General features: G+C 63.0%; 39 protein-coding genes and 2 pseudogenes. 29 read left to right on the forward strand and 12 right to left on the reverse strand.

What is annotated here, in order from left to right; all coding sequences use genetic code 11:
- Window positions 1-282: co-chaperone GroES (gene groES / locus VGO04_RS27345; RefSeq protein ID WP_327499114.1), on the reverse strand; the 282-nt coding region annotated here is incomplete at its 3' end.
- Between the two features lie 454 nt (window positions 283-736).
- Here groES and VGO04_RS27350 point away from each other — a divergent pair.
- The 5 genes and pseudogenes from VGO04_RS27350 to VGO04_RS27370 all read left to right on the forward strand — a co-directional run.
- The gene (locus tag VGO04_RS27350; protein ID WP_327499115.1) at window positions 737-1,585 is read left to right on the forward strand and encodes a TIGR01459 family HAD-type hydrolase; all 849 of its coding nucleotides are present in this window, start codon (window positions 737-739) and stop codon (window positions 1,583-1,585) included.
- 16 nt (window positions 1,586-1,601) lie between these two features.
- Window positions 1,602-2,585, forward strand: coding sequence for a bifunctional riboflavin kinase/FAD synthetase (locus tag VGO04_RS27355; RefSeq protein WP_327499116.1), 984 nt, complete (start codon window positions 1,602-1,604; stop codon window positions 2,583-2,585).
- A gap of 247 nt (window positions 2,586-2,832) precedes the next feature.
- The gene (gene ileS, locus VGO04_RS27360) at window positions 2,833-5,742 is read left to right on the forward strand and encodes an isoleucine--tRNA ligase (protein ID WP_327499117.1); all 2,910 of its coding nucleotides are present in this window, start codon (window positions 2,833-2,835) and stop codon (window positions 5,740-5,742) included.
- Between the two features lie 127 nt (window positions 5,743-5,869).
- Window positions 5,870-6,490, forward strand: coding sequence for a hypothetical protein (locus VGO04_RS27365; protein WP_327499119.1), 621 nt, complete (start codon window positions 5,870-5,872; stop codon window positions 6,488-6,490).
- A 72-nt stretch (window positions 6,491-6,562) separates the two neighbouring features.
- A pseudogene (locus VGO04_RS27370) lies at window positions 6,563-7,084 on the forward strand (GNAT family N-acetyltransferase); the annotation flags it as partial.
- Between the two features lie 65 nt (window positions 7,085-7,149).
- Here VGO04_RS27370 and VGO04_RS27375 read toward each other — a convergent pair.
- Entirely contained in the window at window positions 7,150-7,599 is a 450-nt protein-coding gene (locus tag VGO04_RS27375) for a nucleoside deaminase (protein ID WP_327499120.1), read from the reverse strand.
- 73 nt (window positions 7,600-7,672) lie between these two features.
- Here VGO04_RS27375 and VGO04_RS27380 point away from each other — a divergent pair, with 73 nt between their 5' ends.
- The 3 genes from VGO04_RS27380 to VGO04_RS27390 all read left to right on the forward strand — a co-directional run bounded on the left by VGO04_RS27380 (window position 7,673) and on the right by VGO04_RS27390 (window position 11,370).
- Window positions 7,673-9,793: a pseudouridine synthase gene (locus tag VGO04_RS27380; protein ID WP_327499121.1), complete on the forward strand. Its 2,121-nt coding sequence runs from the start codon at window positions 7,673-7,675 to the stop codon at window positions 9,791-9,793.
- 6 nt (window positions 9,794-9,799) lie between these two features.
- Window positions 9,800-10,360 carry a 16S rRNA (guanine(966)-N(2))-methyltransferase RsmD gene (gene rsmD, locus VGO04_RS27385; RefSeq protein WP_327499122.1) on the forward strand — a complete coding sequence of 187 codons (561 nt, stop codon included), beginning with the start codon at window positions 9,800-9,802 and terminating at the stop codon, window positions 10,358-10,360.
- A gap of 128 nt (window positions 10,361-10,488) precedes the next feature.
- Window positions 10,489-11,370 (forward strand): patatin-like phospholipase family protein, encoded by an 882-nt coding sequence (locus VGO04_RS27390; RefSeq protein WP_414650608.1) that lies wholly within the window; start codon window positions 10,489-10,491, stop codon window positions 11,368-11,370.
- Window positions 11,371-11,389: 19 nt separating this feature from the next.
- On the opposite strand, the gene VGO04_RS27395 is transcribed toward VGO04_RS27390, so the two are convergent.
- Complete coding sequence (locus VGO04_RS27395; protein ID WP_327499124.1) at window positions 11,390-13,225, reverse strand: monovalent cation:proton antiporter-2 (CPA2) family protein; 1,836 nt, start codon at window positions 13,223-13,225, stop codon at window positions 11,390-11,392.
- Between the two features lie 148 nt (window positions 13,226-13,373).
- Between VGO04_RS27395 and VGO04_RS27400 the strand changes: the two genes are divergently transcribed.
- The 6 genes from VGO04_RS27400 (at window position 13,374) to lpxK (ending at window position 19,328) form a co-directional block, all read left to right on the forward strand.
- Complete coding sequence (locus VGO04_RS27400) at window positions 13,374-14,720, forward strand: TldD/PmbA family protein (RefSeq protein WP_327499125.1); 1,347 nt, start codon at window positions 13,374-13,376, stop codon at window positions 14,718-14,720.
- Window positions 14,721-14,813: 93 nt separating this feature from the next.
- Entirely contained in the window at window positions 14,814-15,629 is an 816-nt protein-coding gene (locus VGO04_RS27405) for a 3'(2'),5'-bisphosphate nucleotidase CysQ (RefSeq protein ID WP_327499126.1), read from the forward strand.
- Between the two features lie 60 nt (window positions 15,630-15,689).
- The gene (locus tag VGO04_RS27410) at window positions 15,690-15,926 is read left to right on the forward strand and encodes a DUF4170 domain-containing protein (protein ID WP_327499127.1); all 237 of its coding nucleotides are present in this window, start codon (window positions 15,690-15,692) and stop codon (window positions 15,924-15,926) included.
- Window positions 15,927-16,017: 91 nt separating this feature from the next.
- Window positions 16,018-17,331, forward strand: coding sequence for a lipid IV(A) 3-deoxy-D-manno-octulosonic acid transferase (gene waaA / locus VGO04_RS27415; protein ID WP_327499128.1), 1,314 nt, complete (start codon window positions 16,018-16,020; stop codon window positions 17,329-17,331).
- A 24-nt stretch (window positions 17,332-17,355) separates the two neighbouring features.
- On the forward strand, window positions 17,356-18,060 hold the full coding sequence (locus VGO04_RS27420) for an HAD family hydrolase (RefSeq protein WP_327499129.1): 705 nt from the start codon (window positions 17,356-17,358) through the stop codon (window positions 18,058-18,060).
- A 227-nt stretch (window positions 18,061-18,287) separates the two neighbouring features.
- Window positions 18,288-19,328 carry a tetraacyldisaccharide 4'-kinase gene (gene lpxK, locus VGO04_RS27425; protein ID WP_327499130.1) on the forward strand — a complete coding sequence of 347 codons (1,041 nt, stop codon included), beginning with the start codon at window positions 18,288-18,290 and terminating at the stop codon, window positions 19,326-19,328.
- A gap of 166 nt (window positions 19,329-19,494) precedes the next feature.
- Here the strand turns inward: lpxK and VGO04_RS27430 are convergent, their stop codons facing one another.
- Window positions 19,495-19,728 (reverse strand): DUF2093 domain-containing protein, encoded by a 234-nt coding sequence (locus VGO04_RS27430; RefSeq protein WP_327499131.1) that lies wholly within the window; start codon window positions 19,726-19,728, stop codon window positions 19,495-19,497.
- 90 nt (window positions 19,729-19,818) lie between these two features.
- A complete protein-coding gene (gene mutL / locus VGO04_RS27435; protein ID WP_327499132.1) occupies window positions 19,819-21,636 on the reverse strand; it encodes a DNA mismatch repair endonuclease MutL in 1,818 nt (605 codons plus the stop codon).
- A gap of 382 nt (window positions 21,637-22,018) precedes the next feature.
- On the opposite strand from mutL, the gene VGO04_RS27440 reads away from it, so the two are divergent.
- Both VGO04_RS27440 and VGO04_RS27445 read left to right on the forward strand, forming a co-directional pair.
- Entirely contained in the window at window positions 22,019-23,743 is a 1,725-nt protein-coding gene (locus VGO04_RS27440; RefSeq protein ID WP_327499133.1) for a response regulator, read from the forward strand.
- Between the two features lie 224 nt (window positions 23,744-23,967).
- Entirely contained in the window at window positions 23,968-25,314 is a 1,347-nt protein-coding gene (locus VGO04_RS27445; protein ID WP_327499152.1) for a putative bifunctional diguanylate cyclase/phosphodiesterase, read from the forward strand.
- Between the two features lie 34 nt (window positions 25,315-25,348).
- Here the strand turns inward: VGO04_RS27445 and VGO04_RS27450 are convergent, their stop codons facing one another.
- Window positions 25,349-26,287, reverse strand: a complete 939-nt coding sequence (locus VGO04_RS27450; RefSeq protein ID WP_327499134.1) for a LysR substrate-binding domain-containing protein — start codon at window positions 26,285-26,287, stop codon at window positions 25,349-25,351.
- 91 nt (window positions 26,288-26,378) lie between these two features.
- On the opposite strand from VGO04_RS27450, the gene VGO04_RS27455 reads away from it, so the two are divergent.
- Window positions 26,379-27,929 (forward strand): trimethylamine methyltransferase family protein, encoded by a 1,551-nt coding sequence (locus VGO04_RS27455; RefSeq protein WP_327499136.1) that lies wholly within the window; start codon window positions 26,379-26,381, stop codon window positions 27,927-27,929.
- Between the two features lie 128 nt (window positions 27,930-28,057).
- On the opposite strand, the gene VGO04_RS27460 is transcribed toward VGO04_RS27455, so the two are convergent.
- Window positions 28,058-28,687, reverse strand: a complete 630-nt coding sequence (locus VGO04_RS27460; RefSeq protein ID WP_327499137.1) for a PRC-barrel domain-containing protein — start codon at window positions 28,685-28,687, stop codon at window positions 28,058-28,060.
- A 321-nt stretch (window positions 28,688-29,008) separates the two neighbouring features.
- On the opposite strand from VGO04_RS27460, the gene VGO04_RS27465 reads away from it, so the two are divergent.
- Window positions 29,009-30,199: a hypothetical protein gene (locus tag VGO04_RS27465; protein WP_327499138.1), complete on the forward strand. Its 1,191-nt coding sequence runs from the start codon at window positions 29,009-29,011 to the stop codon at window positions 30,197-30,199.
- Window positions 30,200-30,203: 4 nt separating this feature from the next.
- On the opposite strand, the gene VGO04_RS27470 is transcribed toward VGO04_RS27465, so the two are convergent.
- From VGO04_RS27470 to VGO04_RS27490, 5 genes are all read right to left on the reverse strand, one after another.
- A complete protein-coding gene (locus VGO04_RS27470; protein ID WP_327499139.1) occupies window positions 30,204-31,928 on the reverse strand; it encodes an IlvD/Edd family dehydratase in 1,725 nt (574 codons plus the stop codon).
- An 82-nt stretch (window positions 31,929-32,010) separates the two neighbouring features.
- Window positions 32,011-32,892 carry an SMP-30/gluconolactonase/LRE family protein gene (locus VGO04_RS27475; protein WP_327499140.1) on the reverse strand — a complete coding sequence of 294 codons (882 nt, stop codon included), beginning with the start codon at window positions 32,890-32,892 and terminating at the stop codon, window positions 32,011-32,013.
- A gap of 4 nt (window positions 32,893-32,896) precedes the next feature.
- Window positions 32,897-33,529 (reverse strand): 2-dehydro-3-deoxy-6-phosphogalactonate aldolase, encoded by a 633-nt coding sequence (locus VGO04_RS27480; protein WP_327499141.1) that lies wholly within the window; start codon window positions 33,527-33,529, stop codon window positions 32,897-32,899.
- Window positions 33,530-33,544: 15 nt separating this feature from the next.
- Window positions 33,545-34,465, reverse strand: coding sequence for a 2-dehydro-3-deoxygalactonokinase (locus VGO04_RS27485; RefSeq protein ID WP_327499142.1), 921 nt, complete (start codon window positions 34,463-34,465; stop codon window positions 33,545-33,547).
- Window positions 34,462-35,232 carry an SDR family oxidoreductase gene (locus tag VGO04_RS27490; protein WP_327499143.1) on the reverse strand — a complete coding sequence of 257 codons (771 nt, stop codon included), beginning with the start codon at window positions 35,230-35,232 and terminating at the stop codon, window positions 34,462-34,464. The genes VGO04_RS27485 and VGO04_RS27490 overlap by 4 nt, the downstream gene beginning before the upstream one ends.
- 178 nt (window positions 35,233-35,410) lie before the next feature.
- On the opposite strand from VGO04_RS27490, the gene VGO04_RS27495 reads away from it, so the two are divergent.
- From VGO04_RS27495 to VGO04_RS27545, 11 genes and pseudogenes are all read left to right on the forward strand, one after another.
- Window positions 35,411-36,208: an IclR family transcriptional regulator gene (locus VGO04_RS27495; RefSeq protein WP_327499144.1), complete on the forward strand. Its 798-nt coding sequence runs from the start codon at window positions 35,411-35,413 to the stop codon at window positions 36,206-36,208.
- A gap of 194 nt (window positions 36,209-36,402) precedes the next feature.
- Window positions 36,403-37,143 (forward strand): LuxR family transcriptional regulator, encoded by a 741-nt coding sequence (locus VGO04_RS27500; RefSeq protein ID WP_327499145.1) that lies wholly within the window; start codon window positions 36,403-36,405, stop codon window positions 37,141-37,143.
- 143 nt (window positions 37,144-37,286) lie between these two features.
- Window positions 37,287-38,060, forward strand: a complete 774-nt coding sequence (locus VGO04_RS27505; protein ID WP_327499146.1) for a LuxR family transcriptional regulator — start codon at window positions 37,287-37,289, stop codon at window positions 38,058-38,060.
- Between the two features lie 586 nt (window positions 38,061-38,646).
- Window positions 38,647-39,810 carry an Mrp/NBP35 family ATP-binding protein gene (locus VGO04_RS27510; RefSeq protein ID WP_327499147.1) on the forward strand — a complete coding sequence of 388 codons (1,164 nt, stop codon included), beginning with the start codon at window positions 38,647-38,649 and terminating at the stop codon, window positions 39,808-39,810.
- 361 nt (window positions 39,811-40,171) lie between these two features.
- Window positions 40,172-41,149, forward strand: coding sequence for a magnesium transporter CorA family protein (locus VGO04_RS27515; protein ID WP_327499148.1), 978 nt, complete (start codon window positions 40,172-40,174; stop codon window positions 41,147-41,149).
- A 16-nt stretch (window positions 41,150-41,165) separates the two neighbouring features.
- Window positions 41,166-43,064: a potassium transporter Kup gene (locus tag VGO04_RS27520; RefSeq protein WP_327499149.1), complete on the forward strand. Its 1,899-nt coding sequence runs from the start codon at window positions 41,166-41,168 to the stop codon at window positions 43,062-43,064.
- 286 nt (window positions 43,065-43,350) lie between these two features.
- Window positions 43,351-44,526, forward strand: coding sequence for a cell wall hydrolase (locus VGO04_RS27525; protein ID WP_327499150.1), 1,176 nt, complete (start codon window positions 43,351-43,353; stop codon window positions 44,524-44,526).
- A 301-nt stretch (window positions 44,527-44,827) separates the two neighbouring features.
- Window positions 44,828-45,187, forward strand: coding sequence for an AtpZ/AtpI family protein (locus VGO04_RS27530; protein WP_327499151.1), 360 nt, complete (start codon window positions 44,828-44,830; stop codon window positions 45,185-45,187).
- A gap of 60 nt (window positions 45,188-45,247) precedes the next feature.
- On the forward strand, window positions 45,248-46,000 hold the full coding sequence (locus VGO04_RS27535) for a F0F1 ATP synthase subunit A (RefSeq protein WP_112808709.1): 753 nt from the start codon (window positions 45,248-45,250) through the stop codon (window positions 45,998-46,000).
- Window positions 46,001-46,081: 81 nt separating this feature from the next.
- Window positions 46,082-46,309: a F0F1 ATP synthase subunit C gene (locus VGO04_RS27540; protein WP_025426100.1), complete on the forward strand. Its 228-nt coding sequence runs from the start codon at window positions 46,082-46,084 to the stop codon at window positions 46,307-46,309.
- A 76-nt stretch (window positions 46,310-46,385) separates the two neighbouring features.
- Window positions 46,386-46,478: pseudogene (locus VGO04_RS27545) on the forward strand (F0F1 ATP synthase subunit B'); the annotation flags it as partial.

Here is a 46,478-nt window from a genome sequence, read left to right on the forward strand (position 1 = left end):
CATGATGTCGGCTTCCTTCATGATGAGAAGGTCTTCGCCGTTGATCTTGACTTCGGTGCCCGACCACTTGCCGAACAGAACGCGGTCGCCAGCCTTGACGTCGAGAGCAACGACCTTGCCGCTTTCGTCACGGGCGCCCGAGCCAACAGCGACGATTTCGCCTTCCTGCGGCTTTTCCTTGGCGGTGTCCGGGATGATGATGCCGCCCTTGGTCTTCTCTTCAGACTCGACGCGACGTACGACGACGCGGTCGTGCAGCGGGCGGAAATTGGTGCTTGCCATTAGTCTATTCCCTCGATCAAATGACATTACGGATCGCTGATCGACCCGATGGATGGGTGTTAGCACTCTCATTTGTCGAGTGCTAGCGATGCCGAGATAAGCCTGGGTATGGGGTGAGTCAAGGATCGGGCCCAGATTTTTTGCCGCGGGCTGGCACCGCCAATGGGTGCAATCGGCAACAGGCCCGGCGAGCCTACCGCCATTCTTGGCGAAATATGGGCGCTTGTGTTGGCAAATGTGATGGGCGGCATTTTTGCGGTTGATAACCGACGCGCCGGCTAACGCAGGCCTTGTGATCTGTGAACGCCGGCGGTTTCGCGAAGATTGGTCCGCACGTGGCCCGGCGGGGACCCACGGATTCCGTGGGAGGGGGCGCCTTTTTCGGGGACCAAGACTTGTATTCTTCAGCCTTCCTTGCCATGCAAGCCGGAAACCGTGTTTGCAGGAAGCCAGAATGGCCGTCAGGATCAACAGTTTTCGGGAAATCGCCGCGCGCTACGATATCGTGCTGTGCGATGTCTGGGGCGTTCTTCACAACGGCGTGCAGGCTTTTGCCGGCGCCTGCGAGGCGTTGGCGGAGGCGCGTGCCGCCGGCTTGACCGTCGTGCTCATCACCAATTCGCCGCGGCCAAGCCCGATGGTGAAGGTCCAGATCCGTGGCCTTGGCGTCCCGGACGAGGCCTACGACCGCATCGTCACGTCGGGCGACGTGACGCGCGCACTGATCGCCGCTGCCGACAAGAAGATTTACTTCATCGGCGCCGAGCGCGACCTGCCGCTTCTTGAGGGGCTGGGAACGCAGATCGTTTCTTCCGAGGACGCGCAGACGGTCGTGTGCGCCGGCTTCTATGACGATGAGACCGAAACGCCGGAACACTACCGCGCGACGCTGACGGGTCTTGCCAAGCGCAAGATCCCCTTCATCTGCGCCAATCCTGACCTTGTTGTAGAGCGTGGCCACCGGCTGATCCCCTGCGCCGGCGCCATTGCCAAGCTCTATGAGGAACTGGGTGGCGAGGCGCGCATTGCCGGCAAGCCCTACATTGCCATCTATCGTGCAGCGCTTGGCGAAGCCAAGGCCGTGCGTGGTGCGATCGATCTGTCGCGGGTGATTGCCGTCGGCGACGGCATGCCGACGGACGTGAAGGGCGCCCAGGATGCCGGCCTGGACCTGCTCTATATCAGCGCAGGCATTCACGCCCAGGAATACATGAACGAAAGCCGGACCGACGAGGCGAAGCTTGCCGCTTTCCTGAAAAAGGAAGGTGCCTCGCCGAAGTGGTGGATGCCGCGGCTCGCCTGACGGGAAGACGACGGAAATGACGGTTTTTCATCGCAACGAGACCCGCGATCCGCTTCCGGAGCATTTGCGCGGCGGTGTCGTCGCCATCGGCAATTTCGACGGCGTACATCGTGGCCACCAGTCGGTCTTGAGCCGGGCCCTGGAAGAGGCCGCAGCCCGCGGCGTGCCGGCGCTCGTCTTGACCTTCGAGCCGCACCCCAGAACCGTATTTCGCCCGGAAACCCCGGTCTTCCGCCTGACGCCGGCGCCGCTGAAGGCCCGTATCCTTGAGGGCATGGGCTTCGGTGCGGTCATCGAGTACCCGTTCGACCGCACCTTCTCGCAATTGTCCGCCTCCGATTTCATCCACCGCATCCTGCTCGAATGGCTGCATGCCTCGCATGTGGTGACCGGTTTCGATTTCCATTTCGGCAAGGGGCGCGAAGGCGGGCCCGCATTCCTGATGGCGGCCGGCGGCGAGAACGGTTTCGGCGTCACGCTTGTCGATGCGTTTCGCGACGAGAACGCCTCGGTCATTTCGTCGAGCTACATCCGTGCGCTGCTCGGCGAAGGCAATGTTTCGCAGGCTGCCGGCATGCTCGGTTATCGTTATGTCGCCGAGGCGGAAGTGATCGGCGGCAAGAAGCTTGGCCGCGAACTCGGGTTCCCGACAGCCAACATGCGGCTTCCGGCAGAGGTTGAACTCCGGCCCGGCATTTATGCCGTGCGTTTCCGCCGGCCGGACGGTTCTCTTCGTGATGGCGTCGCCAGCTTCGGGCGACGGCCAACGGTCGACAGCGACGGCGAACCCCTGCTCGAAACCTATGTCTTCGATTTTTCCGGCGATCTTTACGGCGAGATCTGCGCGGTCTCGTTCTTCGGGCATCTGCGTGACGAGCTCAAATTCGACGGGCTCGATCCGCTGGTGGCGCAGATCCGCCAGGACGAAGCGGAAGCGCGGGCGTTGCTCTCCGGCGTTGCGCCGCTCGGCGACATCGATCTCAGGCTCAACTTCGCCTGACGAAAGATTTCGGCTTTCGCCGGGCCGCGGACCTTTTCAAAAGGCCGAAAACGCCTTAAACAACCGGCCACCATGACCCGGCACCGTCGATTGATCATCGATCAGCGAATTATTGGCCCGGCCTTCCGCGCGCTTTAGTCAGCCGGAAGGTCCGGGATTTCGGCGTTTCCGACGCCCCAGTCATCTCTCGATACCGAGCCTATCTCGTATGCGCGACCCTTTGCGCGAAGAAGCGATTGCAAACACCATGACCGACACCGCTGAAAAGATCGACTATTCCTCGACCCTCTACCTGCCGCAGACGGAGTTTCCGATGCGCGCCGGCCTGCCGCAGAAGGAGCCGGAAACGGTCGCCCGCTGGCAGAAGATGGGCCTCTACAAGAAGCTGCGCGCATCCGCTGCCGGCCGCGAGAAGTTCGTGCTGCACGACGGCCCTCCCTATGCCAACGGCAACATCCATATCGGCCACGCGCTGAACAAGATCCTGAAAGACGTCATCAATCGCTCGTTCCAGATGCGGGGCTTCGACGCCAACTACGTGCCTGGTTGGGACTGCCACGGCCTTCCCATCGAATGGAAGATCGAAGAGAAGTACCGCGAGAAGGGCCAGAACAAGGACGAGGTTCCGGTCAACGAATTCCGTCAGGAATGCCGTGATTTCGCCTCCGGTTGGATCCAGGTCCAGGCCGAGGAATTCAAGCGCTTGGGCATCGAAGGCGATTTCGACAATCCCTACACCACGATGAACTTCCACGCGGAAGCGCGCATCGCCGGTGAACTGATGAAGATCGCCAAGCTCGGCCAGCTCTATCGTGGTTCGAAGCCGGTCATGTGGTCGGTCGTTGAGCGCACGGCACTTGCCGAAGCCGAAGTCGAATATGCCGACGTTGAAAGCGACATGATCTGGGTGAAGTTCCCGGTCACCGAGGGCCCGGCGGATCTGGCCGGCACCTTCGTCGTGATCTGGACGACCACGCCCTGGACCATCCCCGGCAACCGCGCCATCGCCTTCTCCTCGCGCTATGCCTACGGCCTTTACGAGGTTGCGACCGCCGAGAACGATTTCGGCCCGCAGCCCGGCGAAAAGCTGATCTTCGCCAAGCGTCTGGCCGACGAGTCCGCTGCCAAGGCCAAGCTCACCTTCAATTTCGTTCGCGATCTCGAAGCCGATGAATTGGCGGCGGTTACCTGCGCCCATCCGCTGCATGGTCTGGGCGGTGGCTACGCCTTCAAGGTGCCGTTGCTCGACGGCGACCACGTGACCGACGACGCCGGTACCGGCTTCGTGCATACCGCGCCCAGCCACGGCCGCGAGGACTTTGACGCCTGGATGGACAACGCCCGCGCGCTCGAAGCCCGTGGCATCTCCTCGGCGATCCCGTTCACGGTCGACGACGCCGGCTACTTCACCGCCGACGCCCATGGTTTCGGCCCGGATGCCGAAGGTGGGGCCGGCCGCGTCCTCGACGACAAGGGCAAGAAGGGCGACGCCAACGACCGCGTCATCAAGGCGCTGATCGGTCGCCACGCACTGTTTGCGCGCGGTCGCCTCAAGCACTCCTATCCGCATTCCTGGCGCTCGAAGAAGCCGGTGATCTTCCGCAACACGCCGCAATGGTTCGTCTACATGGACAAGGCGTTCGGCGACGGCACGACACTGCGCTCGCGCGCGCTGTCTGCCATCGACGACACCCGCTTCGTGCCTGGTGCCGGCCAGAACCGCCTGCGTGCGATGATCGAGGGTCGCCCGGACTGGGTGCTCTCGCGCCAGCGCGCCTGGGGCGTTCCGATCGCGATCTTCGCCGATGACCAGGGCGAGATCCTGATCGACGAGGCCGTCAACGCCCGCATCCTTGACGCGTTCGAACTGGAAGGCGCTGACGCCTGGTTCGCCGAAGGCGCCAAGGACCGCTTCCTCGGCAACGACCACGACCATGCCAAGTGGCACCAGGTCATGGACATCCTCGACGTCTGGTTCGACTCGGGCTCGACCCACACCTTCACGCTCGAAGACCGTCCGGACCTGAAGTGGCCGGCCGACGTCTATCTCGAAGGCTCGGACCAGCATCGCGGCTGGTTCCATTCCTCGCTGCTCGAGGCTTGTGCGACGCGCGGTCGCGCGCCCTACAACGCCGTTGTCACCCATGGCTTCACCATGGATGAGAAGGGCGAGAAGATGTCGAAGTCGAAGGGCAACACCGTCACGCCGCAGGAAGTGATGAAGGACGCCGGCGCCGACATCCTGCGTCTGTGGGTGATGACGACCGACTACTGGGAAGATCAGCGCCTCGGCAAGACGATCATCCAGACCAACATCGACGCCTATCGCAAGCTGCGCAACACGATCCGCTGGATGCTCGGCACGCTCGCCCACGACAAGGGCGAGGAGATCGCCTATGCCGACATGCCGGAACTCGAAAAGCTGATGCTGCATCGCCTGGCCGAACTCGACCAGCTAGTGCGTGAAGGTTATGACGCCTTCGACTTCAAGAAGATCGCTCGCGCGCTGATCGACTTCTCCAACGTCGAGCTGTCGGCGTTCTACTTCGACATCCGCAAGGACGCGCTCTACTGCGATGCTCCGTCGAGCCTGCGCCGCCGGTCGGCACTTGCCGTGATCCGCAAGCTCTTCGATTGCCTCGTCCTGTGGCTGGCGCCGATGGTGCCCTTCACCACGGAAGAAGCCTGGCTGTCGCGCAAGCCCGATGCGGTTTCTGTGCACCTCGAGCAGTTCCCGGCGATCCCTGCGGAATGGAAGAACGACGCGCTCGACGCCAAGTGGGAGAAGATCCGCGCGGTGCGCACGGTCGTCACCGGCGCGCTTGAAATCGAACGCAAGGACAAGCGTATCGGCTCGTCGCTGGAAGCGGCACCGGTCGTCCACGTCGCCGATCCGGAGCTCCTGAAGGCGCTGGAAGGTCAGGACTTCGCCGAGATCTGCATCACGTCAGCAATCACCATTGAGGCGACCGAAGGTCCTGCGGACGCGTTCCGTTTGGCTGACGTTGCCAAGGTGGGCGTCGTGCCGAAGCTTGCCGACGGCCAGAAGTGCGCACGCTCCTGGCGGATCACCACGGATGTCGGGTCAGACCCGCTCTATCCTGACGTCTCCGCCCGTGACGCCGCCGCCTTGCACGAGCTCGGTTTCAAGGCTTGAGCGATTGTTACCGGATGAATTGCACTCGTTGCGTTCATCCGGTAAAACCTGCCCGAAATTTGGCGGATTTTTACGTCAAGGGCGCTTGGGTGGCCGCGCTGACCAGTGGCCGGCTGGAAGGAAATTCATGGAAATGACACGAGAGTTGCGAGTGTTTGCCAGCGTAGCCGCCATTTTGACGAGCGGCGTGGTGCTTTCGGGCTGCATCGGCGGCCCGACCTACGGCACGGACAAGACGGCTGGCGAACAGCTCATGGACGACCTCGGCAGCGTCGCAAGCTTCGGCCCGCCGAAGCGTGATCCGGTCAAGTATCAGCCGCGCGCAGGTCTCGTTCTGCCGCCGTCGGCCCAGCAGACGGCGCTTGTCGAGCCGCAGAAGTCGCTTGCCAGCCGTGAGGCGAACCCGGAATGGGTCGAATCTCCGGAAGAGGTTCGCAACCGTCTGCGCGAAGAGGCCGACGCCAACAAGAACAACCCGAACTATGTTTCGCCGCTCGCCAAGGCCAGCGCCAACGGTCGCCGCCTGTCCGCTAAGGAACAGCAGGAAGCCTATCGTGAAGGCCGCAAGATCGAGATGGGCGCCTATTCCGACAAGCGCCGCTTCCTCAGCGATCCGCCGCTCGACTACCGTCGTCTGCCGGAAGGGGCCGAGACCGAACTCGGTGAGCCGGAGAAGGACAAGGAGCGCCGCCGCAAGAAGGAAGCGCAGATCAAGAACACCGGCTCCAAGTGGTACTGGCCGTTCTAAGGTCGTCGCGCGGCTCCGTTAAGATCGAGAGCTGAGCCAACCCTTTCATCATGCAGTTCCAGGCAGAGACGCCCTTGGCGTTTCTCCAAAAACCGCCTTAAGCAGCGCCGAGCCATGACCATCAGCATTCGCGACGCCCGCCCGGAAGATGCCGAAACCATTCTGCGCTTCGTCACCGAACTTGCCGTCTACGAGAAGGAGCCCGACGCTGTCGAGGCGACCGTCGAGATGCTGCAGGATTCGCTGTTCGGAACCGGCGCCATCACCCGTGCAGTGATTTGCGAAAAGGACGGCAAGCCGGCGGGTTTTGCCATGTGGTTCTACAATTACTCCACCTGGCAGGCGCGCAAGGGTCTCTATCTTGAGGATCTTTACGTCACGCCGGACTGCCGCGGTTCCGGCGCCGGCAAAATGCTTTTGAAGCATCTGGCAAAGATCGCCGTCGACGAAGGTTGCGGCCGCTTCGAATGGAGCGTGCTCGACTGGAACGAACCGGCGATCCGGGTCTACGAGGCTGTTGGTGCCGAGCCGATGTCGGAATGGACGCGCTACCGTCTCTCGGGCGCGGCGCTGGCAAGCTTTGCGGCCGACTGAACGATTTCATGAGGAGGGGAGGTTGGCTTCCTCTCGCGCGAGGCCGTAGAGATCAAGGCTGGCTCTTAGCGTTTCCCGGCGAAGAACTCTCTGAGAATCTCGGCCGCTTCCCGCTCGGCGAGCCCGGAATACACGTCCGGCGCGTGGTGGCAGGTGGGAGAGCCGAAGAAGCGCACGCCGCTATCGACGGCGCCGCCCTTGGGGTCGTCGGCACCATAATAGAGACGGCGGATGCGCGCGAATGAAATGGCCGCGGCGCACATGGTGCAGGGCTCCAGGGTCACGTACAGGTCGGCTCCCGTCAGCCGTTCGTCTTTAAGGACGGCTGCAGCCTCGCGGATGGCGACGATTTCGGCATGCGCGGTCACGTCGTTGAGTTCGCGGGTGCGATTGCCGGCGCTGGCGACGATCCGGCCGTCGAAAACCACCACGGCGCCGATCGGCACTTCGCCGCGTTCGGCCGCCTTCCTGGCCTCTTCGAGGGCCGCATCCATGTAGCGTGTCGTCTCAGCCATCGCTCAAACAATAATTTCTCTTAACCCACGGGCCGCGACCTGATAGGACAGCCGCAAAAGGCAGGCAACACAAATGACATCCAAAGACAAGCCCACGCGGCCTGGCGGCAAGTCCGCCGGCCGGGACAAGAAACCGCATTTCGCCGACAAGCGGGGCGATGCGCCGAAAAAGGCTGCAGGAGCCAAGACTTCCGGCCCGAAGGCTTTCGGCGCCAAGAGCTTTGGCGCGAAGGCTTCCGATCCGAAGTCCGGCGCCTCGCGTCCGGCAAGAGAACGCCCGAGCGCAGCCGCGCCGGCCGCCGACGAACCGCAGCGCATTTCCAAGATCCTGGCGCGCGCCGGCGTGGCTTCGCGCCGCGACGTCGAGCGGATGATCATGGAAGGCCGTATCAAGCTCAACGGCGTCATCCTGGATACGCCTGTCGTCAACGCCACGCTCGCCGATGCGATCGAGGTCGACGGCCAGCCGATCCGCGGCATCGAGCGTACGCGCCTGTGGCTCTACCACAAGCCGGCCGGCCTGGTGACCACCAATGCCGATCCGGAGGGACGCCCGACCGTTTTCGAGAACCTGCCGGACGAACTGCCGCGCGTGCTGTCGATCGGCCGCCTCGACATCAACACCGAGGGCCTGCTGCTTCTGACCAACGATGGCGGCCTCGCGCGCGTGCTCGAATTGCCGTCGACCGGCTGGCTGCGCCGCTACCGCGTGCGCGCACACGGCGATGTCGATCAGGCAGCGCTTGACCGGCTGAAGGATGGTATTGCCGTTGATGGCGTTCTTTACGGCGCGATCGAAGCAACGCTCGACCGGGTCCAGGGCTCGAATGTCTGGATCACCATGGGTCTGCGTGAAGGCAAAAACCGCGAGATCAAGAACGTGCTCGGCGCACTCGGCCTCGACGTCAACCGCCTCATCCGTATCTCCTATGGACCGTTCCAGCTCGGCGAACTGCCGGAAGGCCACGTCCAGGAAATTCGCGGCCGCACGCTGCGTGATCAGCTGGGTCCGCGCCTGATCGAGGACGCCAAGGCGAACTTCGACGCGCCGCTTTACAATGACCAGGCGGCAACCTTTGCAGGCGACGCTGAAGACGACGCTGCTGATACACGCAAGCCGGAGCGCGGCAACCGCTGGGAAAAGCCGGAAGACAAGCGCGAGCGCGCGCTGTCGCGGCTCGACACCCGTCGCGACGATCGCCGTGACGGCGGCCGCAAGGAAGGGCCTCGTGGCAAGGGTGGTCCGCGCGACGACCGTGACGCCAAGTTCGAGGACCGTCCGAAGCGCGCCCCGGCGCAGCGTGCCCGCACGGCCAACGTCTGGATGGCCCCGGGTGCACGCCCGCTGAACGACAAGAAGGCGAAACCCGCTGAAGGTGACGCCACCGAGAAGCCCGTTCGTCGCGAACGTCCGGAAAGCGCGCCGAAGAGCAAGCGCTACGGCCGAAACAAGGACGGGTTTGCGACCAAGACGACCGGTAAGTTCGACCCGGACCGCAAGGGCGGATCGCACAGGGACTTCGATCGTCCGGCCTCTGCCGCTCCGGTGAAACGTCGCGACGAAGAGGGCGAATGGATCAGCGCCAGCGAGCCTGCCCGTCGCGGCAAGGACGAAGGCCGGGATGGCGGCTTCGGCCGGCGCAAGTCGGGCGATGCGGGAGACCGCAGGTCGCGCGATCACGGTGACCGTCCTGCACGCCGCGAAGGCGGCGACCGTCCGGCGCGTTTCGAAGGTGGACAGCGCAGCTTCTCCGACAAGCCTCGGTTCCCGCGTGCGGATGGTGATCGTCCGCCGCGTCGTGAGGGTGGTGACCGCCCGCGTGGCGATCGGCCAGCACGCGCCGAAGGTGGCGACCGCCGGTTCGACAAGCCGCGCACGCCGCGCGCAGACGGTGATCGTCCGTCGCGCCGCGAAGGCGGTGATCGTTCGTTCGGCGATCGGCCCGCGCGCGCCGAGGGTGGCCCGCGCAGCTATTCCGACAAGCCAAGGGCGCCACGCGCCGAGGGCGATCGTCCGCCACGCCGCGAAGGCGGCGACCGTCCGTTTGGCGACAAGCCACGCGGCAAGTCCTTCGGCGAACGGTCCGGCGGCCCGCGCGGCGGCAAGCCTGGTGGTGGTAAGCCAGGCGGCGCTGGTCGCTCCGGTGGCGGTGGACGCCCGGCCGGCGGCAAACCGCGCGGCAGGGGAAACTAAGCGGCCGTGCGTATCGTCGGTGGAGAGTTTCGGGGTCGCAGCCTGGCGACCCCAAAGTCCAACGATATCCGTCCGACCACGGACCGGACGCGCGAAAGCCTGTTCAACATCCTGAGCCATTCGCACCCGGAGGCCCTCGACGGCACCCGGGTTCTCGATCTTTTCGCCGGCACCGGCGCGGTCGGCATCGAGGCGCTGTCGCGTGGGTGCCGGCAGGCGCTCTTCGTCGAGCAGAGCGTAGAGGGCAGGGGGCTGCTTCAAACCAACATCGAGGCGCTTGGCCTGCAGGGCCGGGCGAAGGTCTTCAGGCGAGATGCCACCAGCCTCGGTGGCGTCGGCACGATGGAGCCGTTTCATCTCGTCTTCGCCGACCCGCCCTACGCAAAGGGTCTGGGCGAGAAGGCGCTTTCGTCGGCCGCCGCCGGCAACTGGCTGGTTCCCGGCGCGCTGATCGTGCTCGAGGAACGGGCCGACGTCCAGCCGGCGCCGGACGCCGTCTTCGAGCGCCTCGACGTCAGGGTCTTCGGCGATACGCGCATGCATTTCTACCGGTTCGGCGGAGCTTGATGCCGTAATTTCGGTTGTCTCGCCGGGATCCTGGAGCGCTATGCGTTCACACGAACGCACAAAGGACGCTCTAGGCTGCCGCTGGGCCGCGCCGTTTCCTCAATCCGCCCGATGCGGGGGGCATGCCGATGCAGCAGGACCTTTCGATGACGAATCGTTTACGCGATGTCACGAGCCAGCCGACCGTGGCGCTCGCGCTGGGCGGCGGTGGCGCACGCGGGCTGGCCCATATCCATGTCATCGAGGCGCTGGATGAACTGGGCATCCGCCCGGTCGTCATCGCCGGGTCTTCCATCGGCGCGATCATGGGCGCGGGCATGGCGGCCGGCATGCGCGGCGAAGAGATCAAGGCGCACACGCTTTCAACCGTCGGTCACCGCCGCGAGGTGGTCAACCGCCTCTGGCAACTGCGGCCATCAAGCCTTTCCGAAGCCATGGCAAGCGGCTTTCGCTTCGGACAGTTCAATGGCGAGCGCGTTCTCAAGGCCTTCTTGCCGGCCGCGATCCCAGCGAAGTTTTCCGACCTCGAAATCCCGCTCAAGGTCGTCGTCACCGACTATTATGGCCAGACCGAGCACATCTGCGACAAGGGCGATCTGTGGCAGGCATTGGCCGCCTCCGCAGCACTGCCGGCAATCTTCAAGCCGGTGAAGATTGGCGGTCGAGTGATGATCGACGGCGGTATCTACAATCCCATACCCTTCGATCACCTGCGCGGCCTTGCCGATATCGTCATCGCCGTCGATGTCGTCGGCGGTCCCGACGGTGACGGCAAGACGATCCCGAGCCGCATCGACAGCCTGTTCGGCGCAAGCCAGCTGATGATGCAGTCGATCATCGCGATGAAGCTGAAAGAGGGCGCGCCGGACATTCTGCTGCGCCCGGATGTCGGCCGCTACCGGGTGATGGATTTCCTGCGTGCCCAGGAGGTGCTGAATGGCACCGCCGCCATCAAGGATCAGCTGAAGCGCGCCCTCGACGAACGCATGGGTGCGCCAAGGCTCGGCTGACCGGAGGGTGGCCCCGCGGTCAGGCGTTCTCGCGCTCGTCGGCGGGAAGGCCCGGCAGGACACGCTCGCCCGTCTCCTGGGAATGATCGACCTCGCGCTTCGGCTTGACCAGCGGCTCCGGTCTCACCGGCCGCGAATGCAGCATGTCGCGGCCGGCGGTGATGCCTTCGGCCTCCTGCAGCACCAGCCGCGCCTCGTCGCGCTTGCGGATGTCGTCCATGATCGCGATCGCCTCGTCGTCGCCGACGCCCAGGGCCTCCAGTGTCTTGCGGCCGAAGAGAAGACCTGACTCGAAGGTTTCGCGCAGTTCGTAGTCGACGCCCTTGGCGCGCAGCTCCAGCGTATGCAGGCGATCGTAGGAGCGGGCGTAAATGCGCGCATTCGGGTATTCGGACTGGACGAGGTCGATGATGTGGTCGGTCGTTTCCTTCTTTTGCGTGCAGACGGCGACGATCTTGGCCCGTTCGATACCGGCCGCACGCAGCACGTCCAGGCGATTGCCGTCGCCGAAATAGATGCGGAACCCGAAGGTCGCGGCTTGGCGCACGCGCGCGGCGGAATGGTCGATGATGGTCACGTCACGGCCGCCGGCAAGGAGAATCTGCGCGGCGATCTGGCCGAAGCGCGAGAAGCCGATCATCAGCACGTCGGCGTTGGCGCCATCGAAGTCCTCCTCGATCTCCTCGTCCATCTCGTCCTGCTCGTGCATCAGCTTTGGCGCGAGCATCGAGGCAAGCGGCGTCAGTGCCATCGACAGGGTGACGATTGCGACGAGCAGCGAGGCATCGCCGTCCGAAAAGACGCCGGCGGTTGCTGCGGCCGTAAACAGCACGAAGCCGAATTCGCCGCCCTGCGGCAGAAGCAGGCTGATGCGGACCGCGTCATTGTGGTGCGATCCCGTCAAGCGGCAGAGCCAGTAGAGCACCAGGCTCTTCAGTGCCATCAGCAGCGGCACAGCAATGATGATCAACTGGTAGCGCTCGACGATGACGCCGAGTTCCAGTGACAGGCCGACGGCCATGAAGAACAGCGCCTGCAGGATACCGCGGAACGGCTCGATGTCCGCTTCGAGTTCGTGACGGTAGGAGGATTCGGCCAGCAGCACGCCAGCCAGAAACGCCCCCATCGCCATCGACAGACCGGCGAGCTGCATCATGGTCGCCGCGCCCATGACGATGAGCAGAGCCGCGGCGATCATGACATCACGCGCGCCAGTGCGGGCGATGATCTGGAACAGCGGGTTCACGAGGTAGCGGCCGGCAGCGAAGAGCACGATGATCGCAGTCGTTGCGATCGCGAAGTCCTCAAGCGGCGGGGTCGTGTCCTCGGGCGCCTGCAAGGCCATCAGCGGTATCAAGGCCAGCAAGGGGACGATCGCCAGGTCCTGGAGCAACAGGATCGAGAAGGCGCGCTGCCCGTAGCGCGTGTTGCGGTCGTTGCCCTCGTCGAGGATCTGCATGGCAAAAGCCGTCGACGACAGCGACAGGCCGAAGCCGGCGATGATGCTGCCGCCGTGCCCGAGAAGCCCAAGGGCATAGATGGCGTAGGAGAGCAGGATGCCGGTGATCAGCACCTGTGCCGTGCCGAGGCCAAAGATGTCGCGTCGCATCTGCCACAGGCGCGAAGGTTTCAGCTCAAGGCCGATGATGAATAGCAGGAAGACGACGCCCAGTTCCGACACGTGCAGGATCTGCTCGCCCTCGGTAATGCTCTGGGCAACGGGGCCGATCAGAATGCCGGCCGAGAGATAACCGAGGATCGTGCCGAGGCCGAGCCGCTTGAAGATCGGGGCAGCGATCACCGCTCCGCCGAGCAGCATAAGAGCCTGGGAATAGATGATCGGTGTCGTTGCCATGCCTTAAGGCTTTCACTCTTGCGTCACCGAGCCCCTTTACGGAGCTTTCGGGAGCGCTTCATTTGCGGTGTTTGAGCGGGAATCAGGCCTACGCCCTTGATGCCTGCTTCGCCGCACAATAAATGGGGCAGGAACGAAAGGCCACACCATGTCAGACACGATCGATTCCGCCGACCTCGAAAAACGCGCCTCCGAACTCGTGGATCTCGCCCGCAAGGCCGGCGCGGACGCGGCCGATGCGGTGGTGGTCCGCGGCCGCTCCCGCTCAGTCTCCGTGCGCCTCGGCAAGGTCGAAGCGACGGAAGCCTCCGAGAGCGATGATTTCTCGCTCCGGGTGTTCGTCGGCCGGCGCGTTGCCAGCGTTTCGGCCAATCCGGGCTTCGACCTGAAGCTGCTTGCCGAACGCGCGGTTGCCATGGCCAAGGCCTCGCCGGAGGACCCGTTCGCGTCGCTTGCGGATGCGGACCGGCTGGCGAAATCCTATCCGGACCTCGATCTCTTCGACCCGACCGACGTGTCGACCGAAAGCCTGACCGAGGCAGCACTTGCTGCCGAAGAGGCAGCGCTTGCCGTCTCCGGCGTTACCAATTCCAGCGGCGGTGGCGCTTCGGCCGGCATGGGCGGTCTCGTGCTCGTCACCTCGCACGGCTTTTCCGGTTCCTACATGGCTACGCGCTTCGGCCTGTCCGTCAGCGCCATCGCCGGCGAAGGCACCAAGATGGAGCGCGACTACGACTACGACAGCCGTCTCTACATCGCGGACCTGCGCGCTTCCGACGAGATCGGCCGAATTGCCGGCGAGCGTGCGGTTGCGCGCGTCAACCCGCGCCAGGTGCCGACCGCCAAGAACGTCACCGTCGTCTTCGACCCACGCATGGCGCGCGGCTTCGTCGGGCATCTGGCGGGCGCCATCAACGGCGCCTCGGTCGCCCGCAAGACAAGCTTCCTGCGCGACAAGATGGGCAAGCAGATCCTGAAGTCGGGCCTCTCGGTGACGGACGATCCGCTGATCGTGCGCGGCTCGTCTTCGCGCCCCTTCGATGGCGAAGGCGTGCGCGGCGAAAAGCTCGTCATGGTCGAGGACGGAGTGCTCAAGCACTGGTTCCTGTCGACCTCGGCTGCGGCCGAGCTCGGGCTTCAGACCAACGGCCGTGGCGTGCGCGGCGGTCCGACCGTCAACCCGGCCTCGACCAATCTTGCGCTCGAGCCCGGTTCGATCTCGCGCGAAGATCTGATCCGCAGCGTCGGGACCGGCTTCTACGTCACCGAGCTGATCGGCCAGGGCGTCAACATGGTGGCGGGCGAATACAGCCGCGGCGCCTCCGGCTTCTGGATCGAGAACGGCGAACTCACCTTTGCGGTCTCCGAGGTCACGATCGCGTCCAATCTGAAGGACATGTTCATGGCGCTGACGCCCGCCGACGACATCGACCGCAAGTTCGGCGTCGCCGCGCCGACACTGGCGATCGAGGGCATGACGCTCGCCGGCGTCTAGGCGCGGCATCTTAAGCAACGAGACGAAGCGTGCGGTTTTGCGCGCACGCCCCGCTTCCATAGTGTATGAGGGAGCGGGCTGACGAGGATTTCTATGTCTGACGAAGCACGATCGGTCGTGGATTGGGAAGCGGATCTCCAGTTGATCCGCACCGCCGCGGTCGCTGCCGGACAAACGGCGCTTGGATATTTCCGCAAGGGTCCGGATGTCCGTTGGAAGAATGAAGGGCGCTCGCCGGTGAGCGAAGCGGATCTCGCGGCCAACGATGTGCTGAAAACCCGTTTGCTTGCAGCCAGGCCAGACTACGGCTGGCTGTCGGAAGAGACGGATGACGACCGCAGCCGGCTTTCCCGCGAAACGGTTTTCGTCGTCGATCCGATCGACGGTACGCGCGCCTTCATCGCCGGCAAGGAGCTCTGGTGCGTCAGCGTTGCCGTCGTCCACGGTGGCCAGCCTGTCGCCGGCATCCTCTATGCCCCGGCGCTTGACGAACTTTTCGAGGCGGTTGCGAGTGGCCCGGCGCTGAAGAACGGCGATCCGATTTTCGTGCGCGAGGCAAAACCCGGTGAGACGCTGCACCTTGCGGCCGCCGAAGATACGATCGGCATGTTCGCCGGCGCCTATGGCAACCCCGTTGCGCGTGTGCCGCACGTGCCGTCATTGGCTTACCGGCTGGCGATGGTTGCCGACGGGCGGATCGACGGTACGCTGGTGAAAAAGAACGCCCATGATTGGGACCTGGCGGCAGCCGACCTCATTCTTGCGCGCGCCGGAGGGGGACTTGCCGACCTCACCGAAACGTCCTTGTCCTACAATCGCCCCGAAGTTGTTCATGGGGTTCTCTGTGCGGCCGCAAGGCCGCTGTTGCCGGGCCTGATTGCCGCCTCGCGGTCGCTGGAGCCCCATTGACCTTTGGGGCCGAATGCCTCAAATCATCGCCCACACCCAATAAAAATAAATGGAATTCCGATGGCTCACGACACCGAGAAAAAACAACGTCTGCATCTCGTCTTTGGCGGCGAACTCACCACGCTGACGGACGTCCACTTCCGCGACCTGGACAAGCTCGATATCGTCGGCATCTACCCGGACTACGACAGCGCCCTTGCAGCCTGGAAATCCAAGGCGCAGATGACCGTAGACAACGCCCACATGCGTTACTTCATCGTCCACATGCACCGTCTGCTCGACCCGGAAAACGGCTGATGCCGATGCAGTCGGGATGCGCGGCGCATAGCCGCGTGCCGGTTCTATGCGAACTTTGGCTGGCTGACGCGGCCGGGGACGGTGTCTCGTCATGAGCAGTTTTCGTGCGCGTCTGGCGCTATCCAGCTATCGCTGGATCGGCTCGGCGATCTACCCATTGGTCTGGTCCTACCTTGCCATTCGCGCCGCGAAGGGCAAGGAGGATCCTGCCCGCCGGCGCGAGCGCTACGGGCATGCGAGCGCGCCGCGCCCGCAGGGACCGCTCGTCTGGTTCCACGCCGCAAGCGTCGGCGAGACCAATGCAGTCATCCCGCTGATCAAGGAAATCCGCAGGCGCGGCATCCACGTCATCCTGACCACGGGCACGATGACGTCTGCACGCGTCGTCTCCGAGCGTCTTGGCGCGTCGGTGATCCACCAGTATGTCCCGCTCGATTTCAAGCCGGCGGTCAGCCGGTTCTTGAGCTATTGGGAGCCGGACCTGGCAATCATTGCCGAATCCGAAATCTGGCCGATGACCATCCTCGAACTCGGTCGCCGCCATATTCCTCAAGTACTGGTCAACGGTCGCCTGTCCGACCGGACTTTCGCCCGCTGGAAGCGCCGCCCGGCACTTGCCGATGCGCTGTTTGAGAACCTGGCGCTGGTGATTGCCCAGTCCGATGTCGATGCGGACCGCTTTCGCACACTCGGCGCCCTGCCGGTGATGGTTTCCGGCAACCTGAAAGTCGATACCGACGCGCCGCCGCACGATCCGCAGGCGCTTCGCGAATACCGTCAGCAGATTGGCGCCCGCAAGACCTGGGCGGCGATCTCGACCTTCGACGGCGAGGAGAACGCCGCCGGCGTCGTGCACCGCGCGCTGAAGGAGCGCACCGGCCTTTTGACGATCATCGTGCCGCGGCACCCCGATCGCAGCGACGCCATCGAGGCTGCGCTGACGGCGAAGGGACTGAAGGTTGCCCGCCGCACCCGGCGTGATCCGCTGACACCCGATATCGACATCTTCCTCGGTGACACGATCGGCGAGATGGGGCTCTATCTGCGCCTGACCGAGGTCGCTTTCGTCGGCCGTTCGCTGTTTGCAGAAGGCGGCCAGAACCCGTTGGAGCCGGCGATGCTCGGCTGTGCGGTCCTGTCCGGTGGTAACGTCCAGAATTTCCGCGAGACCTATCAGACGCTCGCCAAGAACGGCAGCGCCAAGATCGTGCGCGACGTCGAGATGCTGGCCAAGGGCGTCAACTATCTGCTCGCCAACGACGACATGCGTCGCTCGATGATCGATGCCGGCCTTGAAACCGTGCAAGAGATGCGCGGTGCGCTGTCGGCGACGATGAAGGGGCTTGAGCCCTATATCAATCCGCTGATCGTCAAGGCACGCCTCAACCCGCCGACCGACAACTGACACTGCAGGAAACATATGCCCGCCATGACCGCACCGAAAGCCATCGCCGGTATCCTGTTCGACAAGGATGGAACCCTGCTCGACTACGCCAAGAGCTGGGTACCGGTGAACTACGAGCTGGCGCGGATTGCGGCAAAGGGCGACGAAGCCCTGGCCCGAACACTGCTGAAGGCGGGCGGCATGGATGCCGATACCGGCCATGTCCTGCCCGATAGCCTGCTTGCGGCCGGCAACACCGTTGAGATCGCGACCGGTTTCGTTGCCGCCGGTGCGCCTTTTACCGTCGCCGAACTGACGACGCTGCTCGACAGCCTGTTTGCGCGTTCGGCCGAGTATGCGGTGCCGGTCACTGATCTCGGCTCGTTCTTCGCTGGCCTGCATGCCAAGGGGTACCGTCTCGGCGTCGCGTCGAGCGACAACGAAAAATCGATCCGCGAAACCGCGAAGCGCTTTGGTTTCGACAGCTATCTGCACTACGTGGCGGGGTATGACAGCGGCTACGGCGTCAAGCCCGAACCTGGCATGGTACTCGGCTTTTGTGCCGCGACCGGGCTTGATCCGCGCCAGGTCGTCGTCGTCGGCGACAACAACCACGACATGCACATGGGCCGCAACGCCGGCGTCGGCATGACGGTCGCGGTCTTGACCGGCACCGGCTCGCGCCAGTCGCTCGCAGCGGCCTCCGATCATTGCCTCGCCGACATCACCGAGCTCGAAGCCGTTCTCTAGGGAATGACCGGGGAGCGAAGGCGGTCTGGTCGTCGTTGCTTCTCCGTATCTTCGCGCTCCCGACCCGGTTCCGCATAGCTGTGATAGCCGCATCCGTCTCAATCGCTTGCGTTTTTCCGCGTTCTGACGTTTTTTGTGGCAGTTGCCGGGTTCGGTCCCGGCGGCGGTTTTAAACCGTCCCTCCCGGAGAGGAAGGACTTCAGCGGCCGGGAGGCCATGGAACGAAGATGGTATCGGAAGCGCCGCCATTCTGGTGGACCAAGGCGGATTGGCGTGCTCGTGCCTTGTGGCCGTTTTCATGGGCTTACGGGCGCATTGCCGGCATGCGCATGGATCGCGCCCAGCGGGCCACGGTTCCCGTCCCGGTTATCTGCATCGGCAATTTCACCGTCGGCGGTGCCGGCAAGACGCCGACGGCGATCGCGCTTGCACGCGCCATCCGCCAGAAGGGTCTGAAGCCCGGCTTCTTGAGCCGCGGCTATGGCGGTTCGCTCGACGTGACGACCGTCGTCGATCCCGAACACCATCGCGCGCGCGACGTCGGCGACGAGCCGCTGCTTCTGGCGCGTGAGGCGCTCACCGTCGTCTGCCGCCGTCGCGTCGACGGTGCTCGCCGTCTGGTGAAGGAGGGCGTGGATATCATCATCATGGATGACGGTTTCCAGAGCGCGCGGCTGGCCTTCGATTTCGCGCTGCTTGTGATCGATTCTCGCCGCGGCATCGGCAACGGCTATCTTGTGCCGGCAGGGCCGGTGCGCGCGCCGCTGAAAAACCAGATCCGCCACGCCACGGCATTGCTGAAGATTGGCGGCGGCACGGAAGCCGACGCCTTGATCCGCCGCGCCGCGCGGGCCGGCAAGCAGATCTACGAGGCGGACGTCGTGAAGCGTGACGACGGATCGCTTGATGGCGTCAGGGTGCTCGCCTGGGCCGGTATCGCCGATCCCGAAAAATTCTATCGCACCGTGCGTGAGACCGGTGCCGTGATCGAGGAAACCCGCAGCTTTCCCGATCACCACCATTTTTCCGACGACGAGATTGGCGACCTGTTGGATCGCGCATCCGCCCTGGGGTGCACGCTGGTCACCACCGCCAAGGACATGGTGCGGCTGGAGCCCGGCCACGGCCGCGCCGCCGAGCTGGTTGATGCAAGCAGGGTGATCGAGATCGACGTCAGGTTCGATGATCCGTCGGCGCCTGCGAAAATCATCGAGACGGCGATCGCCGCCGCGCGAGGACGCAAGCTGCGCGAGGGCGCTGGCAAATAGCGGCAGTCTCTCGTGCGGTCATCCTGGTTGAGGGGAGGCGCGAAGGCTCGCGTCGATGGGGCTTAAAGCGCGTCGCGACCGTTCAGGTTCGCTCCTTGCGCATTAAGCCTTTCATTTTTCGCTCATCGATATCGCAAATCCGCCGCGCATTTTTGCGCGCGATGCTCTAGCGGCGCTGGTTCGGCAGGGCACCGGCGCGTTTTTCGGCCTCGAGCGAGGCTTCCGCGTCGATATAGGGCTCCTGTCTGGCAACGCTCCAGTAGCGCAGCTCATCGACGGGGATGGTCTTGCCGGTCATGGCGCAGATCACATGCGAGCCAGCAAGGACGATCTGGAAGTCGCCGTCGAGATAACGGATCTTCGCCTCGCGCGACGTGCTTCCTTCAAACCGGTTCATCATGCTCGGCGCCCATTTTGTCTTCGTGGTGTTTCCTTGGTCTAGCTCGGCATTCCGCAAAATGCCAGCCGCATTTCACAACGTCGCGCCCGATCAGCTTCGTCCGAACAGCCGCTCGATATCGGTGAGCTTGAGTTCGATGTAGGTCGGCCGGCCATGGTTGCATTGCCCGGAACCAGGCGTTGCCTCCATCTGCCGCAAGAGTGCGTTCATTTCCTCGGTGCGCATGCGCCGGCCGGAGCGAACCGAGCCATGGCACGCCATCGTCGCTGCGAGATATTCAAGCCGGCTCGTCAGGCCGCTTGCCGTATCCCACTCGGCAAGCTCGTCGGCCAGCTGGCGCACCAGGCCGACGGCATCCATTTCGCCGAGCATCGCCGGCGTCTCGCGCACGGCGATCGCGCCGGGGCCGAAACGTTCAATCGCGAGACCGAGACGGGCGAATTCCGCCGCATGCGCGATCAGCCGGTCGCAGTCGTCTTCGGAAAGGTCGACGATTTCCGGGATGAGCAGCGCCTGGGCGGCAACCGGTCGCGAATGCAGCGCCGTGCGCATCGCCTCGAACACCAGCCGTTCATGGGCGGCATGCTGGTCGACGATGACAAGGCCATCATTGGTCTGCGCGACGATATAGTTCTCGTGCAGCTGCGCCCGGACCGCGCCGAGCGGGAAGGATTGAGGCTGCGATGCCTCTGGGGCTTCGGCTGCCGGCGCAGGCACGACCCCTTCGAACGGCGCTGCGATCCGTGCCGAGGGTGCCGAGAAGGCGGCGAAGCTTGCCTGCGGGGTTTCTCCGAGCTCGCGCAGCATGGCGCCGAAATGCGCCGGGCGGGAAGGGGATGTCTCTGCGCTCCAGGGCTCAGGGCGGTAGTTGCCGGAGCGGAAGGCTTGCATCATGCCGCGCGCGCCCGTTGTCGCGGCGCGGTCGCCTTCGCGGTTCAACGCTTCGCGGATCGCGCCGATGATGAGGCCGCGGATGAGGCCGGGATCGCGGAAGCGGACATCGGACTTCGCCGGATGCACGTTGACGTCGACAAGCTCGGGATCGAGCGCGATCGACAGCACCGCCACCGGATAGCGGCCACTCGGGATCGTCTCGGAATAGGCGGCGCGGATCGCCGACAGCAACATCTTGTCCTGCACCGGCCGTCCGTTGACGAAAATATACTGCTGCAGCGAGTTGCCGCGGTTGTAGGTCGGCACACCGGCAAAGCCGGTGAGCTCGACGTCTTCGCGCGCCGCGTCGATCTCGATGGCATTGTCGCGGAAATCCTTGCCGAGCACCTGCGCCATGCGCGCCAGGCGGTCCGCGCCGGTCGCTGGAAACTCCAGCGTCGAACGGTCGCTGCCGGAAAGAACGAACCGAACCGCCGGGAAGGCGATGGCCATGCGGCGCACCACTTCCGAAATTGCCGCGGCTTCCGCCTTTTCCGACTTCATGAACTTGAGACGGGCAGGTGTTGCGAAGAAGAGGTCGCGGACCTCGACCACTGTTCCGGTGTTGGCCGGCGACGGGCGGACGGCGTCCGTCTTGCCGCCGTTGACGGCGATGATCGCACCTTCGTTGGCGCCAGCTGCGCGCGTCGTGATCGACAGCCGGGCGACCGAACCGATCGACGGCAGCGCCTCGCCGCGAAAGCCAAGCGTGCGGATATCGAAAAGGCTGTTGTCGAGCTTCGACGTACAATGTCTGCGAACCGCCAGTTCGAGGTCAACAGGCGTCATGCCGGAACCATTGTCGGTGACACGCAGCAACGTCTTGCCACCGCCGGCGGTTGCGATCTCGATCCGCGTTGCGCCGGCGTCGAGCGCATTCTCGATCAGCTCCTTGGCGGCGCTGGCGGGGCGTTCGATCACTTCGCCGGCGGCGATCTGGTTGATGAGGGTTTCTGAAAGCTGCTTGATGGCCATGCCGCATTTTCCCGGATTCGCCGGCGAAACGGAAGAGGGCACGGCGTCTCGTCCCCTACCTCTCGTTCACGTCGGAAGGGCCGGAAAAATGATCGCGGGTTTAATGGGCCCTTAACACTCTGCTGCGATTTTCCACAACAACCTGAATGATCACGGGTTTTGTCCTTTGAGCATTGCGGCGTAGCTGGACGCCGTACTCCCTTCGCTTAAAGAGATGCCTGCCAAGGCCACCCCAGCATGTCCCGAAATGTAACCGCCGCTGCTCAGCCGCGCGTCTTTTCCGACGCATAACGGTCGCCGCAGCACTTTGATTGGCTGCGTGTTTTTCCCTTGGATCGGAGACGATCCAGCAAGCATGCAGTAGGCGAGCGAGGACATCGCGATGAACGATGGGGCGTCGATCGGCGCGGACATCAACAGGGTCATTCTTGAGTCGAGTTGCGACGCACTCGGCATCGCTATGCTTGTCTGCAGTCGGGACGATACCATTCTGTTTTCCAGTCGCACGATGCTGCAGTATTTTCCGGTGCCTGCCGAAATTCTGCTGCCCGGGACGCGGCTGAGGGACTTTCTCGGCGCTGTCTACGACACCGGCGTCCGTCCAGGCACCGTGCCGGAAAGCAGCCGGCGGCGTACCAATCGCGAGGACTGGATTGCCGAGCACATGGCGCTGCATTGGCGCGAGCGCTACGAGAGCGTCGAGCGCGCTGGCCGCACGCGGTGGATTTCGATGCGCAAGCGCCGCCTGTCGAGCGGCATGGGCATCCTGTCGATCAGCGACGTCTCCGACCAGAAGAAGCGCGACGATCAGTTGCAGACGGACCTGGAGCGGGTCGAGCTGACCGAAGAGATCCTCGACGCCCAGCCCAATCCCATATGCGTGAAGGATCGCAACCTCAACTATATCGCGGTCAACAAAGCCTTCTGCCTGATCCACGACCTGCCACAGGACGGGATCCTCGGCCGCTCCGCCTGGGACCTGGTCGACAGTGAAATGGCGGAACGGTTCGAGCAGTCGGATCGGCTGGTGCTTGAAACCGGCAAGCCGCATTCACAAGCCGAACACATCGTGCGCGCCGACGGCAGCGATCTCTGGGTGCTGACACGCAAGTATCGCGTGGGCATGCCCGGCCGTCACTTTGTCGTCACCTGCATGAACGACGTGACCGACATTGCCGTCTGGTATCAAAGCAGCGGCGAACCTCCCGTTGAGGCCGGGCTGCAGATCCGCGACTACAGCATTTTCGCGGCAGCACAGAATTTCTACGATCCCTTCCGGGCGCTGAACGTCCAGCAATTGGTCGAGGCGGGGTCCATGATCGAGACCTTGCCTGCACGCGGCCTGCGCGTGCTGCTGGCAACTGGCGACCGATTGCTGGAAGAACGGCTTGTCGCCCGCCTGCGCGGATCGGGTCTCGACGCCTGCGCCGTTCGCGATGCCGACGAATTGCGTGCCTTCTCCCTCGCCATCGACGAAGCGGGGCTGAAACTCGACATCCTCCTGCTCGATGGAGCCTTCCCAGAGCGACAGAAGATCGGCTCCGCCTGGCGCGATAGTCCGATCCTTGCCGTTTCCGCAGAGCAGGACGGCGCCGCCGTGCTTGCGGAAGTCTTCCGTGTCTGCTCCGAACGGGGAGGCGTGACGGCATCAACGCAACCGGAGTGGTCGCTGTCATTCGAGGCCGAGGGGATTGCCCCCCCACCGCCCGCACCTCAGGTCGACGTGCTCGTCGCCGAAGACAACCAGATCAACCAGTTCGTCTTCACCCAGATCCTCGAAGGGCTGGGCGTCTCGCATCGCATCGCCGCCAACGGCCGCGAAGCCGTCGAGCTGTGGCACGAGCTGCAGCCGGCCCTTGTGCTGATGGATGTGTCGATGCCGGTGATGAACGGATTTGATGCGACCGTCGCCATAAGGTCGGCCGAAAAGGCGCGGGGACAGAAAACGCCCATCATCGGGGTCACCGCGCAGGCGCTCGATATCGACCTGCAGCAATGCAAGGCCTCGGGCATGGATGACCACATCATGAAGCCGGTGAGCCCGGATATGATCGAGGCGGTCTTGAGAAAATTCATGCCGGTAAAGGCAATACGCACGGCAGGTTGAGTAAAAAGCGTGTCAACTCGCTAGAATTGGGGAGGCCGATGGCAAATCTTGGCGTGGCGCGATATCGGATTGTTAACCGCGGATTGCGATCGTCTCAACCGAATTGCCGCTAAAGTGTAGAGCCCCATCCGTATGCGTCGCGTCCTCCTCGTTGCCCCAGCCCCGGCCGTGTCTGAACGGCACTGCCGGTTCGCGCCGCGGCGGCCCAAAGGGGGACGGCGATGATGATCGCGGAAACGCCCCATCACCGTGGCGGCCATGAACTGCCAGCTCTGCGGGCCGACATCGACCCGTTGACGGGGCTGGGCAACGCCCGTTGCCTGCGTCAAAGCGTCATCGACCTTGCAAGTGAGCGCGCCAGCGATCCTGCCCCCTTCACGATCGGCCTTGCCAACATCGATGGGTTCAAGCCGATCAACGATCTGTTCGGACCGGCAGCAGGGGATGAGATTCTCTGCCAGGTTGCCTACCGGCTGCAAGCCTGTGCGCCCGAGGGCGCGACGATCACCCGTTCCGAAAACGATGAATTCGCCTTCGTCCTGCCGCTCGTTTTCGAGCGCAAGGGTGCGGAAAAGATCGGCCAGATGCTGAAGGAGGTGCTCTCGGCCCCCTTCGACCTTGGCGACCGGCACGTGCGCCTGTCCGCTTCTTTCGGTTTTGCCGTCTATCCCTTCGCCGGCGAGGTGTTCGACGACCTCCTGAAAAGCGCTGATACCGCGCTCTATCGCTCGAAGCGCCGCGGCCGCGGCCAGATCACCGTCTATTCGCAAGAAATCGCCCAGGAGATGAAGCGCGCCACGCAGCTTGAACAGGCACTGCGCAACGCGATCATCGCCAACGAGGTCGATGTGCATTTTCAACCGATCGTCGATCTGCGCAACGATGCGGTCGTCGGCTTCGAGGCCTTGGCACGCTGGTGCGACGCCGATCTCGGTTATGTGTCTCCCGCCGTGTTCGTGCCGCTCGCCGAGGAGCGCGGCTTCATCGATTCGTTGGCCGAGGTCCTGTTGCGCAAGGCGGCCCATGCCGCATTGTCCTGGCCAAAGGAGCTTTTCCTCTCCTTCAACCTGTCCTCGGCGCAGCTCATGGATCCGACCACCAGCCGGCGGCTGCTGTCGATCATCAGCCAGATCGGCCTCGATCCGCGCCGCCTGGAGCTTGAGATCACCGAGACGGCGGTCATGGCCGATGCGGATACGGCCCAGAAGATCGTCTCGGAGCTGCGCGCCGCCGGTGTGCGCGTCTCGCTTGACGATTTCGGCACCGGCCAGTCGAGCCTCGGGCGGCTGAGGGATTTCTCCTTCGACAAGGTCAAGATCGACCGCGCCTTCGTCTCGCGCATCTCGGCCGATCGTGCTTCGGAGCACATCATCAAGGCGATCGTCTCGATGTGCGAGGGGCTTGAGCTTGAGGTGGTCGCCGAAGGCATCGAGGATTTCTCCGAGGCCTTGAAACTGAAGGCACTCGGTTGCGGTCTGGGGCAGGGCTATTTCTACGGAAAGCCGGCCGATGCGGTCGCGACGATGCGCTATCTCGCCGATCGTTATCGCGATCTTCAGGGGCAGGCCTGATCGGTCCTAGCACCGCTTGGTTTGTCGCGCACTTTTACGCTTCGTTCTCCGACAGGGCCGCGCGGTCGCGCCGCCCTTCCTCCAGCAGCCAGTCACGCACCCGTTTTGCCTGGGCGTTGAGCTCGCGCGAGCGTGGCCAGACGACGTAGAAAGCGAGCCCTGTCTTAAGCACGTGTCCGGCGACCGGAACCAGGGCGCCGGAGCGGATCTGCGGGTAGATCAGGTGTTCCCAGCCAAGCGCCACACCTTCCCCGGCCAACACCGCCTGCATCACCAGCACATAGTCGTTGATCGCGAGCCGTCGCGCCTGTTTCGGATAGGCGAGGCCGGCGCTGGCAAACCATTCGGTCCAGTCGCAGGCGCGGCGAACCGGTTCTTCGAGGTGGATGAGGTTGTGTCTCGGCAGATCGGCCGCCGTCTTCGGAAGGCCGTGTTGTTCGATATAGCCGGGGGTCGCCACCGCGTTGACGACCTCTTCGGCCAAGAGCGCCGCTTGGTAGCGCGGCCAATGGCTGGGATCGCCGCCGCGAATGCCGAGCGGGATCGGTTCTTCCTCAAGATCGAGATCGCGCACGCTGGTCTGGATGCGAAGGTCGATCTCGGGCAAATCCTCGCGCATGCGGTTGAGCCTTGGCAGCATCCACATCGAGGCAAAGGCGGTCGAGGCCGCCAGCGTCACATTGGTTTCGCGGCCCTTGGCGCGGATGTCTTCCGCCGATTTCTGGATGCGCGACAGCCCCACTGAAACGTCTGCGTGGAACTTCTCGCCGGCCTCGGTCAGTTCCACCGCCCGATGCACCCGGTGAAAGAGCGGCACGCCCAGCTGTTCCTCAAGGCCGCGGATCGCATAGGAGACCGCGGCCTGCGTCATGCCGAGCTCGTTGGCGGCGCGGGTGAAGTTCTGGTGGCGGCCGGCCGCCTCGAAAACGATGAGGCTTGCGGCCGATGGGAGCAGGCGACGCAGGTTTTCCATAAATCAAGCTTATCGGATGGATCGAATTTTTCCAGCGTTACAGAGAATATTTTCGCTCATAGCATCATCTCAGATGATGGGAGGATGCGGAATGGAAACGGCACTGGCAGCGACCGAGGCGGCACCGAGGCGGACGCGTGGGACGAGGCCACACCGGCGCGAGGGCGCCGGCCGCAGCCTCGGCGTTCCCTATATCAGCAGAAACATCCCGACCTATGATATCCTCGGCGAGGAAAGCCTGCTTCGGATCGAAGCGGTGGCCGACCGGATTCTTGCCGAAGTCGGCATCGAGTTTCGCGACGACCCGGCTTCGCTCGAGCACTGGAAGCGCGCCGGCGCCAGGATCGACGGCGTGCGGGTGACCTTCGAGCCTGGAATGCTGAAGGAGATCATCGCCTCGGCCCCACGCCAATTCACCCAGCACGCCCGCAATCCCGCGCGCAACGTGGAGATCGGTGGCAACAACGTCGTCTTCTCGCCGGCCTATGGTTCGCCCTTCGTCATGGATCTCGACAAGGGTCGGCGCTACGGCACGATCGAGGACTTCCGCAATCTGATCAAGCTCGCTCAGTCGAGCCCCTGGCTGCACCATTCCGGCGGTACGATCTGCGAGCCGGTCGACGTGCCGGTCAACAAGCGCCATCTCGACATGGTCTACAGCCACATCAAATATTCCGACCGTGCCTTCATGGGCTCGATCACGGCGGAAGATCGGGCAGAAGATTCGATCGATATGGCGCGCATCCTCTTCGGCCGCGATTTCGTTGACGAGAACTGCGTCATCCTCGGCAATGTCAACGTCAACTCGCCGCTCGTCTGGGACGGGACGATGACGAAATCGCTGCGCGCCTACGCACGGGCGAACCAGGCTGCCGTCATCGTGCCCTTCATTCTGGGTGGTGCCATGGGGCCGGTCACCAACGCTGGCGCCATCGCCCAGTCCTATGCCGAGACACTTGCCGGCTGCGCCCTGACCCAGCTCGAGCGCAAGGGCGCGCCTGTAATCTTCGGCAATTTTCTCTCGTCCATGTCGCTGCGGTCCGGGTCGCCCACTTTCGGTACGCCGGAGCCGGCGATCGGCAGCATGGTCGTCGGCCAGCTTGCGCGCCGCCTCGGCCTGCCGCTGCGTTGTGCCGGCAACTTCTCCAATTCCAAGCTGCCGGACGCGCAGGCGATGCAGGAGGGCGCCATGTCGATGCTGTCGGCGGTGCATTGCGGCGCCAACTTCATCCTGCACTCGGCGGGCTTCGTCGATGGGTTGCTCGCCATGTCCTACGAAAAATTCATGATGGACACCGACTTCTGCGGCGCATTGCATTCCTATCTCGCCGGCGTCGTCGTCGACGACAACACGCTTGCGATGGACGCCTTTCTGCAGGTCGGCCCCGGCAGCCATTTTCTCGGCTGCGACCACACGATGCGCAACTACCAGACTGCTTTCTGGGATTCAGGGCTGTCGGACAACGAGCCTTTTGAAAAATGGGTCGAGCAGGGCGAGACGGACATGGCGACCCGCGCCAACCGCGCCTGGAAGAAGACGCTTGCCGAGTACGAAGCGCCGCCCTTGGATGTAGCGGTAGACGAGGCGCTGGTCGATTATGTCACGCGCCGCAAGGAGAGCATGGCGGATGCCTGGTACTGACGAGGCCGTCACGGGCCGTCGCGCTCGAAGCATTGTCGAGAGACCCGCTGCTCCCTGAGCGCAAGCGAAAGCGGCGGTGCCAAGCACCGCCGCTCGCTGGAAGGCGTACTGAACTGCGTGATCACATGTTACTGCTGCGGCTGCTCGGTACCCTGCTGCATCGGCTGGGCCGGTGCAGTGGTCGTGGTCGAAGAGGTCGTCGAGGTGTCAACCGGCTGGTTGGCGTTCTGCTCGGCCACCTGCTGCGACTTGGTCTTGAACTCTGGCGCTGTCTTCAGCGTGTCGACGGTTTCGGTCGTCGTCAGCTTCAGCGCATCTGTGTTCGGCTGCTCGGCGATCGCGATCCGGTCGAACGGAACGGCGACGTTCTTTTCGCCCATGCCCAGGAAGCCGCCGACACCGATCACGGCCGCTTCGACGCCGCCATCCTTCTTCATGATCAGGTCGTTGATCTCGCCGATTTTTTCGTCACCGGCGTTGTATACGGTCTGGCCGATATAGGTGCTGGCCGCAATCTGGTCGGGCTGCTGCTCGGTCAGATAGGTGGCGCCGGCCGCAGCGACGTCTGCAGGTGCTTCTTCGCTAATCGGCGGCTTGGTCTGAGCCTGATCAGCAGGCGCGTCGCCGCCCGGAACCGGCTGCATCGTCTGCGGCTGGTCCATCGGCTTCGTTGCATCCTGCGCGAAAGACACCGGGGCGACAGCGAGGCCTATGAGAAGCGCGCCAGCCGCGACGGTCGTTGCGAGTTTCTTGGTCATATCAAACTGCCTTTCCTTGACGTTGTCTATCAAGGCGCGGGGGCCGGTTTCTGTTGCCGACATCCGCACCGGTGATACGGTCTCAACGCGCGGATCCAGGAACGGTTCCAAAAAAGCAGGCAAAAAATTCAGTGATGAGGGCGCGCTGATGTCGAACGCGATGCCATTACGTTCAATTGACGAATAAGAACTATGAGCCCATTGCCAGATTTATTATCGGCTTTGAATATATGTAAATTAGTAATTTATAATAATCTTCAGTTCATTCATGGAATTTTGATTGTTCTTGTCGATACTTGCGACAAGGCAGGAAATAGCGAAGTGCTTCTTCATCCTGCGTCCTGGACGATTTTCTCGATGTTTCTGCCGCGGCGCTTTCTCTCAGTTTCCTTTCTGTCCATCCTGGCGATGATCGGCCTCGTTCTCATCGAGCGCAATCTCTTCGGCGCGCGCTATTTTTCAGAGCGCGCTCCCAAGGTCGAACTCTACAATCTCTGGCACGCCTGGATCGCGCTCAGCCTCTCGCTCGCCGTCGTTCAAGGATTTACCCGCGATGCAGCGGGTTTCGGGGCGCCGGTGCTCCGGCTGGCCTCCGGTCGAGAACTCGGGATCTGCAGCGCCGCCTGGGTACTCGCTACCTTGATGGCACTCGCCTTCGTCATCGACCCGCTCGACTTCAGCCTGCTTGCGCGCGAAGACAGCCTGGTCGAATGGACGTCGGCTCTGCTGATCTTTGTCGCCTCTGGATTTCTGGCGGCCGCGGCAGCCGGACAGTTTCGCGCTGCCTTATCCGGAGAGGGGCGCCTCGCCTTTATCTCGGCTGCTGTTGCCGCCCTTCTGGCCGCCGGCTTCTTCGTGATCGGGATGGAAGAGATATCCTGGATGCAGCGCGTCTTCGGTTTTGCCACGCCGGAAGCATTGCTGGTCCTCAACAAGCAGCAGGAATTGAACCTGCACAACATCTCCACCGGCTTTTCGGAGCTGCTCTACTACGCCGGCAGCTTCGTCCTTCTGTCGCTGGCACCGTTCATCTGGTTATACCTGCGCACCGGTGTCGATCTTGGACGGCTGCAGGCCTTCGCCCCGAGCCTGCTGGTGCTCGTGGCAAGCGCCCCCATGGCTGCCTTCAACAGCGACAACTGGAGCATGCTGCCGACCCAGATGATGGCGATGACGACGGTGATCATGCTGCTGGTGATCGCGGATGTTGCGCTGAAGGCGGGACACTGGCGCGAGTTCATCCTGCTGACGGCGGCTGCCATCCTGATCGTCGTCATCCAGCAGCTCTTCGTGCTCAAGGCAGCTGATCTCGTGCGTCTGTGGGACCCAACCGAATACAAGGAGCTCTTCATCGCGCTGGGCCTCGCCATTTATGGGATCGAGGCCTGGTCGCGGCTGCGTTCCCACGCTGAAACCGCGTTGGTCTCCGTCGCTGGCGCCAAAAATGAAAATACCCCGCCGGGCGGCGAGGTATTGGAGGTATCCCGGAACGGGCGTTCTCAGGCGGCCTGAGCGGTCAGTGGCTCTCGCGCAGGACCTCGCTGCCGCTGCCGCCGACGAGGAAGTCGAGGTCCGCACCCTTGTCGGCCTGAAGCACCGTGTCCTGGTAGAGCTTGTAGTAGCCGCGCGTCCATTTCTGCGGCGGCGCCTGCCAGGCGGCCATGCGTGACTGAAACTCCTCGTCGCTGATCATCAGGTTGAGTTCGCCCTTCATCGCATCGAGCCGAATGCGGTCGCCGGTCTTGACGATCGCCAGCGGCCCGCCGGCATTCGATTCCGGGCTGACATGCAGGACGACGGTGCCGAAGGCGGTGCCCGACATGCGGGCGTCGGATACGCGCACCATGTCGCGCACGCCTTTTTCGACGAGGCGGCGCGGGATCGGCATGTTGCCGACCTCGGCCATGCCCGGATAGCCCTTCGGCCCGCAGCCCTTAAGGACGAGGATGGTATCCTCTGTCACCGGCAGGTCCGGGTCGTCGATCTTCGCCTTCAGTTCTTCGATCGTCTCGAACACATAGGCCGGCCCCTCGTGAACCAGAAGATGTTCGCTTGCGGCCGATGGCTTGATGACGGCGCCGTTGGGCGCAAGGTTGCCCTTGAGCACGCGGATGCCCGCGGCCGCCCTGAGCGGATTGTCGAGCGGGCGGATGACGTCGTCGTTATAGACTTCGGCATCTTCCCAGTATCTGCTGATCGGCACGCCGAAGACCGTTGGCGCGTCGGCGTGCAGCAGGTGCTGGATGCGGTTCATGACCGCCGGCAGGCCGCCGGCGTAGGCAAGATCCTCGATCAGATACTTGCCGGACGGCATGCAGTTGACGATGCAGGGCACCTGGCCGCCGACACGGTCGAAGTCCTCAAGACAGAGGTCGACGCCGGCCCGGCCGGCAATTGCCAGCATGTGCACGACGGCGTTGGTGGAGCCGCCAACCGCGGCATTGGCGATGATGCCGTTCTCGAAGTTCTTTTTGGTCAGGATCTTCGACAGGCGCAGGTCTTCATGCACCATCTCGACGATACGCTTACCCGTCATATGCGACAGCGCCATGCGGCGCGCGTCAACCGCGGGCAGGGCGGCGTTCGTTGGCAGTGACAGGCCCATCGCCTCGACGATCGAGGCCATGGTGGTGGCCGTGCCCATGGTCATGCACACGCCCGGGGAGCGCGACATGCCACTTTCGGCCGCCATGAATTCCTGCATGCTCATTTCGCCGGCGCGCACGGCCTCGGAGAACTTCCAGACATCCGTGCCGGAGCCGATGTCCTTGCCCTTCCACTTGCCGTTGAGCATCGGACCGGAGGAGACGACGATCGTCGGCAGGTCGACGGAGGCAGCACCCATGAGCTGGCCCGGCGTGGTCTTGTCGCAGCCGCCAAGCAGCACCACGCCGTCTATGCCATAGGCGCGGATCGCCTCTTCGACGTCCATGGCGAGCAGGTTGCGAAAGAGCATCGCCGTCGGGCGCATCTGCGTTTCGCCAAGCGAGGAAACAGGGAACTCGACCGGAAAACCGCCGGCTTCCCAGACGCCGCGCTTTACGCCTTCGGCAAGAATGCGAAGGTGGCTGTTGCAGGGCGTCAGTTCCGACCAGGTGTTACAGATGCCGATGATCGGGCGCCCGTCGAAGGCATGATCCGGAAACCCCTGGTTCTTCATCCAGGACCGATGGATGAACCCGTCCTTGTCCGTTCCACCGTACCAATGGCGGCTGCGCAGTTCTTTTTTCTTGTCGCTCATGCGAGCTTCCTCCTCACCATGCGATCTATCGCGTGGCTGAATTGTATGACTTTTTATTGGCGCTTCGCCAAGAGGCTCTGTTTTAGAGGCGGAATGACGGTTCGAACCGGCCCTTCACGCTTACGCCGAGTTCGAATGTCTTTCCGGCATGCGGATCGGCGGCGCGTGCCGTCTCGTCCATGTCCTGCCAGGCGCTCGTCACCATCAGCCTGTCTGCCTTGGCGCCGATAAAGCCAGGGCAACTCGTCTGCGTTGCCGGCAGTTTGTGCCGGGCGACCATGCTGCCGTCCGGCTTGTAGACATCGACCGTGCCTGTGCCCCAGCGTGCGTTCCAGATCAGCCCGTCGGCGTCACAGACCGAACCGTCCATGTCACCGGGATAGGGCTTGCTGTCGATGAGCACGGTCGGCTCGGCCTTCGGCAGGCCGGTTTCAGCATCGAGCTCGACGCGCATCAGCTTGTTGACGCGGCTGTCGATGAAGTAGCCGATCGTGCCATCCGGCGAGAAACAGATGCTGTTCGGAATGCTGATGTCGGCATAGAGCCTGGTCACCTTCGTGCCGGCGACATGATAGATCGCGCCGGACAGATCCTCGGCCTTGCGGCCCATGGTGCCGATCCAGAGCGCGCCAGAGGGGTGGACGCGGCCGTCATTGGAGCGGTTGGCCGGCTTGTCTTCGAGCGCCGTCAACAGGCTGAGCTGGCCCGATCTTGTGTCGCGCACAAACAGCCCCTGGTCGGAGGCAATCAGCTGGCGCGCGGGGTCGATGACCGCAAGCACGCTGCCGAGGAAGGGCAGCGCATGCACCGCCTTGCGGCCGCTTTCGAGGTGCAGCTCGTGCAACTCCTGGCCCTTGATATTGAACCACCAGGCGGTGCCGGTCGCCGGGTCGAAGGTCGGGCCTTCGCCAAGCTGGGACGGCGCCTCGTCGAGGATGCGGCCGGAAAAGGGGATGGCTTCCATAGCCTCAGCCTCCAAATGCTGCGTCGTAGGCGGCAAGCGTCGTGTGGGCGCGTTTGCTCACCTCGGCTGCGTTCATGCCAGGCTTATAGAGGCTCGAACCGAGACCGAAGCTGCGGATGCCGGCCTTGGCATATTCCGCGAAGTTCGTGTCCGAAACGCCGCCGACGGCCGCGATCTCCAGTTCCGGCGGCAGTATGGCGCGGATCGCCGTAATGCCGGACGGACCGAGTACGCTCGCCGGGAAGAATTTGAGCCCAGTGGCACCGGCCGCCGCTGCCGATAGCGCCTCGGTCGGGGTGAGGACGCCGGGCATGGTGACCATGCCCTTTTTCGCTGCGAGCGAGATGACCGCGGGCTCGACATTGGGGCTCACCATCAGCCGCCCTCCGACATCGGCGAGCTGCTCCACCTGAGCTGTCGTCAGCACCGTTCCCGCGCCGATCAGGCAATTTTCGGGCGCCATCTTCACGGCGGTTTCGATCGAGCGGAACGGATCGGGCGAATTCAGCGGGATCTCGATCGCAGTGAAGCCGGCCTCGATGAGGGCGCCGACGACACCTTCGGTTTCCTCGGGCTTGAGACCGCGCAAAATGGCGATCAGCGGATATTTCATCGGCGGGAAGGGGATGCGGTTCATGGGCTTGTCTTTCGTTCAGAGTGGCCAGATCGCCTGGGCGGCGGTCGAAAGGCCGGAGCGGACGGCCGTGTCGGCGTCAACGGTCTGGAGCGGACAGTCGAGGCTTTCGAGCGCGGCCTGATAAAGTGTGCCGAGGGAGCCGGAGGCGACGAGGCAGATGCTGTCGATCGTTCGGGCGGCTGCCAGCGCGCCGGCGATTTCAAGACCGATCAGCGTACCCGACAACAGCGCCTTGGCGTCGGTTGCGTCTGCGCCATGCAGCAGCTGTCCGGCGCGTGCGCCAAACAGCAGGCTGGTCCCGAGCGCCGGATTGGTGCGGGCTTCCGCCACGGCTGCTGCAAAGGCTGGATGATCGCCGGAAAAAATGTGCGCATCGGCGATCGAGTGGCTGAGGATCGAGTGCTTCGAAATTACATCGAACAACTCGCCGGTCATGAAGGTGGAGAAGCCGCTGACATTGCCGTCTTCGAGACGCACCCATTTGCTGTGGGTTCCCGGCATGCAGACGAGATGCCGGCCGCGGCCGAGTTCGGCTGCAGCGCCGAGCAACTGCGTTTCTTCGCCGCGCATCACGTCGGGATGCCGTTTGTCGCGTTGCGCAAGGCCGGGCAGGATGCGGATGTCGCGGGCGAGATCGGGCACCGCGACCGCGCGCGAAGCAATGTCCGAGAGTTTCGCCGGAGTGTCGAGATAGCCGGCTTCGACCCAGCCCTGCTTGGCGCCTGCCATGCCGCAGATGATCGCTGGCAGGTGGCTCGGCGCATCGACGGCGGACAGGTGCCGCTCAAGGATCGCGTGGAAGCCGGTCTTGTTGGCGGTGGTCATGCCTTCGCCGCTACGCCGCTCGGCGAGCACCGAGCCATCCTCGCCGATGATCCACAGCCGGAAACTCGTGGTTCCCCAGTCGACCGCGGCATAATAGGCTGCCGTCATCACAATGCGCCTCCATCGATAATCATTGTTTGCGCGGTCATGCCCAAGGAGCAATCCGACGCGAGGTAAAGGCAGGGACCGACGAGGTCGTCCGCCGTCAGGCTGCGTTTCAGGCATTGCCTTTCTTGCATGCCGGCGATCGCGTCGTCGCTTAGCCACAGCCGCTTCTGCCGTTCGGTAACGATCATGCCGGGCAGGATCGCATTGACGCGGATATTGTCGGGGCCGAGCTTGCCGGCGAGCGATTTGGTAAGGCCGATGATGCCGGCCTTGGCTGTCGCATAGGCTGGGATCTCGGCCATGTTGAGCAGATAGGCGATCGACGAGAAATTGATGATCGCCCCGCCACCGGCCCGACGCATGTGCGGTGCTGCCGCCTGGCTCATGAAAAAGAAGTGACGGAGATTGACGGCCTGGCTCTCGTCCCAGCTGGCTTCGGTCACCGTGTCCATGGGCTCGCGGTCGTCGCGCGCGGCGTTGTTGACGAGCACATGGAGCGCACCGAGCGCTGCGGCCGCCGTCTCTGCTGCCCTCCGTCCCGCCTCGGTGTCGCGCAGATCGGCCGCGATGAAAAGCGGTGCTCTACCCGTTTCGTCGGCAACCCTCTCGGCCAGCTCGCGGCTCGCCTGCTCGTCGATGTCGACAAAGGCGACCCGCGCACCTTGGCGCGCAAAGCCCTCGACCAGCGCGGCGCCAATGCCAGAGCCGCCGCCGGTTACCAGCACTGAGCGGTCGAGCAAATCGTGAAACTGTGCCCTAGGCGCCGGCATTGTCCTCAATCCCCAGATGGCCACGTCATGACGATGATAATTGTTCCATTATTTGGAACTTGATTTTAATATATGGAATTATCACGTTGAAGCGTCTATCTTGTCAAGGCCGAGCGCGCGATGCGCCGGCGGCTGTCAGGACGAGTGAGCCACGATGAGCAACGAAGCGATAGGCGCAATGGATGAAGCCCCGGCCGAGGCGTCAGGTACAGGCACGCTCGGCAAGGCGATCGCAGTGCTGGAAGCGGTGGTGACGGCCGATGGCCCGCAGCGCTTCACCGATATCCTAGCCAGATCCGGCCAGCCGCGCGGTACCCTGTACCGGTTGCTCAGCCACCTCGTCGAGGAAGGCTTGCTGATCCAGCGACGCGACCTTTCCTACGAGCCCGGCCTTCGGCTGCTGACGCTTGCCTATCGTTCCTGGTCGGCCAATCGGTTTCGCGACGTGGCTGAACCCCATCTCAGGCGCTTGCACGACTTGACCGGCGAGACCGTGCATCTCGGTATTCTGCGCCAGACGGAGATTGTCTATGTCGACAAGGTGGAGAGCCGTCAGACGGTGCGCATGAGCTCGCAGATCGGCAAGGCGTCGCCAGCCTATTGCACCGGCATCGGCAAGGCGGCGTTGTCGCTGCTTGGACACGCCGAACTGGAGCATGTCCTGGCCCGGACCGAGTTTCACCCTTTCACCGCCCATACACACCGGTCGGCCGCAACCTTGCTGGCGGAGATCGAGGAGATCCGGCGAGACGGCCATGCTTTCGATCGCGAGGAGCACGAAGCGGAAATCCGCTGTGTCGCGGCGCCGATCTCCATTCCCGGTGATGATATCGCGGCCGGAATCTCGGTGACCGGTCCTGCCTACAGGGTCACCATGGAGCAATTGTCGGCATGGGCGGCGCCCGTTCGCGCCGCCGCTCAGGCGATCGGCAAGGAGGCGGTTATCCGTCTCGGTCCCGGCCGCGGTGGACCTTGAATTCACTTTACGGTAAATTAGAAACATCGACTGGACGTAGCGTTCGAAGCTCGATAGCTTTTAATATATCAGACTCAGGTTCGTGGATGGTCTTTGTCTGGTTTGGTTTTGGTATTGTTAGAAATTTGACGTGATCTTCATGCGGCGTCAGCGGCGCGGTTTTCGCGCGGTCCGGATGTGGAGAAGGGCGGAAGATGATCGATTTCAGCGCGAATTTGTCGGCGTTGACGCTTCCCGATGGGCGGAGCATTCGGGGGCCGATCTGTTGCGAAGAGGATATAAGGCGGGTGATTGCCCAGGTTGCGGATGCCTATGGTTTCCGCGGATTCCTGGTGCTTGCCGTGCCGGAGACGGATTGCAACAGCCTGTCAGCCAACGCGCTGATGACAAACTACCCGACAGCCTTTCTTCAGGGCTATGACAGTGCGGGCCTGATCAACGGCAGCCCGGTGATCCAGCGTCTGCGTCGCAGCACCATTCCCTTCACCTACGACGCCCACCAGCTTGCGCGCCGGCGATCGGATGGCAAGGGAGATGCGGCCATCTGCGTCTTCGAGCAGGCGAACATGCCGCGCGGTCTCTATTTGCCGGTGCACGATGCCGGCGGCCATCGCGCGGCGATTGCCTTTGGCGGTGACCGTCCCGTGGTCACGAACGACGAGCTGCAGGAACTCAACCTTTGGGCCGGTGTGCTCTACAGCAAGTACATGGACGTGCGTGAGCGCGACCGTCGCAGTGCGGGGAGCCTTTCACGCCGCGAGGTGGAGTGCTTGCGCTGGGCGGCGGCCGGCAAGACAACCAGCGAAATGGCAAAAATTCTCGCGCTGTCCGAATACACGGTCAACCACTACCTGAACCGGGCGACGCGCAAGCTGGATTCGGTCAATCGGGTCCAGACCGTTGCCAAGGCCATGCGTGCCGGGTTGATCAATTGACCACTTATGCGCGCCGTTGGCGAAGCTGATGGCGAAGTTGGGCCTTCGCGGGGGAAATACACAGACTTTTGCGGCGAGGCGGCGGGGAAACACGAACATCTGTTGGCATTGGCTGCCCGCTCGGTCTATTTGATAGTCGATGAATGCCATGGAACGCGCGAATGCAGGATACGATGACGACCGGGATGACTGAAGCAGATCTGCCCCGGGGCGGCGATTTCGCGTCCGAGATCGCAAAGCTTGAGACCCAGTTTGATATCATCCGTTACATGCGGCGGGTGACACAGGTCTTTGGCTTCAAGACCTTTCTCATCTGCTCGATCCCCTCGATCGATGTGGAGCGTCTGGCTGCAAGCACCGTTATCTCCAATATGCCGGCAGAACTGCTGAACAAGTATGACAGCCTGTCGATGCTGCGCTTCAGCACCGGCGTGCGCCGCCTGCGTGAGACGACCACGCCATTCCAGGTGACGCTTGCGGACTGGGAAGGCGAAGGCGGCAAGCCGGAGGCAGCCGGCGAATACATCACGATGCTGCGCGAAAACGGAATCCTCCAGGCAAGCTATTTCCCCGTCCATGACGCCGAGGGTGGGCGCGGCGCGGTCATTCTGATGGGGCCGTTGGTGGAGCTGCCGATGACGGTCACCATGGAACTGCAGATGATCGCAATCCATGTCTATAACCGTCTCGCCGAAATCGGATCTGTATGGAAGAGCAGCGGTGCCGCCCTTTCTGAGCGGGAAATCCAGTGCCTGAGCTGGACGGCCGCCGGAAAGACCAGCGCCGAGATTGCCGGCATCCTCGGGCTCTCCGAGCACACGGTCAATCACTACCTCAATCACGTCACCAAGAAGCTCGACGCCGTCAATCGCACCCAGGCGGTCGTGAAGGCGATGAAAAAGGGCTATATCAGCTAGGCCCGCAACGTCCCACTGGCCGTTGTCGCGGTGCTGTGTCGTTACGATACAGGCCGCAATCTTTCAATTTTGATCTTCAAGCCGCAGCGCTCGTTCCCTTGATCGCGATCGATTGAACGGAAAGGCGCAGCACTTCAAAGCGCTCAAGCGACACTTGCGCGTCTCGCAAGACGGATCGCACTCCGACAGCGTGTGCGGATGCTCCCGCACGGTCGGAACTGCAAGGCGCACAGATGTGGCGAAATGCTCCAACGCGGGGCATTTTTTCAGGCAGTGCTCAGAAACTGGGCACCTGTCGCAAGCGCGAAATCGGTAGCGCCGAGCGATATCTAATTGAATTCATTGTATGTATTTGCGCCATTTGAAGTTGGCACGCATCCTGCATTTCTATTGGCATGTCCAGAGGGGACTAAAAAGAAGACAGCGCCCAAGAAGGTCGCGATCAAAAGGCCACTGCCTGCCTCAGGTGATCCCGGATGTACGGACGCCTGACGTGGGTGGTGGCCCTTCCTTTTTCCGATATGTCGCATTGGCGAAGCGCCCCGCCTCGACTATCTAAGAAACAACAAAAGAATGAGAGGGCGCTATGCCGGAAGTCACCAGAGAAGTGGTTCTTGAGAAGCTCCGGACGGTTCGCGGCCCGGGCATGGAAGGCAACATCGTCGACCTCGGGTTGGTGTCAGATGTCTTCATCTCGGATGGCAAGGCCTATTTCTCGATCACCGTGCCGGCCGACCGTGCCAAGGAACTGGAGCCGATGCGGGCAGCCGCCGAACGGGTGGTGCGCGAAATCCCGGGGATCACCGCTGCGATGGTGGCGCTGACGGCCGACCGCAAGGCGGCATCGGCAGGCGCGCCGGTACAGCGGCCGCAGCCCCAGGCACCCTCTCACGCTGGTCATTCGCATGCGCAGCGCCCCGCGGGCGGCCCGCCAGCCAAGGCCGGGATCCCAGGCGTCGGCGCGATTATCGCGGTTGCCTCGGGCAAGGGCGGCGTCGGCAAGTCCACGACCTCGGTCAACCTGGCGCTGGCACTGAAGGCCAACGGACTGAAGGTCGGACTGCTCGATGCCGACATCTACGGTCCGTCGATGCCGCGCCTCCTCAAGATTTCCGGCCGGCCGCAGCAAATCGAAGGCCGGCTTATCCGACCGATGGAAAACTACGGTCTTAAGGTCATGTCCATGGGCTTCCTCGTCGATGAGGAAGTGGCGATGATCTGGCGCGGGCCGATGATCCAGTCGGCGCTGCTGCAGATGCTGCGTGAAGTCGCCTGGGGCGACCTCGACGTGCTCGTCGTCGACATGCCGCCCGGCACCGGCGACGCCCAGCTCACCATGGCCCAGCAGGTGCCGCTTGCCGGCGCCGTCATCGTCTCGACGCCGCAGGATCTGGCGCTGATCGATGCCCGCAAGGGCCTGGCGATGTTCCGCAAGGTCGAGGTCCCGGTCCTCGGCATCGTCGAGAACATGAGCTATTTCATCGCCCCTGATACGGGCAACCGCTATGACATCTTCGGTCATGGTGGAGCTCGCAACGAGGCCGAGCGCATCGGCGTCCCGTTCCTCGGCGAAGTGCCGCTCACCATGGGCATTCGCGAAACATCCGACGCGGGAACGCCGTTGGTCGCATCCGATCCGGCAGGCGAAGTCGCGCGTATCTATCGGGACATTGCCTCGAAGGTCTGGGAGCAGGTGTCGGCCCAGCAACAGGACAAGAGCCGCGCGGCGCCGAACATCGTGTTCGAATGAAAGTTCCCCGCGGGGAACTTTCGCGCTCTCGCTGCGAATCGTTTTGCCCTTGATTTGGTTTTGATTTAGGCGAACATGGGATAGGGTGCCGGCGGAACGGCCGCACTTGCTCGCGTGCCGACAAGCAAGAGGGCATTGATTTTGCGTCTGCGTTGCGCCATATGCCTTGCCGCACGTGCGAAGGTGCCCAACTTCACGCCCTCTCGCAGGAGACTTTGGCCTCTCGCGATGACTGAGTTGAAGACTTTGTCCTGACTGGCGGAACGCTGCATCCGATGGATCTCTATTGTGGGTATTTTGTGGCGCACGACCTTTCGCCCTCGCGGTACGGCACGCAGGTTCGTATGACGAGGACGGTCGCATGATCACCGGCTATTGCGCCGATGGGACAGCCGTCGTCCTGACGCCGGCGGAGCCACCCGAGAGCCTGCGCCCGGATGTCATTTGGGTCGATCTCGTCGAGCCGAGCAAGGCCGAAGACCTGATGATGGAGCGGCTGCTTGGCATTTCCATCCCGACCCGCGACGACCTCAAGGATATCGAGCCATCGAGTCGTCTCTACATCGAAGAGAATGCCGTGTTCATGACGGCGTCGCTGGTGTTTCGTTCGGACACCGAAATACCCGGCCTGACGGACGTCGGTTTCATCCTTTCGGGCAGCCGCCTCGTAACGGTTCGCTATGCCGAACCCCGCTCCTTTGTTCTCTTCAAGGCATCGATGCATCGCTTCCCGGGCAACTGCCGCGATGGCGCCGTGGTCCTGACCCGGCTGCTGGAAACGATCGCCGATCGGACCGCCGAAATTCTCGAAGAGGCGGTGACCAAGATCGACGATCTGTCGATTGCCGTCTTCGGTGACAAGGCGGCGAACAAACGCCGGCCGCCGCATTTTCTTGAAGCGCGTCTGCGCGACGTAGCCGGGCATCATCGCCTGGTTGCCAAGACGCGTGACAGCCTTGCATCGCTGTCGCGTCTGCTGACCTTTGTTTACACTGTTCCGCAAGTGCAGGGCGACAAGGAAACGCGTGAGCTCTGCCGTTCGATCTCGCGCGACATTCAATCGCTTTCCGAACATGCCGGCTTCATCTCCGGCAACATTACCTTTCTGCTTGATGCATCGCTTGGCCTGATCAACGTCGAGCAGAACGCGATCATCAAGATCTTCTCGATCGCGTCGGTCGTCCTGTTGCCGCCGACCCTCGTTGCCTCGGTCTATGGCATGAACTTTCGCGTCATGCCCGAGCTGGAATGGCAGCTTGGCTATCCCTGGGCGCTTGCGGCGATGCTGATATCGGCAGTGATCCCCTTTTTCTTTTTCCGCTGGAAAGGCTGGCTTTAATGGCCGGTAGGTTTGAATGACCCAACCGCATGTCCCCTCTCACGAGCCGAAGGATCTGCGCCGCTTGCTGGTCCTCGGGCTAGGTTCGATCGGTGTCGTCTACGGCGATATCGGCACCAGCCCGCTCTACGCTTTTCGCGAAGCGCTGCGCCCGGTTTCCCATGACGGCGTAACCGACATGGAGATCATCGGCCTGATCTCGTTGATGATCTGGACGCTGACGATCATCGTCACGATCAAATACGTGCTGTTCCTGCTGCGCGCCGACAACCAGGGAGAGGGCGGCACGCTGTCGCTGCTCGCCCTTTTGATGAAGTCCGCCAACGGACACGCGTCGATCCTCTTCTTCATGGGGATTGCCGGTGCAGCTCTCTTCATCGGCGATGCGATGATCACGCCGGCGCTGTCGGTTCTGTCTGCGGTTGAAGGCCTGAAGTTGGTGACGCCGGCGCTATCGGAATATGTCGTGCCGATCGCGGTGGTCATCCTGCTCCTGCTCTTTGCCGTGCAGTCCAAGGGGACGGCGGCCGTCTCCAATTTCTTCGGACCGATCACCCTGGTGTGGTTCCTGGTGATGGGCGGCATCGGCCTCGTGCACATCGCCGACGACCTGTCGATCTTCAAGGCCTTCAATCCCTACTACGCCGTGAGCTTCATGCTGAATGAAGGCTATGTCGGCATCATCGTTCTGGGCGCCGTCTTCCTGACGGTGACCGGTGCGGAGGCGCTCTACGCCGACCTCGGCCATTTCGGTCGCCGGCCGATCCAGTGGGCCTGGTTCCTGATCGTCTTTCCGGCACTGACGCTCAACTATCTCGGCCAGGGCGCCTTCGTGCTGAAGAACCCTGAAGCCATGTCCGATCCGTTCTTCCTGATGTTCCCGAAATGGGCGCTGCTGCCGGTGGTCATCCTTGCGACCTTTGCCACCATCATCGCCAGCCAGGCGGTCATTACCGGCGCCTTTTCGCTGACCCGACAGGCAATTCACCTCGGCTTCCTGCCGCGCATGGCCATCTTCCACACGTCCGAGACCCACACGGGCCAGATCTACCTGCCCAACGTCAACACGTTGCTGATGTTCGGCGTCATGGCGCTGGTCTTCGTCTTCGGCTCATCAGAATCGCTGGCGACCGCCTACGGCATCTCGGTCACCGGCGCGATGGTGGTGACGACCGTGCTGTCCTTCGAGTTCCTGCGCATGCGCTGGAACTGGTCGGCCCTTGCAGCGGCGGCAGTGCTGGTGCCGCTTTTTGCGCTGGAGTTCATCTTCCTCGGCGCCAACATGCTGAAGATTCACGACGGCGGTTACGTGCCGGTGCTGATCGCCGCCACCTTCATCATCATCATGTGGACCTGGCGGCGCGGTACCGGAATTCTGCATGCCAAGACCCGCCACATCGACATACCGCTGGCGAGCTTCATCAAGTCGATCGAGCGCAAGAGCGAACATGCGCCAGTTTCGGTGCCGGGCACGGCCGTATTCCTGACGAGCGACCCGGAATCGACGCCGGCCGCACTTCTGCACAACATCAAGCACAATCACGTGCTGCATAACCAGAACTTCATCCTGACGATCCGCACGGCCAATACGCCGAAGGTCCCGAAATCGGAGCGGGTGAGCATGCAGCCGCTGTCGGATCGCTTCACGTTGCTCGAAATGCGGTTCGGCTTCATGGAGACACAGAACGTCTCGCAGGCGCTGGGCCTGTTCCGCAAGTCCGGTTTGAAGTTCGATATCATGTCGACGTCGTTCTATCTCGGGCGCCGCAAGCTGGTGCCGGACGCAGAATCCGGCATGCCGCACTGGCAGGACCGCCTGTTCATCGCCCTTGCCAATGCCGCGATCGACCCTTCGGACTACTTCCGCCTGCCGACCAACCGTGTTGTCGAACTCGGCTCGCACGTCATCATCTGACATGCCTGTCGCCCCGGGCAGGGCGCTTTAAAGGGGAGCCGCCTCCAAGCCGAGGCGGCTCCCCTTGTTTGTGGCAGCCTTTTGTTTGCGGCGCCTCTGCCCTTCAGCGTTGCCGCATTAACCAAACATCAAGGTTAATGCTTCATTTTCAAGGCTCGAACGAAGCGGCGCCGGCCGAGGGCCCGACCGCTTGATTGTCTAAGCTTCCCGCGCGGAATCCCTGACGCTGGCCCATCGCCGGTGCGGGCGAAGCCGTGCCCATGTTAGCGTTGCGTGGAGTCGGTTGTTGCGTAAGAGTCGGAACCTGCGTCAAAAGTCTCGTCTGAACGTTTCGGCCTGGATCGCGCCTGCGGTCATAGGCCTTGCCCTTTACCTCGGATTTCCGTCAGCCGCCGCCTATGCGGACCTTGCGACCTTTCTGTCGGGCATCAACCGCGGCGGCGAGCGGTGGCGCATGTACATGACGCCGTCGCCGGCGGGCTCGATCCACGAAGTCGAAATGGTGTTTACCGATCCGATGACCACGGGTGCGCTCGATGGCGGTGCCGGCATCAACATGCCCGACGGCAGCCGCGTCGCCCTGACTTCGGAAACCAAGCATTCGGGCAGCCCCGACGAAGACCGCGTCAACCGACAGGCCAAGAAGGGCCGTATCGTCGCCGTGACCCCGGTGACCCCGCCGAAGGATTTCACTGCCGGCTCGATCCTGCAGCGCACGAGCTCGCTGACCGAGCCGCGCTTGGAGGAGGGCGAAAAAATGGTCTTCGCCAAGCCGAACATCAGAGGCAAGGAGATCGAGATCGCCACGGCCTTTTACAGGAAGCGGCCGCCGAAGGCGGAAGCCGGCGTCTCGCCGATGCTTGCCAAGCTCGTGACCAACGACAAGGCCGACATTCTTGCGACTGCTTACGTCCGGCCCGAGCCGGACTATGCGCGTGAATCACCCTTCGATTCGATTCTGCGCGAAGACAAGAACGCCGGCCGCTTCATTCCCGACATCGCGCCCGACGATCACGCCTGGGCCGCCACTCCGTTGCCGCCATCGGTGTTCAGCAAGGAAGAGCAGGCATGCCTCGCGGAAGGGATCTATTTCGAAGCGCGCAGCGAGCCGCTCAAGGGGCAGGCCGCGGTCGCCCAGGTGATTCTCAATCGCGTCCGCAATCCCACCTATCCGAAAACCATCTGCGGTGTCGTTTACCAGAACAAGGCGTGGCGCAATCGCTGCCAGTTTTCCTTCGCCTGCGACATGATCCGCGACCTCGTCTACTCTCGCTCGCACTGGAAGACAGCCAAGGAGGTCGCCATGGCGGTCACTGCCGGCAAGATCTGGCTGCCGGAAGTGGGCTCGGCAACCCATTATCATGCGACCTACGTCAATCCGCCGTGGGCAAAGACGATGAAGCGGGTGGGCAAGATCGGCCTGCACGTCTTCTATCGCACCTATGGCGGCGGCTGGAGCTGAATGGCATCTGACACGATTGCGCCGTCTTTCCCTTCAAGCGAGTGGACGTGCGAATCCGGTCGGATGGCGGCGAGATTCCTGCAGCAACCTTGCCGCAGTTCACGCGAACAGCTGTTAAAATACTGATTTTGCTGAAAAATATTGTCCACGGCCAAGCTGCCTGCACGCCTTGACTATGCGGGAGCCTAAAACTATGTTGCGCGCGACTTCAAATGGGGCCGAAACGTGGCTTGAACCAAGGCCCTTTGTATGACCGAAATCGCGGTCTGAGACCGGATCAGGACGACAAGGGAGTAGCCACGTGGCGGAGAAACCTGAAGAAAGTCTGGAAGCGCGGCTGAAGCAGCTCGGCGACAAGATTGAGGCCAAGAGGCCCATTGCGCCTGATGCAGCAGAGGCCCGGGCCGCCGAAAGCCGGAAAGGCTATGCGGCGGCGATGAAGCTCTCGAGCGAGTTCATCGCCGGCATCGTTGTCGGGGCGTTTCTGGGCTATCTTTTGGACCACTTTGCAGGTACAGGGCCGTGGGGAATGATCATATTCCTGCTCCTCGGCTTTTGCGCCGGTGTGTTGAATGTACTGCGATCGGCGGGGATGGTGGCGACACTCGACTCTGTCAAGCGCAGTTCAGGGAATGACAAGACGGACGGAGATGACGCCTAAGGCGTCGCCCGGAAAACACGGTATCCGCTCTAAAGGCGGGCAGAACGAAAGAGAAGCGCGGTGTCAAACGATCCGACCCACCAGTTCCTGATCAACAAGATCGTTCCGATCGAAATTGGCGGAATTGACTTTTCCTTCACCAACGCGTCGCTGTTCATGGTCGCGACCGTGGGTGCTGCGGCCGGTTTCCTTTACCTGACGACATCGCAGCGCGGCCTGGTTCCGACGCGCCTCCAGTCGGTTTCGGAAATGTCCTATGAATTCATCGCTTCGATGCTGCGCGAAGGCGCTGGCAACGGCGGCATGAAGTTCTTCCCGATGGTGTTCTCGCTGTTCATGTTCATCTTGACGGCGAACCTGCTCGGCATGTTCCCTTACTTCTTCACCATCACCAGCCAGATTATCGTCACCTTCGCGCTGGCGCTGTTCGTCATCGGCACCGTGGTGTTTTATGGTTTCTACAAGCACGGCTTCGGCTTCCTGAAGCTGTTCGTGCCTCACGGCGTGCCAGGCGTGCTTCTGCCGCTCGTCGTGGCGATCGAAATCATCTCGTTCCTTTCCCGTCCCATCAGCCTCTCGGTCCGTCTCTTCGCCAACATGTTGGCCGGCCACATCACGCTGAAGGTTTTCGCTGGCTTCGTCACCTCGCTGAGCGCCCTTGGCGCGCTCGGTATCGGTGGTGCGATCCTGCCGCTCATCATGACCGTCGCTATCACCGGTCTTGAATTCCTCGTCTGCTTCCTCCAGGCCTATGTCTTCGCGGTACTGACCTGCATGTACCTCAACGACGCTGTCCATCCCGGAAGCCACTAAGGAATACAGTCGCTTGCTTCCGGCCGGCCCTCCGCCGGAAGCGCAATCCTAAGCCGCAACACCATTCGAAGGAGTTCAATCATGGAAGCGGAAGCAGCAAAGTACATCGGCGCAGGTCTCGCTTGCCTCGGTATGGCCGGCACGGCTCTCGGCCTCGGCAACATCTTCGGCAGCTACCTGTCCGGCGCTCTGCGCAACCCGTCGGCAGCTGACGGTCAGTTCGGCCGCCTCGTATTCGGCTTCGCCGTTACGGAAGCTCTGGGCATCTTCTCGCTGCTCGTAGCTCTGCTCCTCCTGTTCGCCGTCTAATAACGGCTGGAGTTTCGGCCGCGGCCCGTCAAAAGGCCGCGGCCGCGCATATTCTTGAGTGCACCTGGAGGTGAGCATGTTTGTGACCGCGGCCTATGCCCAGCAGTCAACCACCACTGAAGGCGCCGAAGCACACGATGCCGCTGCGGCCGGTGAGGTGCACACCGAA

It is taken from the genome of Ensifer sp., assembly GCF_035999185.1.
In the GTDB taxonomy this organism is placed as follows: Bacteria; Pseudomonadota; Alphaproteobacteria; order Rhizobiales; family Rhizobiaceae; genus Ensifer.

Bases quoted from the DNA above. Each gene is read 5' to 3' on its own strand.
- VGO04_RS27350 (WP_327499115.1), top strand. From the start codon at position 737: ATGGCCGTCAGGATCAACAGTTTTCGGGAAATCGCCGCGCGCTACGAT.
- VGO04_RS27355 (WP_327499116.1), top strand. From the start codon at position 1,602: ATGACGGTTTTTCATCGCAACGAGACCCGCGATCCGCTTCCGGAGCAT.
- ileS (WP_327499117.1), top strand. From the start codon at position 2,833: ATGACCGACACCGCTGAAAAGATCGACTATTCCTCGACCCTCTACCTG.
- VGO04_RS27365 (WP_327499119.1), top strand. From the start codon at position 5,870: ATGGAAATGACACGAGAGTTGCGAGTGTTTGCCAGCGTAGCCGCCATT.
- VGO04_RS27375 (WP_327499120.1), bottom strand. From the start codon at position 7,599: ATGGCTGAGACGACACGCTACATGGATGCGGCCCTCGAAGAGGCCAGG.
- VGO04_RS27380 (WP_327499121.1), top strand. From the start codon at position 7,673: ATGACATCCAAAGACAAGCCCACGCGGCCTGGCGGCAAGTCCGCCGGC.
- VGO04_RS27390 (WP_414650608.1), top strand. From the start codon at position 10,489: ATGCAGCAGGACCTTTCGATGACGAATCGTTTACGCGATGTCACGAGC.
- VGO04_RS27395 (WP_327499124.1), bottom strand. From the start codon at position 13,225: ATGGCAACGACACCGATCATCTATTCCCAGGCTCTTATGCTGCTCGGC.
- VGO04_RS27400 (WP_327499125.1), top strand. From the start codon at position 13,374: ATGTCAGACACGATCGATTCCGCCGACCTCGAAAAACGCGCCTCCGAA.
- VGO04_RS27405 (WP_327499126.1), top strand. From the start codon at position 14,814: ATGTCTGACGAAGCACGATCGGTCGTGGATTGGGAAGCGGATCTCCAG.
- VGO04_RS27410 (WP_327499127.1), top strand. From the start codon at position 15,690: ATGGCTCACGACACCGAGAAAAAACAACGTCTGCATCTCGTCTTTGGC.
- waaA (WP_327499128.1), top strand. From the start codon at position 16,018: ATGAGCAGTTTTCGTGCGCGTCTGGCGCTATCCAGCTATCGCTGGATC.
- VGO04_RS27420 (WP_327499129.1), top strand. From the start codon at position 17,356: ATGACCGCACCGAAAGCCATCGCCGGTATCCTGTTCGACAAGGATGGA.
- lpxK (WP_327499130.1), top strand. From the start codon at position 18,288: ATGGTATCGGAAGCGCCGCCATTCTGGTGGACCAAGGCGGATTGGCGT.
- VGO04_RS27430 (WP_327499131.1), bottom strand. From the start codon at position 19,728: ATGATGAACCGGTTTGAAGGAAGCACGTCGCGCGAGGCGAAGATCCGT.
- mutL (WP_327499132.1), bottom strand. From the start codon at position 21,636: ATGGCCATCAAGCAGCTTTCAGAAACCCTCATCAACCAGATCGCCGCC.
- VGO04_RS27440 (WP_327499133.1), top strand. From the start codon at position 22,019: ATGAACGATGGGGCGTCGATCGGCGCGGACATCAACAGGGTCATTCTT.
- VGO04_RS27445 (WP_327499152.1), top strand. From the start codon at position 23,968: ATGATCGCGGAAACGCCCCATCACCGTGGCGGCCATGAACTGCCAGCT.
- VGO04_RS27450 (WP_327499134.1), bottom strand. From the start codon at position 26,287: ATGGAAAACCTGCGTCGCCTGCTCCCATCGGCCGCAAGCCTCATCGTT.
- VGO04_RS27455 (WP_327499136.1), top strand. From the start codon at position 26,379: ATGGAAACGGCACTGGCAGCGACCGAGGCGGCACCGAGGCGGACGCGT.
- VGO04_RS27460 (WP_327499137.1), bottom strand. From the start codon at position 28,687: ATGACCAAGAAACTCGCAACGACCGTCGCGGCTGGCGCGCTTCTCATA.
- VGO04_RS27470 (WP_327499139.1), bottom strand. From the start codon at position 31,928: ATGAGCGACAAGAAAAAAGAACTGCGCAGCCGCCATTGGTACGGTGGA.
- VGO04_RS27475 (WP_327499140.1), bottom strand. From the start codon at position 32,892: ATGGAAGCCATCCCCTTTTCCGGCCGCATCCTCGACGAGGCGCCGTCC.
- VGO04_RS27480 (WP_327499141.1), bottom strand. From the start codon at position 33,529: ATGAACCGCATCCCCTTCCCGCCGATGAAATATCCGCTGATCGCCATT.
- VGO04_RS27490 (WP_327499143.1), bottom strand. From the start codon at position 35,232: ATGCCGGCGCCTAGGGCACAGTTTCACGATTTGCTCGACCGCTCAGTG.
- VGO04_RS27495 (WP_327499144.1), top strand. From the start codon at position 35,411: ATGGATGAAGCCCCGGCCGAGGCGTCAGGTACAGGCACGCTCGGCAAG.
- VGO04_RS27500 (WP_327499145.1), top strand. From the start codon at position 36,403: ATGATCGATTTCAGCGCGAATTTGTCGGCGTTGACGCTTCCCGATGGG.
- VGO04_RS27505 (WP_327499146.1), top strand. From the start codon at position 37,287: ATGCCATGGAACGCGCGAATGCAGGATACGATGACGACCGGGATGACT.
- VGO04_RS27510 (WP_327499147.1), top strand. From the start codon at position 38,647: ATGCCGGAAGTCACCAGAGAAGTGGTTCTTGAGAAGCTCCGGACGGTT.
- VGO04_RS27515 (WP_327499148.1), top strand. From the start codon at position 40,172: ATGATCACCGGCTATTGCGCCGATGGGACAGCCGTCGTCCTGACGCCG.
- VGO04_RS27520 (WP_327499149.1), top strand. From the start codon at position 41,166: ATGACCCAACCGCATGTCCCCTCTCACGAGCCGAAGGATCTGCGCCGC.
- VGO04_RS27540 (WP_025426100.1), top strand. From the start codon at position 46,082: ATGGAAGCGGAAGCAGCAAAGTACATCGGCGCAGGTCTCGCTTGCCTC.